General features: G+C 73.3%; 59 protein-coding genes (1 of these 59 only partly in view). 31 read left to right on the top strand and 28 right to left on the bottom strand.

Translation table 11 applies throughout. The features are described from left to right. Positions 1–174 precede the first annotated feature (174 nt). Together ACF1A5_RS06440 and ACF1A5_RS06445 are read right to left on the bottom strand one after the other, a co-directional pair. Positions 175–936, bottom strand: coding sequence for a MerR family transcriptional regulator (locus ACF1A5_RS06440; RefSeq protein ID WP_392191697.1), 762 nt, complete (start codon positions 934–936; stop codon positions 175–177). A gap of 335 nt (positions 937–1271) precedes the next feature. Beyond that, complete coding sequence (locus ACF1A5_RS06445; protein WP_392191698.1) at positions 1272–1844, bottom strand: hypothetical protein; 573 nt, start codon at positions 1842–1844, stop codon at positions 1272–1274. Between the two features lie 265 nt (positions 1845–2109). On the opposite strand from ACF1A5_RS06445, the gene ACF1A5_RS06450 reads away from it, so the two are divergent. Continuing rightward, positions 2110–2637 (top strand): hypothetical protein, encoded by a 528-nt coding sequence (locus ACF1A5_RS06450; RefSeq protein WP_392191699.1) that lies wholly within the window; start codon positions 2110–2112, stop codon positions 2635–2637. A gap of 400 nt (positions 2638–3037) precedes the next feature. Continuing rightward, positions 3038–3625: a hypothetical protein gene (locus ACF1A5_RS06455; protein WP_392191700.1), complete on the top strand. Its 588-nt coding sequence runs from the start codon at positions 3038–3040 to the stop codon at positions 3623–3625. A gap of 148 nt (positions 3626–3773) precedes the next feature. Here ACF1A5_RS06455 and ACF1A5_RS06460 read toward each other — a convergent pair whose 3' ends face one another. Beyond that, a complete protein-coding gene (locus tag ACF1A5_RS06460; protein WP_392191701.1) occupies positions 3774–4247 on the bottom strand; it encodes an ASCH domain-containing protein in 474 nt (157 codons plus the stop codon). A gap of 431 nt (positions 4248–4678) precedes the next feature. On the opposite strand from ACF1A5_RS06460, the gene ACF1A5_RS06465 reads away from it, so the two are divergent. After that, complete coding sequence (locus ACF1A5_RS06465; RefSeq protein WP_392191702.1) at positions 4679–4876, top strand: hypothetical protein; 198 nt, start codon at positions 4679–4681, stop codon at positions 4874–4876. Positions 4877–5197: 321 nt separating this feature from the next. Here the strand turns inward: ACF1A5_RS06465 and ACF1A5_RS06470 are convergent, their stop codons facing one another. Next, positions 5198–5599 (bottom strand): hypothetical protein, encoded by a 402-nt coding sequence (locus ACF1A5_RS06470; protein ID WP_392191703.1) that lies wholly within the window; start codon positions 5597–5599, stop codon positions 5198–5200. 109 nt (positions 5600–5708) lie between these two features. On the opposite strand from ACF1A5_RS06470, the gene ACF1A5_RS06475 reads away from it, so the two are divergent. From ACF1A5_RS06475 to ACF1A5_RS06490, 4 genes are all read left to right on the top strand, one after another. Further along, positions 5709–7013: an alpha/beta fold hydrolase gene (locus tag ACF1A5_RS06475; RefSeq protein ID WP_392191704.1), complete on the top strand. Its 1305-nt coding sequence runs from the start codon at positions 5709–5711 to the stop codon at positions 7011–7013. 217 nt (positions 7014–7230) lie between these two features. Continuing rightward, on the top strand, positions 7231–8136 hold the full coding sequence (locus ACF1A5_RS06480; RefSeq protein ID WP_392191705.1) for a sigma-70 family RNA polymerase sigma factor: 906 nt from the start codon (positions 7231–7233) through the stop codon (positions 8134–8136). Positions 8137–8194: 58 nt separating this feature from the next. After that, the gene (locus ACF1A5_RS06485; protein WP_392191706.1) at positions 8195–9037 is read left to right on the top strand and encodes an alpha/beta fold hydrolase; all 843 of its coding nucleotides are present in this window, start codon (positions 8195–8197) and stop codon (positions 9035–9037) included. A gap of 45 nt (positions 9038–9082) precedes the next feature. Beyond that, positions 9083–9958, top strand: coding sequence for a pentapeptide repeat-containing protein (locus ACF1A5_RS06490; RefSeq protein ID WP_392191707.1), 876 nt, complete (start codon positions 9083–9085; stop codon positions 9956–9958). On the opposite strand, the gene ACF1A5_RS06495 is transcribed toward ACF1A5_RS06490, so the two are convergent. Next, a complete protein-coding gene (locus ACF1A5_RS06495; protein ID WP_392191708.1) occupies positions 9920–11440 on the bottom strand; it encodes a cytochrome P450 in 1521 nt (506 codons plus the stop codon). The two genes, ACF1A5_RS06490 and ACF1A5_RS06495, sit on opposite strands and share 39 nt — an antisense overlap. Positions 11441–11561: 121 nt before the next feature. On the opposite strand from ACF1A5_RS06495, the gene ACF1A5_RS06500 reads away from it, so the two are divergent. Continuing rightward, positions 11562–12170 carry a TetR/AcrR family transcriptional regulator gene (locus tag ACF1A5_RS06500; protein ID WP_392191709.1) on the top strand — a complete coding sequence of 203 codons (609 nt, stop codon included), beginning with the start codon at positions 11562–11564 and terminating at the stop codon, positions 12168–12170. A gap of 89 nt (positions 12171–12259) precedes the next feature. Continuing rightward, positions 12260–12994, top strand: coding sequence for a DUF2470 domain-containing protein (locus ACF1A5_RS06505; protein WP_392191710.1), 735 nt, complete (start codon positions 12260–12262; stop codon positions 12992–12994). Here ACF1A5_RS06505 and ACF1A5_RS06510 read toward each other — a convergent pair. From ACF1A5_RS06510 to ACF1A5_RS06530, 5 genes are all read right to left on the bottom strand, one after another. After that, positions 12962–14212: a lactonase family protein gene (locus tag ACF1A5_RS06510; RefSeq protein WP_392191711.1), complete on the bottom strand. Its 1251-nt coding sequence runs from the start codon at positions 14210–14212 to the stop codon at positions 12962–12964. The genes ACF1A5_RS06505 and ACF1A5_RS06510 overlap by 33 nt on opposite strands. Before the next feature lie 203 nt (positions 14213–14415). After that, complete coding sequence (locus ACF1A5_RS06515; RefSeq protein ID WP_392191712.1) at positions 14416–15486, bottom strand: hypothetical protein; 1071 nt, start codon at positions 15484–15486, stop codon at positions 14416–14418. A 29-nt stretch (positions 15487–15515) separates the two neighbouring features. Then, positions 15516–16769, bottom strand: coding sequence for an aromatic acid exporter family protein (locus ACF1A5_RS06520; RefSeq protein ID WP_392191713.1), 1254 nt, complete (start codon positions 16767–16769; stop codon positions 15516–15518). Positions 16770–16830: 61 nt separating this feature from the next. Then, on the bottom strand, positions 16831–17325 hold the full coding sequence (locus tag ACF1A5_RS06525; protein ID WP_392191714.1) for an FBP domain-containing protein: 495 nt from the start codon (positions 17323–17325) through the stop codon (positions 16831–16833). A 219-nt stretch (positions 17326–17544) separates the two neighbouring features. After that, the gene (locus ACF1A5_RS06530) at positions 17545–18180 is read right to left on the bottom strand and encodes a PAS domain S-box protein (protein ID WP_392191715.1); all 636 of its coding nucleotides are present in this window, start codon (positions 18178–18180) and stop codon (positions 17545–17547) included. Between the two features lie 153 nt (positions 18181–18333). On the opposite strand from ACF1A5_RS06530, the gene ACF1A5_RS06535 reads away from it, so the two are divergent. The 3 genes from ACF1A5_RS06535 to ACF1A5_RS06545 all read left to right on the top strand — a co-directional run bounded on the left by ACF1A5_RS06535 (position 18334) and on the right by ACF1A5_RS06545 (position 24595). Next, positions 18334–21522 carry a bifunctional cytochrome P450/NADPH--P450 reductase gene (locus ACF1A5_RS06535; protein WP_392191716.1) on the top strand — a complete coding sequence of 1063 codons (3189 nt, stop codon included), beginning with the start codon at positions 18334–18336 and terminating at the stop codon, positions 21520–21522. A gap of 402 nt (positions 21523–21924) precedes the next feature. Continuing rightward, on the top strand, positions 21925–23211 hold the full coding sequence (locus ACF1A5_RS06540) for an ROK family protein (RefSeq protein WP_392191717.1): 1287 nt from the start codon (positions 21925–21927) through the stop codon (positions 23209–23211). A 151-nt stretch (positions 23212–23362) separates the two neighbouring features. Next, positions 23363–24595 (top strand): cysteine desulfurase-like protein, encoded by a 1233-nt coding sequence (locus tag ACF1A5_RS06545; protein WP_392191718.1) that lies wholly within the window; start codon positions 23363–23365, stop codon positions 24593–24595. Between the two features lie 41 nt (positions 24596–24636). Here ACF1A5_RS06545 and ACF1A5_RS06550 read toward each other — a convergent pair whose 3' ends face one another. The 3 genes from ACF1A5_RS06550 to ACF1A5_RS06560 all read right to left on the bottom strand — a co-directional run bounded on the left by ACF1A5_RS06550 (position 24637) and on the right by ACF1A5_RS06560 (position 26703). Then, positions 24637–25446 (bottom strand): SAM-dependent methyltransferase, encoded by an 810-nt coding sequence (locus ACF1A5_RS06550; protein WP_392191719.1) that lies wholly within the window; start codon positions 25444–25446, stop codon positions 24637–24639. 187 nt (positions 25447–25633) lie between these two features. Continuing rightward, positions 25634–25879, bottom strand: a complete 246-nt coding sequence (locus ACF1A5_RS06555; RefSeq protein WP_392191720.1) for a DUF397 domain-containing protein — start codon at positions 25877–25879, stop codon at positions 25634–25636. A gap of 2 nt (positions 25880–25881) precedes the next feature. Beyond that, on the bottom strand, positions 25882–26703 hold the full coding sequence (locus ACF1A5_RS06560) for a helix-turn-helix domain-containing protein (protein WP_392192092.1): 822 nt from the start codon (positions 26701–26703) through the stop codon (positions 25882–25884). A gap of 292 nt (positions 26704–26995) precedes the next feature. Here ACF1A5_RS06560 and ACF1A5_RS06565 point away from each other — a divergent pair, with 292 nt between their 5' ends. Both ACF1A5_RS06565 and ACF1A5_RS06570 read left to right on the top strand, forming a co-directional pair. Further along, entirely contained in the window at positions 26996–27577 is a 582-nt protein-coding gene (locus ACF1A5_RS06565) for a DUF6624 domain-containing protein (protein WP_392191721.1), read from the top strand. A 107-nt stretch (positions 27578–27684) separates the two neighbouring features. Then, a complete protein-coding gene (locus ACF1A5_RS06570) occupies positions 27685–27954 on the top strand; it encodes a hypothetical protein (RefSeq protein WP_392191722.1) in 270 nt (89 codons plus the stop codon). 73 nt (positions 27955–28027) lie between these two features. Here ACF1A5_RS06570 and ACF1A5_RS06575 read toward each other — a convergent pair whose 3' ends face one another. Continuing rightward, entirely contained in the window at positions 28028–29056 is a 1029-nt protein-coding gene (locus ACF1A5_RS06575; RefSeq protein ID WP_392191723.1) for an SDR family oxidoreductase, read from the bottom strand. 212 nt (positions 29057–29268) lie between these two features. On the opposite strand from ACF1A5_RS06575, the gene ACF1A5_RS06580 reads away from it, so the two are divergent. Beyond that, on the top strand, positions 29269–30102 hold the full coding sequence (locus ACF1A5_RS06580; protein ID WP_392191724.1) for an alpha/beta fold hydrolase: 834 nt from the start codon (positions 29269–29271) through the stop codon (positions 30100–30102). 125 nt (positions 30103–30227) lie between these two features. On the opposite strand, the gene ACF1A5_RS06585 is transcribed toward ACF1A5_RS06580, so the two are convergent. The 4 genes from ACF1A5_RS06585 to ACF1A5_RS06600 form a co-directional block, all read right to left on the bottom strand. Then, on the bottom strand, positions 30228–31190 hold the full coding sequence (locus ACF1A5_RS06585) for an SDR family NAD(P)-dependent oxidoreductase (RefSeq protein ID WP_392191725.1): 963 nt from the start codon (positions 31188–31190) through the stop codon (positions 30228–30230). 90 nt (positions 31191–31280) lie between these two features. Beyond that, a complete protein-coding gene (locus ACF1A5_RS06590) occupies positions 31281–32495 on the bottom strand; it encodes an aromatic acid exporter family protein (protein ID WP_392191726.1) in 1215 nt (404 codons plus the stop codon). A gap of 64 nt (positions 32496–32559) precedes the next feature. Further along, positions 32560–33216 (bottom strand): HAD family hydrolase, encoded by a 657-nt coding sequence (locus ACF1A5_RS06595; protein WP_392191727.1) that lies wholly within the window; start codon positions 33214–33216, stop codon positions 32560–32562. Positions 33217–33278: 62 nt separating this feature from the next. Next, positions 33279–34316 (bottom strand): PHP domain-containing protein, encoded by a 1038-nt coding sequence (locus ACF1A5_RS06600; protein ID WP_392191728.1) that lies wholly within the window; start codon positions 34314–34316, stop codon positions 33279–33281. A 97-nt stretch (positions 34317–34413) separates the two neighbouring features. Here ACF1A5_RS06600 and ACF1A5_RS06605 point away from each other — a divergent pair, with 97 nt between their 5' ends. Then, positions 34414–34653, top strand: coding sequence for a hypothetical protein (locus tag ACF1A5_RS06605; RefSeq protein WP_392191729.1), 240 nt, complete (start codon positions 34414–34416; stop codon positions 34651–34653). A gap of 89 nt (positions 34654–34742) precedes the next feature. On the opposite strand, the gene ACF1A5_RS06610 is transcribed toward ACF1A5_RS06605, so the two are convergent. Then, positions 34743–35999: a ricin-type beta-trefoil lectin domain protein gene (locus tag ACF1A5_RS06610; RefSeq protein ID WP_392191730.1), complete on the bottom strand. Its 1257-nt coding sequence runs from the start codon at positions 35997–35999 to the stop codon at positions 34743–34745. A gap of 129 nt (positions 36000–36128) precedes the next feature. Beyond that, positions 36129–36734, bottom strand: a complete 606-nt coding sequence (locus ACF1A5_RS06615) for a VanZ family protein (protein ID WP_392191731.1) — start codon at positions 36732–36734, stop codon at positions 36129–36131. Between the two features lie 275 nt (positions 36735–37009). On the opposite strand from ACF1A5_RS06615, the gene ACF1A5_RS06620 reads away from it, so the two are divergent. From ACF1A5_RS06620 to ACF1A5_RS06645, 6 genes are read left to right on the top strand one after another with little or no spacing between them, the layout of a single operon-like run. Further along, complete coding sequence (locus ACF1A5_RS06620) at positions 37010–37192, top strand: hypothetical protein (protein WP_392191732.1); 183 nt, start codon at positions 37010–37012, stop codon at positions 37190–37192. After that, positions 37189–37641, top strand: coding sequence for a monovalent cation/H+ antiporter complex subunit F (locus ACF1A5_RS06625; protein WP_392191733.1), 453 nt, complete (start codon positions 37189–37191; stop codon positions 37639–37641). Before ACF1A5_RS06620 ends, ACF1A5_RS06625 begins: the two co-directional genes overlap by 4 nt. Then, entirely contained in the window at positions 37634–37984 is a 351-nt protein-coding gene (locus ACF1A5_RS06630) for a Na(+)/H(+) antiporter subunit B (RefSeq protein ID WP_392191734.1), read from the top strand. Before ACF1A5_RS06625 ends, ACF1A5_RS06630 begins: the two co-directional genes overlap by 8 nt. Beyond that, complete coding sequence (locus tag ACF1A5_RS06635; RefSeq protein ID WP_392191735.1) at positions 37981–38721, top strand: MnhB domain-containing protein; 741 nt, start codon at positions 37981–37983, stop codon at positions 38719–38721. The genes ACF1A5_RS06630 and ACF1A5_RS06635 overlap by 4 nt, the downstream gene beginning before the upstream one ends. 19 nt (positions 38722–38740) lie before the next feature. Continuing rightward, positions 38741–39088 (top strand): sodium:proton antiporter, encoded by a 348-nt coding sequence (locus tag ACF1A5_RS06640; RefSeq protein WP_392192093.1) that lies wholly within the window; start codon positions 38741–38743, stop codon positions 39086–39088. After that, positions 39088–40848: a complex I subunit 5 family protein gene (locus ACF1A5_RS06645; protein ID WP_392191736.1), complete on the top strand. Its 1761-nt coding sequence runs from the start codon at positions 39088–39090 to the stop codon at positions 40846–40848. Before ACF1A5_RS06640 ends, ACF1A5_RS06645 begins: the two co-directional genes overlap by 1 nt. 57 nt (positions 40849–40905) lie before the next feature. Here the strand turns inward: ACF1A5_RS06645 and ACF1A5_RS06650 are convergent, their stop codons facing one another. Beyond that, on the bottom strand, positions 40906–41568 hold the full coding sequence (locus tag ACF1A5_RS06650; RefSeq protein WP_392191737.1) for a DUF4230 domain-containing protein: 663 nt from the start codon (positions 41566–41568) through the stop codon (positions 40906–40908). Positions 41569–41813: 245 nt separating this feature from the next. On the opposite strand from ACF1A5_RS06650, the gene ACF1A5_RS06655 reads away from it, so the two are divergent. Further along, positions 41814–42782: a ribose-phosphate diphosphokinase gene (locus ACF1A5_RS06655; RefSeq protein ID WP_392191738.1), complete on the top strand. Its 969-nt coding sequence runs from the start codon at positions 41814–41816 to the stop codon at positions 42780–42782. Between the two features lie 12 nt (positions 42783–42794). Here ACF1A5_RS06655 and ACF1A5_RS06660 read toward each other — a convergent pair whose 3' ends face one another. Together ACF1A5_RS06660 and ACF1A5_RS06665 are read right to left on the bottom strand one after the other, a co-directional pair. Next, positions 42795–43175 (bottom strand): anti-sigma factor antagonist, encoded by a 381-nt coding sequence (locus ACF1A5_RS06660; protein WP_392191739.1) that lies wholly within the window; start codon positions 43173–43175, stop codon positions 42795–42797. 159 nt (positions 43176–43334) lie between these two features. Continuing rightward, entirely contained in the window at positions 43335–44285 is a 951-nt protein-coding gene (locus ACF1A5_RS06665) for an NADP-dependent oxidoreductase (RefSeq protein WP_392191740.1), read from the bottom strand. Between the two features lie 71 nt (positions 44286–44356). Between ACF1A5_RS06665 and ACF1A5_RS06670 the strand changes: the two genes are divergently transcribed. The 3 genes from ACF1A5_RS06670 (at position 44357) to ACF1A5_RS06680 (ending at position 46402) form a co-directional block, all read left to right on the top strand. Continuing rightward, positions 44357–45409, top strand: coding sequence for a GlxA family transcriptional regulator (locus ACF1A5_RS06670; protein ID WP_392191741.1), 1053 nt, complete (start codon positions 44357–44359; stop codon positions 45407–45409). A gap of 58 nt (positions 45410–45467) precedes the next feature. After that, positions 45468–45932: a pyridoxamine 5'-phosphate oxidase family protein gene (locus ACF1A5_RS06675; RefSeq protein ID WP_392191742.1), complete on the top strand. Its 465-nt coding sequence runs from the start codon at positions 45468–45470 to the stop codon at positions 45930–45932. 77 nt (positions 45933–46009) lie between these two features. Continuing rightward, positions 46010–46402: a VOC family protein gene (locus ACF1A5_RS06680; RefSeq protein ID WP_392191743.1), complete on the top strand. Its 393-nt coding sequence runs from the start codon at positions 46010–46012 to the stop codon at positions 46400–46402. Positions 46403–46476: 74 nt separating this feature from the next. On the opposite strand, the gene ACF1A5_RS06685 is transcribed toward ACF1A5_RS06680, so the two are convergent. Beyond that, on the bottom strand, positions 46477–46830 hold the full coding sequence (locus tag ACF1A5_RS06685; protein WP_392191744.1) for a DUF4235 domain-containing protein: 354 nt from the start codon (positions 46828–46830) through the stop codon (positions 46477–46479). Positions 46831–46892: 62 nt separating this feature from the next. Continuing rightward, entirely contained in the window at positions 46893–47912 is a 1020-nt protein-coding gene (locus ACF1A5_RS06690; protein ID WP_392191745.1) for a glutathione S-transferase family protein, read from the bottom strand. Positions 47913–48223: 311 nt separating this feature from the next. Here ACF1A5_RS06690 and ACF1A5_RS06695 point away from each other — a divergent pair, with 311 nt between their 5' ends. Further along, entirely contained in the window at positions 48224–49141 is a 918-nt protein-coding gene (locus ACF1A5_RS06695) for a cation diffusion facilitator family transporter (protein ID WP_392192094.1), read from the top strand. A gap of 77 nt (positions 49142–49218) precedes the next feature. On the opposite strand, the gene ACF1A5_RS06700 is transcribed toward ACF1A5_RS06695, so the two are convergent. Next, the gene (locus ACF1A5_RS06700; protein ID WP_392191746.1) at positions 49219–49668 is read right to left on the bottom strand and encodes a nitroreductase family deazaflavin-dependent oxidoreductase; all 450 of its coding nucleotides are present in this window, start codon (positions 49666–49668) and stop codon (positions 49219–49221) included. Between the two features lie 351 nt (positions 49669–50019). After that, positions 50020–50652, bottom strand: coding sequence for a LysE family transporter (locus ACF1A5_RS06705; protein WP_392191747.1), 633 nt, complete (start codon positions 50650–50652; stop codon positions 50020–50022). A 280-nt stretch (positions 50653–50932) separates the two neighbouring features. Here ACF1A5_RS06705 and ACF1A5_RS06710 point away from each other — a divergent pair, with 280 nt between their 5' ends. The 3 genes from ACF1A5_RS06710 (at position 50933) to ACF1A5_RS06720 (ending at position 53058) form a co-directional block, all read left to right on the top strand. Then, positions 50933–52129: a cytochrome P450 gene (locus ACF1A5_RS06710; protein ID WP_392191748.1), complete on the top strand. Its 1197-nt coding sequence runs from the start codon at positions 50933–50935 to the stop codon at positions 52127–52129. Positions 52130–52141: 12 nt separating this feature from the next. After that, positions 52142–52330 (top strand): ferredoxin, encoded by a 189-nt coding sequence (locus ACF1A5_RS06715; protein WP_392191749.1) that lies wholly within the window; start codon positions 52142–52144, stop codon positions 52328–52330. A gap of 194 nt (positions 52331–52524) precedes the next feature. Beyond that, the gene (locus tag ACF1A5_RS06720; protein ID WP_392191750.1) at positions 52525–53058 is read left to right on the top strand and encodes a flavoprotein; all 534 of its coding nucleotides are present in this window, start codon (positions 52525–52527) and stop codon (positions 53056–53058) included. A 33-nt stretch (positions 53059–53091) separates the two neighbouring features. On the opposite strand, the gene ACF1A5_RS06725 is transcribed toward ACF1A5_RS06720, so the two are convergent. Further along, positions 53092–53949, bottom strand: a complete 858-nt coding sequence (locus ACF1A5_RS06725) for a hypothetical protein (protein ID WP_392191751.1) — start codon at positions 53947–53949, stop codon at positions 53092–53094. Positions 53950–54454: 505 nt separating this feature from the next. On the opposite strand from ACF1A5_RS06725, the gene ACF1A5_RS06730 reads away from it, so the two are divergent. Further along, positions 54455–54522: the beginning of a ricin-type beta-trefoil lectin domain protein gene (locus tag ACF1A5_RS06730; RefSeq protein WP_392191752.1), read on the top strand. It continues 2215 nt past the right edge of the window; the window shows 68 of its 2283 coding nt (coding positions 1–68); it begins with the start codon at positions 54455–54457; its stop codon lies off the right edge, out of view.

The following is a 54522-nucleotide window of genomic DNA, read 5'->3' on the forward strand; positions in this document are numbered from 1 at the left end:
CGCTGTCCTCACGGCGGTGGTGGCGGGCCCAGTGGGCGGGGATCACGGCGGCTGCTCCGATGGGTGTGCGGCGGTGCCACATCGCATGTACAGGGTATCGCCAGGTGGTGGATCAGATCGGGTGGAAGATGCCTGAGCTGGAGGTCTGCAGCCCTCCAGCTGCCGGTGGCCCGGTCAGCTCAGGCGGGCGTCCGCGTAGGCGGCCATCGCGTCCCGCTGGTAGGCGGCGAGCCCGTCAGCGGCCTGGTCGTAGGCCGCGCGCCACTGCGGATCGTCGACATACGTCTGCCCGAGGGCTTTGAACGCGGCCGCGTTCGGGGTCCACATCCGGCAGATGCCCCGGTAGTGGGCATCGATCTCAGCCTGCACTGCCGGGTCGGTCGTCGGCGTGCCGGATGCCGCGAACTCGGCCATGCGGACCATTGCCGCGGTCGCCTCCCGCTGCAGCCGCGCCTGGTCCTCATCGGTGAGCGTGCCGGCGAACTGCCTTGACTGCTCCACCTCGTCAGGCCACTGCTCGCTGGCGGCCGCCTCGTGTCGGGCGGCATCGAAGCCCTCGAACAGGTTCTCCGGCCTGCTGATCTTCGCCATGTCGTGGGTGTCCTTGTCTTCCTCAAGCTCGGCGATGGTGCGGCCGACTGTGGCGGCCAGCACATCCAGCCGCTCCCGTTCCGCCAGCAGCCTTCCGTGATGCTCCCGCAGCGCGGCCACCTGGTCGACCTGGCGCTCCAGGACCGCTGCTATCTCGCGCAGTCCCAGACCGAGTTCCCGCATCAGGAGGATCTGCTGCAGCCGCAGCAGCTCTGCCTCCTCGTAGTAGCGGTGGCCGTTGCTCCCGATGTGCGCAGGAACAAGCAGCCCGATCTCGTCGTAGTGCCGCAGCGTCCGGGACGTCACCCCGGACATCCGGGCCACGTCCGCGATGGACCAGGCCATAGCCGTGCCTTTCATCGCCGGGCCGGTCTCTCCGGCCACACCAATGACCGTAGGAGTTGACGTAGCGGAAAGCGCAAGAGACCCGGCACGCACCGCTCTCACCACGCTCAGTAAGCGCGACAGGTCCGCCGCTCGCATGAACCAATAATCACCAACAGCCGCTGTTCGAACCACCTACTGCCGGGCTCTCTTAGCCAGAACGGTCATCGATGGTCATTCCGATCGTTGTACGGCCCGGGAGGAACGCTACGGTACGGGGGAGCTTGATGTGCTTCCGGTACTCCGCTGCTGCACGGAGGACCTTGCTCACTCTTCCCTTACGTATCGTGATCTCCTCACTCGCCGGTCGGCACAGTCGGTCCTGTTTGGATGTCTGCCGCCACTGTCATCGTAAGCACGCCGCCGCGCAGCACTATGGCGCGGTAGTACTGACCCGCCTCATCGCTGTCGACATCCGCAGGCTGTCGTCCCATCAGGTATGCAGACGTCCGTCTACATACCTTCACATATGTCTTATACGCCTCGCGCACGCCACGGCTAGCGATAGTCATCACTGGCCCAATCCTTCGAATGATCCGTATTTGCGATGATTGGACGTCCGCCATCGCCTCCAGGAACTGCGCCCCTGTGTCCCCGTTCTCGACGTAGCTCACAAGCTGAGCCACCTTCATCTCATGCTCGTCAGCGTCTTTGAGCATGTCTGCGTACGCGGCTCTGCGTTCTTGACGAAGCCAGTGCTCGTGCTGATCTCGCGCCTGTCGTGCTGCGTGTTCCAAGGCTGCTCGGGCTGCACGCTCCGCGCCTTCTCGCGCACCGCGAATGGCGGCGTATCCACCTGCGAGCGCGCCGCCCAATGCACCGACCAGACCCACCATCGCAGCGATGATCGCGGCCCATCCTTGATCCATGGCAGAGTCCTCCCCATCGGACGGGCCATCTAAGAGGATCAAAGCATCGGGACACCGTCCACTGGTCAGGACCATTGGTTGTCGTTGAGCACCCCCGCACGGCCCAGAGACGGCCCGAGCGGGGGGCCTGGCGGGCCCCTCGACGCGAATATCGGCGGGAGGGTCACTGAGGCCTCCTGGGTGGGTGGTGCGCCGGTGATCGCACGCTTCATCGTCGAGGTCACATACTGCCGTCCGATCCGTTCTCGAGTGCTATGGAGCGTGCATGCCGCAGAAAGAAGATCCGCGCACCGACAAGGTCGACCTCGGGCACGAGCTCGCGACAACCGGTGGCGGCCTGCTCCTGATGGACGAGCACGGATGTCACGTGCTCATGCCCGACCAGAAACACCTCGGCGTGCTCGACGTCACCTTTGTCGCGTGCACCCAGAGCGTCTTCGGCTACCCGAACGACGAAGCGCAAGGGGGCCATCCGCTGGCCCGCGGCCTGGCCCACGGGGTCTACGAGGTGTTCGGCTCGGACTGGGCGCAGCGGCTGGAGCAGCAGAACCGCGTCCGCTTCCCGGACTTCCGCTGGGCGCCCAAGCGGCACTTCCTGATGCTCATGCACGAGTCGATGGGCGAGTTTTTGGCCGACGACGTCCGCGTCGAATTCCACGCCAGCGGGCCCCGCGCCGACGACTACGACCGCATCGCGCACCAGGTGCTGCAGCAGGCGCTGGACACGGACATGCCGACGATGCTGCCCCACAGCGAGACCGATCTGCACTGGCGGCCCGGCGGGACGACCTGAAGCCCCCGCACTTCAAGATCGATGAGACCTCAGCGAGCGAGGCAAGGCTCCCGTACACCAGGTTTTTGGGGTCTGGCCTCATCCTTATCAGGTCGATCACAGCCCCCTTGGAGACTGGAAAGCTCCCAGCCTGACGACGATCCACCGACCGCTGGGGGCCGCTCTCGTCCGGCCGTGTTCGCCGATGTTGGTGTCAGCCGTTGGTGTCACCAGGTGCACGCCTTCCAACTCTGCCGACGGTCCGACGGGCTCGGCGTCGGGGTACTCACTTGCTTTCATGCCCATCCAGGTGCTCAGCGCGAGCCATGGCCGGCCCCTCCTGAACCGTCGAGCTTGCCGGGGCACGCCGGCCGATGAGCCGCAGAACTGTGCCTCAAGTCCAACGCGTAGCCTCCTGCGTGTGGACGAGGACTGGTTCGAAGACGACAACCTGAACAGCGAGCAGAAGGCCTTCGTGGACGTCGTGAGGGGGTCCGCCCGCTCCTGGCCTCAATGCGAGCCTGGTGACACGGTTGCGCTCGTCTTCGAGCTGGAAGAAGAGAACGAGGACGCACCGGCCGCCGCGCAAGAATCGCAGGGGAAGCCGCCCGCCGAGCACGCGGCTTACTACGCCGCGCTGGACGAGGCGATAGCCCGAGGGAACGAGATCGTCACCCTCCTCGTGCAGCTGACCGATCGACGCGAGGGGGAAAGGGACCTGATCTTCCTGAACGTGGGCGCGACCGTTCTCGGTGACCGGCTCTTCTGCAGCGAGCGCCACAGCCAGGACTGGCAGGCTCCGGAACCAACGAGAAACGTGCAACCCCTCTGCGCCGCCGGACCGCCGGAACACCTCGGCCGGATCGCCGCTGCCTGGTTCGAGGAGATCATGCACCGCCCCGCCATCGCGCATCTGGGGAGGGCAGTCAGCCCCTGGCTAGTCTCTCCGGGCACTGCGCTTCCTCCCCACCACCGCTGGGTGCGCAACGGACCCCCGCTAGTGAATTGATGCTGGCGCCGGCAGTCACACGTAGCCAGTTTGGGAGATCGCGTACGCGGATGCGGCGTGACCTGGCGAGACGCCGACCTGTGTGTTTCCGGATGGCACTCCGCTGTTCGCTACTCGCTGTTCCGTCGGGCACGTCAGGGGCACGGCGTCACTCGTAGGTCCGGGCAGCATCGGATAGGCGAAGGTCTGCGATGAGGCGGAAGCATTCCAGAACCGCCAGCGTCGTGTCGTCGACGGTGAAGTCGGGGTCATCCAAGGCCGCACGCATCTCCTCGCTGTGCCAGAACCGCTCGTGGCCTTCGCGCCACTCGGCCACGCTGGTGTCCCCCTCCCCCTCGTCCACCACGTGGGCAAGATCCACCTGCGCCAACGGGGCGACGCGCACGCCGGTCACCTCGATGACCGCGACCGGCCGATCGTCCGAGTCGATGACCACCGAACGTTTCCCGACTTCCGGCAGGGGTTCTCCCTCACGCTCATAGTCGACGACGAGCCCTGTCGTGGAGGTCTTGGAACCGTTGAGGATCGCTGCGACGAGCTGGTCGCGCAGTGAGCCAGGGAAGGCGAACTCGGCCCTGGGCATCGACGCGATGTCTGCGGGTGAGGTGGAGTCGGGCGTCATGCGATCACCGTAACGACCCACCCCCGGGCAGGCCGGAACGTTAAGGCGCCCACGCGGTCGGCGGAGCGGCTTTGGGCGGGAGTTTCAATGACCGGGTCAAGGCTGTGGCCGCCCTCCACCGGTGCATGCCGACTGATCAGGTGCGCGTGTGTCTCGCTGCAACCCCGCCGGCCTCGACCACGTTGTCTGTTTGGTGGCCTCGGGCTGAGTCAAGCCGTCTGCGCGGTGGGCGGGGTGGGGGATGAAGGCCCGGTCGTCGCGCAGGAGGGCCCACAGCACGCTGGTGCGGCGTCGTGCGAGGGCGATGAGATTTGCTCTTCCAGGGTGAGTGCGGCGGCATCCTCGCCGGTCCCGTCATCCGACGGGCGTGGCGCAGCGCGCGTAAGGCCGTACTGTCCCCGCACGTCTACGAGTCGCCCACCGGGCGGCGTGTGTACGACAACCGGAACACGCGCCCGACGAAGTGGCTCAACGACGGCATCCCGCCCGCGCAAGTGGCGGAGTGGGCTGGGAACAGCGTCGCCGTGCTCCTGGCCACATACGCACGCTGCATCGACGGCCGGCTGCCTGATCCGAAACGGCGGCTGGAAGCCGCGGGCGACCTGCCACAGATGCCGGGCGCCGGCTGAACCCCGGCCGAGACTTCGACGTGTATTCGACACAGCCACCCGCGAAAACCCGGTGACAGCCGGACAGCCCCGGAACCTTCCCTTGATCGTCGAGGGAGTGCCCGGGGCTCCGTCGTGTCGAGTGCCACCCGTTCTGACCAGCAAAAAAGCCCTCCCCAGGGGAAGGCTCCCAGTGGCGCCCCCGGCAGGACTCGAACCTGCGGCCAAGCGCTTAAAAGGGGCTGGGGCGGTTCGGGAGAGACCTGCTTCTGAACTGGTCTCTTCTGCACTCCATGTTGAGCGGTGAGCTCACTTCGACACGTATTCGACACAGCCACTGCGCTACCAGTCGCGCCACCGGTCCGTGAGTTGGTAGCGCCCCAAACCGTGTCGCGCGGTCAGTGCAACGACATCGACCCCCTGCTCGGTGAGTGCTTTGTCAATGTAGTCGCACAGCTGCTCACGTTCGTCCGTCTCATAGGCGCCACCGTTGTGCTCGTCATTGATGGTGTTCAGGGCCAGGACAACACGTTGCACGGCGGCGAAGACGCGCTCATCAGAGGAGCCCTGGAGCGAAGGGAGATCTGCTTCGAACGCGTCCAAGACGCTGTCGGTGGCGGTGATCAGGCTCTCCGGGAACAATTCGGCCATGCACGCACACCCCGGATCCAGCGTGCCGGCGGCCAACTCCCGTTGCTCCTCCTCGATGCCCTCGCGCCAACCTGTCGTAGGTCTCTCAGCCATGGCTGGACGGTACAGCTGGCCACTGACAATGCTGCACCGCGACCGCACACGGCTCCGGGGACGTGTGCTGAACTGGGACGCGGCCCGTCCCTCCGTCCCGGGAGATCCGTTGACCGTGAGCTACCGCCAGCCCGGCGTCGTCCTCACCGACCGCCACTTCACCGTCCCCCTCGACCACGACGACCCGGCGGGGGAGACCATCGAGCTCTACGCCCGCGAGGTCGTCGCCGGGGACAAGGCGGGCAAGGACGACCTGCCGTGGCTGGTCTACCTGCAGGGCGGCCCGGGGTTCGGGGCGAACCGTTTCGTCGGTAAGCAGGCCTGGCTCGGCCGCGCCCTGGAGGACTACCGCGTCCTCCTCCTGGACCAGCGGGGCACCGGCCACTCCACCCCCGCCAACCGCCAGACGCTCCCGCTGCGCGGCGGCCCCGCCGAGCAGGCCGCGTACCTCACGCACTTCCGCGCGGACGCCATCGTCCGCGACTGCGAGACGATCCGCCCGCAGGTCACCGGTGGCGCCCCCTGGGCCGTGCTCGGCCAGAGCTTCGGGGGCTTCTGCACGGTCCACTACCTCTCCACGCACCCCGAGGGCCTGAGCACCGCGCTCGTCACCGGCGGCCTGCCCTCCCTCGACGCCCACGCCGACGACGTCTACCGGGCCGCCTACCCGCGTGTGGAGCGCAAGGTCGCCGCCCACTACGCCCGCTACCCGCAGGACGTGGACCGCGCCCGCCGTGTCGCCGACCACCTCCTCACCCACGACGTGGTGCTCCCGAACGGCCACCGCCTCACCGTCGAGGCCTTCCAGTCGCTGGGCATCCTGCTCGGCGGGAGCGACGGCAGCCACCGCCTCCACTACCTCCTGGAGCACGCCTTCGTCCGCGCCGCGGACGGATGGACCCTGTCCGACGCCTTCCAGGAGGAGACGCAGGGACTGCTGTCCTACGCCGGCCATCCCCTGTACGCGCTCGTCCACGAGGCGATCTACGGCCAGGACACCCGCCCCACCGCCTGGGCCGCCGAGCGGGTCCGCGCCGAGTTCCCGCAGTTCGACGCCGCCAAGGCCCTCACGGGCGACGGGCCGGTGCTGTTCACCGGCGAGTCCGTGCACCCCTGGATGTTCGACTGCGACCCCGCGCTGCGCCCGCTGCGCGAGACCGCCGAACTGCTGGCCGCCCACACCGGCTGGAAGCCGCTGTACGACCCCGCCCGCCTCGCCGCCAACGAGGTCCCGGTCGCCGCGGCCGTCTACCACGACGACATGTACGTCGACACCGCCCACGCCCTGCGGACCGCCCGAGCCATCCGCGGCCTGCGCACCTGGGTCACCGACGAGTTCGAGCACGACGGCGTGCGCGCCGGCGGCCCACGCGTCCTGGACCGGCTGCTCGCGCTCGCCCGCGACGAGGTCTGAGAACGGCCCGGCCGTCGATCCCGTCCGGCGCCTAGGATGATCCGGACGGGCCGGGTGACCGACGGACCGTTGGACCGGGTGACCGACGGCCCGTTGGATCAGGTGACTGACGACCCATCGGACCCGCGGACCCGCGGGCCGGGGGCCCGGCGGACCGGGCGACCGACGGACACGCGCACGCTGGACAGCGAACACGGAACACGGGGCGGGGGACGGAATGGCCGGCACGGGGGACGAGGAAGTCCTGGCGGGGCGCTTCGAGGAGCACCGCGCCCATCTGCGGGCGGTCGCCTACCGCATGCTCGGCTCACTGCCGGAGGCGGAGGACGCGGTCCAGGAGACCTGGCTGAAGCTCACCCGCACGGACCCGGACGCCATCGAGAACCTGGGTGCCTGGCTCACCACCGTGACCGGCCGGGTCTGCCTCGACCTGCTGCGCGCACGGAAGGCACGGCGTGAGGAGCCCATGGACGACACCTTCGTCCCCGACCCCGTCGTGCGGCCCCTGCCCCGCACCGACCCGGAGCAGGAGGCGCTCCGGGCCGACTCGGTGGGGCTGGCCATGCTCGTCGTCCTGGAGACCCTGCAGCCGGACGAGCGGCTGGCGTTCGTGCTCCACGACCTGTTCGCGGTCCCCTTCGACGACATCGCGCCCATCGTGGAGCGGACCTCGGCCGCCACCCGGCAGCTCGCCAGCCGGGCCCGCCGCCGGGTGCAGGGCGCCGCCCCGTCCGCCGAGACCGACCTCGGACGGCAGAGGGAGGTGGTCGACGCCTTCCTCGCGGCCTCGCGCGAGGGCGACTTCGAGGCGCTGGTCGCCGTCCTCCACCCCGACGTGGTGCTGCGGGTCGACGCCGGCGCGCTGCTCCGGGGCGCCGCCGCGTCCAAGGTGGTCCAGGGCGCGAGGACGGTGGCCGCGCAGGCGCTCACCTTCGCCCCGTACGCCCGGGCCGTCCGGCTGGTGCTGGTCAACGGCACGGTCGGGATGGCCACCGCCCCCGAGGGACGGCCGCTGTCGGTCATGGGCGTCACCGTCGCCGACGGCAGGATCACCCGCATGTACGTCCTGGCCGACCCCGAGCGGCTGGAACTCCTGGATCTGGCGGGGGCGTTGGAGGACTGACCGGTCGCGCCCGGTAATCCGGTTGCGCGGCCGGGACCGCCACTGCGAGGGTCGAACCATGATCGCCTTCTCCGGGCACGACGGCGCCCGTCTCGCCCTCCACCTGAGCGGCCGGGGCGCCCCGCCCGTGATCTGCCTGCCGGGCGGTCCCGTGCGGGCCTCGGCCTACCTCGGGGACCTGGGCGGTCTGCCCGCCCACCGGCAACTGGCCCTGCTGGACCTGCGGGGCAGCGGAGGGTCCGCCGTTGCGCGGGACCCGGCGAGCTACCGCTGCGACCGGCTCGTCGACGACGTCGAGGCGCTGCGCGAGCATCTCGGTCTGGACCGCGTGGATCTGCTGGCGCACTGTGCGGGCGCGAACCTCGCGGTGCTGTACGCGGCGCGCCACCCGGAGCGCGTCGGGCGGCTCGCGCTGATCACCCCGAGCGTCGCCGCCGCCGGCATCACGGTCACCGCGGAGGTCCGGCTCGCGACGGCGCGGCTGCGCGAGGACGAGCCGTGGTACCCGGCGGCGTACGCGGCCCTGGAGGAGGTCGTGGCGGGCCGGGCGACCGGCGATCACTGGGCGGCCGTCGCCCCGTTCCTGCACGGTCGCTGGGACAAGGCCGCGCAGGATCTCGACGCGGCCGACGCCGAGGAGCGCAACGGCGACGCCGCGGCCGTGTACGCCGCCGAGGGCGCCTTCGACCCGGACGCCACCCGCGCCGCGCTCGCCCGGCTCACCGCGCCTGTGCTCGTCCTCGCCGGCGAGGTCGACCCGAACTCCCCGCCGCCCGCGATGGCCGAGTACGCCGAACTCTTCCCGCAGGGCCGCCTGGTGGTCCAGCCCGGTGCCGGGCACCACCCGTGGCTCGACGACCCCGAGGGGTTCGTGGCGACCCTCGCCCCGTTCCTGCGGTGACCCGGTCGTCCCGGGTGCCCGGCACGGGTCAGTAGGGTGGACGTCATGTCGGATCCGACCACCCGCCGCCCCGAGCGAGACCACGCGGACCACGTGGACGGCGGGCCCGGCCGGGCGGCGCTGCGCGGGGACTGCGCGCGCTGTTCCGGGCTGTGCTGCGTCGCCCTGCCCTTCGCCGCCTCCGCGGACTTCGCGCTCGACAAGCCCGCCGGGACGCCCTGCCCGAACCTCCGGGACGACCACCGCTGCGGCATCCACGCGCGGCTCAGGCAGCGGGGTTTCCCCGGCTGCACGGTCTACGACTGCTTCGGCGCCGGACAGAAGGTCTCGCAGGTCACCTTCGGCGGCCGGGACCGGCGTACGGCGTCCCGGGAGGACGCCCGGCGGATGTTCGAGGTGTTCCCTGTGGTCCGGCACCTGCACGAACTGCTCTGGTACCTGACCGAGGCCCTCACCCTGCCCGCCGCCCGCCCGGTCCACGCCGACCTGCGCCGTGCCCTGGAGCGGACCGAAAAGCTCACCCTGGGCACGCCCGGGGAACTGGCCGCGCTGGACGTCGGCGCGCACCGGCAGGAGGTCAACGTCCTGCTGCTGCGCGCCAGCGAGTTGGCCCGCCCCGGGGTGCGCGGCCGGAGGAAGGACCGGCGCGGCGCGGACCTGATGGGAGCCCGGCTCAGGGGGGCGGACCTGCGCGGGGCCACCCTGCGCGGCGCCTGCCTGATAGCCGCCGACCTCACCGGCGCCGATCTGCGCGGTGCGGACCTGATCGGTGCCGATCTGCGGGACGCCGACCTCACCGACGCCGATCTGACGGACGCGTTCTTCCTGACCCAGCCGCAGATCGACGCGGCCCGGGGCAGCGCCGGCACCCGGCTGCCGGCCTCAGTCGGCCGCCCCGCGCACTGGACGGCGCGGGTCTGAGGCGGCGCTCCCGGGGGCCGGCACGGGCGCGGGGACGGTGGCGGGCGCCCGCCGCTCCAGCCCCAGCCGCAGACCCTCCGGCATGAGCGTCAGCCGCTCGGTCACCTTCAGTCGGTAGGCCGGGTCGGCCCGCAGGTCGTAGCGGCGCAGCAGCAGTCCGAGGACCAGCGTCGCCTCGTGCAGCGCGAACTGGCGGCCGATGCATGCCCGGGCGCCGGTGCCGAACGGCTTGAACACGTGCGGCGGGCGGGCCCGTACGGCCCGCGCGTCGAACCGGTCCGGGTCGAACCGCTCCGCGTCCGCGCCCCACACCTCGGGCTCCCGGTGCAGCATCGGCGTCAGTACCAGGGTCCAGGCGCCCCGGCGCATCGGATGCTCCCCGGCCAGCACGGTGTCCTGCCGGGCCTCCCGGGCGAAGGCGGGCGCGGTGGGCCACAGCCGCAGCGACTCGTCGAGCACCCGGCGCACGTACCGCAGCTTGGCCACCTGGTCGTAGCCGGGCGCCGCCTCGGTGCCCCAGACCCGGTCCACCTCGGCCCGGGCGCGGGCGGCCACCTCCGGATGCCGGGCGAGGTAGTGCAGGGCGAAGGACAGCGCGCCCGAGGTGGTCTCGTGGCCCGCCACCAGGAAGGTGATCACCTGGCGGCGCACGTTCTCCGGCGCCAGCCGCTCCCCGGTCTCCGGGTGGGCCACCTCCAGCATCCGGTCCAGGAGGTCGCCGTCCCCGCCCGCCGTGCGGCGGGCGCGGACGAGGCCGTCGACCGTGCGGTTGAGGTACTGGATGTCGGCGGTGTTGCGGCGGCTCGCACCGCGCAGCAGGACCGGGGCGAGCGGGGCGGGGACGGTGTTGAGCCGCTGCGCGTAGCTGAGCGTGCCGACCATCGCGGTGACGAACGGGTGCGGGCGGGCGCGCTCGAAGGAGCCGAAGTCGTGCCCGAAGCCGGTGCGCGCGATGGTCTCCAGGGTCAGCTTGGTCATGTCGCCGGGCACGTCCACGGTGCGGCCGGCGGCCAGCTCGCGGTCCCAGTGGTCGGTGAGCCGCCCGGCCACGTCGAGCATCATCACGTGGTAACCCGCCATGGCCTCCCGGCTGAATCCCGGGGCCAGGACGTCGTGGGCCAGCTGCCAGTTGGGCTCGTGGTTGTACGCCGTGAAGAGACCGTCCCCGGCGACCGGCCGCAGATTGGCGACGCCGAGGCCCACGTGTTTGGCGAACCGTGCCTCGTCGGCCAGGTCGGCGACCAGCCCCGCGCCCCACGTGAACACGAACTCGTTGCCGAACGCCTTGCGGCGGAAGATCGGGCCGAGCGCGCGGGCGTGGCGCATCGAGTCCTGCACCGGTGTGCGCCGGTCGGCCCCGAGCACGTCGCCGAGCAGCGGGACCCGGTGCGGCGGGTGCGGAATGCGGTGCAGCTCGGGCCAGCCCTGCTCCGCGCCGCGAAACCCCCTCGGCAGCCCGGGCGGCGTCCTCGTCTCCGCCATGACGCGATCTCCCTTGATCCAGCGGATCGTCCGAGCGGGTGCTCCGCTCGTGTTGTACGTCAGTTCAATAGCGCTTTCAGTCTGGTCCGGTTGTTGAACCGGCGTCAAGTAAAGTGCGGACATGGCCGCGAACCAGGGGGAGCGCACGCGTCGCCGGCTCAGCACCGAGGAGCGCAGGGAACAGCTCCTGTCGGTGGGGGCGCGGCTGTTCTCGGAGAGCCCGTACGACGACGTGCGGATCGAGCAGGTCGCGGAGATCGCGGGGGTCTCCCGGGGACTGCTCTACCACTACTTCCCGACCAAGCGGGACTTCTTCGCGGCGGTCGTGGAGCGGGAGAGCGAGCGGATGCTGCGGATGACCGCGGCCGTGCCCGGAACGCCGGTGCGCGAGCAGCTCGCCGCGGGTCTCGACACCTACCTGGAGTACGTCCAGGCCCACGCGCACGGCTACCGCGCCTTCCACCGCGCCGACGCGGCGGGCGACCAGGCCGTGCGCCGGGTCTACCAGCGGGCCCTCGCCGCTCAGGAGCGGCAGATCCTCGACGCCCTCGCGGCCGACCCGGAGTTCGGCCCGCTCGCCGCCCGGCGCCCCGACCTGCACCTGGCCGTCCGCGGCTGGCTCGCCTTCACCACCGCCGTCTGCCTGGAGTGGCTGCGCGGGGCGGGCCTGCCGCGCGCAGAGGTGCGCGACCTGTGTGCCCGGGCCCTGCTGGGCGTCCTGGTGGACTGAGCGTCGGTGACCCGGCACGTGCGGGGGTGTGGTTGGCGCACACCCCTTTCTCCGATAGGTTAGGCAAGGCTTACCTAAGGAGGTTGCGGATGGGTGAGAGCCACACGTGGGCGGCCGTGCCCGGGGCGGCTGAGCGGGCGCGATCGGTGCTCGCGACCGCGTGGTCCTGCGCGGTGACCGCGGAGACCGGCCGGGAGGAGCTCGTCGGCGCGCACGGCGTGGCCGGGGACGGCCGGGTGCTGCTGCGGGTGCCCGAGGACAGCGCCCTGCGCGCGGCCGCGATCTGCGCGCCGCGGGGCGAGCCGGCCGCCGTGCTGGAGTTCGCCGACGTCGCACCCGTCCCCGTACGCCACCGGATCCGGGCCCGGTTGTGGCTGGCCGGCCGGTGTGTCCAGGAGGACGGGCACCTGGTGTTCCACCCCTCGCGCGTGGTGCTGCGCCAGGACTCCGGCGCCGTCCTGGTCGACCGCGACGAGTTCGCCGCCGCCGCGTCCGACCCGCTGGCGCGGGCGGAGGCCGGTCTGCTCGCCCACCTCGCCGACGCCCACCCCGAAGCGGTGGAGCGGCTGACCCGGCTCGTCGGGCCCGACGGTCTGCACGGCGCGGTGCGCGTCCGGCCGCTCGCCGTCGACCGGCACGGACTGACCCTGCGCGTCGAACGGGCCCGCCGTCACGGCGACGTACGGCTGCCGTTCCACGCGCCGGCCGACGACGTCTCGCAGCTCACCGAGCGCCTGCACGTCCTGCTCGCCCAGGCGGCCGCCGCGTCCTGCCGCCGGGGCCCCCGCGGACTACAGCGGCAGCGCACAGACCGCGACGGGTGAGGCGAACGGCTCGCCCGCGAGCCGCAGCGCGCCGCTCGCCCGGTCCACGTGGAAGACGCTGACCGAGCCCGACCTCTGGTTCGCCGCGAACAGCAGACCCCCGCCCGGTGCCAGCGCGAGCTGCCGCGGGAAGGCGCCCGCGGCCGGCACCGTGCCCAGCAGCCGGAGCCGGGCCCCGTCCGCCTCGACGGCGTAGCGGGCGACGCTGTCGTGGCCCCGGTTGGCGAGGAAGGCGTACCGGCCGTCCGCGGTCACCACGAACTGGGCGGGATAGTTGGTGCCCCCGGCCGAGCCCGTGGACTGCGGCGCTCCGACGGCCAGCCGGCCGGTCGCCGGATCGTACGCGCAGACGGCGACGGTGTCGTCGACCTCGTTGGCGAGGTAGGCGTACCGGCCGCCGGGGTGGAAGGTGAGGTGGCGGGGCCCGGCACCCGGCCGCGTCCGCGCCCGGGCGACCTCGGCCAGCGTGCCGGCCCGGGTGTCCAGGCGGTACGTGTAGACGGTGTCGGTGCCGAGGTCGACCGCGAGGACGTGGCCGCCGTCCGGACTCGTGACGAACTGGTGGGCGTGCGGGCCCTCCTGCCCCGGGCCGGGCGGCGGGTCGGCGTGCGTCATCAGGGCGGTGCGCTCGCCGAGCGCGCCCGAGGCGTCGACGGGGTGCACGGCCACGCTTCCGGACTGGTAGTTGGCGCTCAGCAGCCAGCGTCCGGTGGGGTGCACGGAGAGGTGGCAGGGGCCCGCCCCGCCGGTGCTCCGGGTGCCCAGCACCCTGCCGTCGGCGAGCCGTACGGCGGTGACGCCCCCGTCCTGACGCTCGTCGACCGCGTACAGCGTGCGGCCGTCCGGGTGTGCGGCCAGGTAGGAGGGGTCGGCGACGCCGGTGACCGTGCCCCGGCCGGTGACGGCGCCCGTCACCGGGTCGTACCGGGCCAGGCCGATGCCCGTACCGCCGCCCTCCACGGAGGTGTAGGTGCCGAGATACAGCGGCCGGGGACCGGTCGGCCCGGCCACGGGCTCCCGCTCCTGCGCGGCCGCCCCCGGAGGGGTCGGGGCGGGCCCGGAGGACGGGCCGGAGGGCGCGCCCGCGGCCCGGGAGTCGGGCCGGGGAGCCGCCGGGGCCGGAATCGCCGCCACCGCCGCGACTCCCGTCAGCACCCCGACGAACCTGCGCCTGCTCCAGCCACCGCGCCGCCCGCGCCTACCCGCACCACTGTCCATGCCCGCACCTCAGGTCGTCGGCTGCCTCGGTCGTGACCGCCACCTTGGCGTCCGCGCCGGGTCAGGGGCAAGTACGGCATCGGGCGTCGCGGGGTCACGACAACGACCTCGTGCACGTCCCCTGACGATGCCGTGCGGGGCACGCCGGGGGCCACGCGGCGGTCTCCGGCCGGGGCGGCGCGGGGCGCCCCGAGGCAGCCGTCCTACCAGTCCCCGTCCTCCACCGGCTTGCCCGGCGCGTCCTTGAGCGGGGTGACCTGGTGCGGCGAGGGCGGCTGCCACGGCTCGTGGTCGTCGCCGAGCCAGTCCCCGGCCGGCCGCACCCCCGAGAGGGTCTCGGTGGGGGCGAGGTCCTCGGCGTCCTCGTCGTAGTAGTCGTACCAGGGCAGCCCCGCGCGCGTGTACGCGGCGCGGTCCACCGGCGACGGCGGGGGAGCCTCGCCGGTGATGCGCCGCCACTCCGGGGGCGTCACCAGATGGACGAAGACGCGCCCGGCGGGCTCCTCGGACCAGGAGGCGAGCGGCCGTTCGTCCCGGTACACCTCCTGGCGCATCGAGCCGCCCACGCCGAGTCCCATGGCCGCGGCGGGCCTGGGCCGCCCGGCGCCCGGCGCCGCTCCGGGTGCGGCGGGCGCCGGGAACGCGCCCGGAGCGGGCGGGGCCGCCATGGGGAACGCCGCGCCGTGGCCGCCGATCGCCGGCCGCGCCCGAGCGCGCGCCGCGCGGCGCAGTTCCTCCTCCGCCCGCCACTTCGCCAGCTCCTCGTCCCGGAGCCGGAACGACTGGAGCTGGACGCCGCCCCACACCTCCTCGCCGGTGACCTGGCCCTCGACCGTCGCCCCGAGCCCCAGCGGCACGGCCACGAACTGGCGGACCGTGCCCTTGCCGGAGTTGATGCCGTCCAGCCAGGGCTGGCGGGGCAGCACCACGTAGTTCTGCGGTCGGCGGGAGAGCCGGTCGCTCCACGGCCGGCCCGACACCGCGCACACCTTGCCCACGCCGACCTGGAGCGCGGCCGGCTCGGTCGAGCCCGCGAAGCTCAGCCACATGGCCTCCCGCAGGTACACCGGCAGCATCACGCCGCCGCGGGAGCGCCACTGCCCGGGCACCGTGTCCGGGAAATCCGCCACCCGTCGGACGGGGAACTCGCCGAGCCCCGGCGGCAGCGGATGGGTGCCCCTCTCCGGCAGGCGCAGGGTGCGCACGAACCGCACCGCCACCCCGCCCGGCAGCCGCAGTGTGTTCCCGTCGATCCGCACGGTCGTGTCGGTCATGCGCGCGCTCCCCTCCGTAGTGGACCCCGTCACAGAGAACGCCGCGCACCGTCCTCATGGTTCCGGCGCAGCCGCTCGGGCACCCCCAACCGGTTCCGGATCCGGGTGAGCCGGGACACGCGCTCGCTCCGCGCGCGCGTGTGGCAGTCCAGCTCCTCGAAGAGCCGCCGTGAGCGGTGCTCGATGTCCATCTCGTCGATGATGCGGTTGACCTCGGTCAGTACCGCACCCTGCAGATGCCAGTGGCGGGAGTCCCGCTGGACGTCCTCCAGGAGCAGCTGGGCCAGTTTGTCGCGGGTGGCCGCGGCCTGCCGCAGCTCCGCGGCGAGCCGGGACTCGGCTGACTCGGCGTTGACGCTGACGGCGGTGGTGACCAGCACCGCGAAGCTCACCACCGCGTCGCCGATCTCGGACAGCAACTGCTCGACGACCGCACCCGTCGAGGGCGCGAACAGCGGCTCGGGGGCCCGCTCCTTGGCCAGGTCGGTGAAGGAACGCGCGAGCACCCGGAGCACGACCGTGCAGATCTCCAGCGTGTCCAGGCCGGTGCGCAGCACGACCCGGTGCAGCAGGCCCTCGCGCACCCGCGGATTGAGTCGGAGACTGTCCTCCGCCTGCCGCAGCGCGGCGTCCACGTCGGAGATCTCGTGGTCGAGGCGGCGCGCCTCGTGCAGCCGGGCCGCCGCGTGCTCCACGGGGGTGGTCCCCGCCGCCTCCTCGCCCATGAGCAGCATCAGCCGGCGCACCCGGCGGGCCAGGTCCTCGATCGACTCGCTGGCCTGTTCGGTCCACACCGGGGGAGCGAGCAGCACATTGCAGGCGAGGCCCACGGTCGCGCCGATCAGCGTCTCCACCACGCGCGCCCAGGCCGTGCTGCTGACGGTGGTGACGCCGAGCACCAGCATCGCGCTGATCGCCACCTCGGGCACGAACTCCTCGACCCGCACCAGGTGCCCGACGGCCAGCGCGGCCAGGATCACCAGAGCCAGGCTCCACCAGGTCAGCCCCACCAGGAGGGAGAAGGCGACGGCGACGAGCACCCCGGCGACCACCGAGTTCACCCGGCGGAAGCTCGTGGTCAGCGTGGCGTACAGCGTGACCTGGACGACGAGGAGGGCGGTCAGCGGAGCCGTCAGCGGCGCCGGTTCCGGGCTCAGCCGCAGTGCGATGACATACGCGACCGTCGCCGCGGCCGTCGACCGCAGCGCCTGTACGACCACGGGGTCCCGGTGTTTCTTCAGCCACTGGGGGACGGACGGCGTCCAGTTACGTACAACTTGCATCACTTGCGCTGTTCCCCGTTCCGCCGGGCGACGAACATGATCACTCCGCGCCGGCGGGGGATCAGGCGTACAGCTTGTCCAGGAAGGCGGCCAGGTTGCCGGTGGTCCGGGCGATCTGCTCCTGGGTGGTGAGGCTCTCCTCGAACCGGCTCCCCGAGTCGGGGACCTTCCTGCCGCGCACGTAGAGCGAGCAGGCCAGGTCGGTGCACATGTACAGGCCCACCGAATTGCCCTCGCGGCCCGCCGCACCCGCCTTGCGGGCGGTCATCAGGGACACCCCGCCGCCGCGATGGGTGGTCAGGCACAGGGAGCACATGCTGCGGTGCAGGAAGCCGCGCTGGGAGGAGGGGAAGCGCAGGGCCACGCCCACCAGCCGGCCCTGCCGCTCCGTGACCAGACAGCTGCGATCGGGCGCCCCGGGGTCCCGCCAGCCGAGGAAGTCGAGGTCGGCCCAGGGGAGCCGGTCGAGGTCGCGCGGCACCCACAGGCGCTTGGCCTCGCCCTTCGAGCAGTTGATGAAGGAGGCGCGGATGTCCTGCTCGGTCAGTGGCCTCATGGGGTCTCCCGGGTCTGCGTCTGCGGCCGAAGGAACCTAAAGGTTTTAGGTTCTTGCCTAGGGTAGGCAGGCCGGGGGAGAGGAGCCAAGGGATTTCCGCGGCAGGTGCGCCTCCCCGTCCGCCTCTCCGGCGCCGGTCCGCCTCTCCGGCTCTCCGGCGCCGGTCCGCATCCACCGCGGCCGGTGCGCCCCCGCGGTCGATCCGCGCTTCCGGCCGGTCTACGCCCCCGTGGCCGGAGTCGGCGGCCACACCCCCGGCGTCAGCACCCCGAGCGCGTAGGCGCGGGCGACCAGTTCCGTACGGTTGGCCGCGCCCCAGCGGGCCGACAGGCGCCGCAGGTGATAGGTCACGCCGTCCGTGGTCAGGTCCGTCTCGCGGGCGGCCCGCGCGGTGGTGGCGCCCCCGGCCAGCAGTGCCAGGATCCGCGCCTCCACGGGCGTGACCGGCTCGGGCTCGGCGGCCCGCGGCCGGTGCTCGTCGGCCACCCGCAGCATCACCAGCAGCGCGGGCGTGTCCTGCACGGTGTCGCTCACCGGGTCCGCCGTCAGCTCCCCGTGCCGCTCGGTCCCCTCGGCGTCCCGCCAGCACACCGACACCTGGTACCGCGACCGGTGCCGCAGCCGCAGCGCCTGCGCGATCCGGTCCACCTGCGTCGCCTCCTGCGGAGTGAACAGCTCCAGCACGTTCCGGCCCCGCAACCGCCCGGGCGTCGTCCCGCACGCCGCCGCCATCGCCGGATTGGCCAGCACGACGACCCCGTGCACGTCGCACACCGCGACCGGCACCGTCACCCGGTCGAACAGCGTCAGCGCCCGGTTCCGCCAGAGCACGGCCTCCCGCCGCGCCGCGTCCACCCCGCACCTCCTGCCACACCCGGCCCGCCGCGCACAAGGCCCGGCGGCGAACGGGCACTACACAATCATGTAGTTCCCAGGCGCGGCCTGCCGGGCCCGGTCGACCACGCTGGAGCGCAGTACGTCCGTACCGCGAAAGGCAGTTGTCGCGCCATGCCCCCCACCGCACCCCACCCCCTGGACGCGGACGCCCTCCCCGGCGTGCCCGTCGTCGACATCTCCGCCACCGGACCGGGCCGCACCCCGATCCAGCAGGTCATGCATCTGATGCGCACGCACGGGCCGGTGCTCGTGCGGCGGCTGCACGGGCGGGACGCGCTGTTCGTCGGCGACCTCGACCTCGTCACCGACCTCGCCGACGAACGGCGCTTCGCCAAGCACATCGGCCCCGCCCTGGAGAACGTACGGGAGTTCACCGCCGACGGGCTGTTCACCGCCCACAACGACGAGCCCAACTGGGCCCGCGCGCACGACATCCTGATGCCGGCCTTCGCGCTCGGCTCGATGCGCACCTACCACCCGGTGATGCTCGCGGTGACCCGCCGCCTCATCGCGTCCTGGGACCGCGCAGCCCGCACGAGGCGGCCCGTCGACGTGCCCGACGACATGACCCGGATGACCCTCGACACCATCGGACTGGCCGGATTCGGCTACGACTTCGGCTCCTTCGAGCGCGAACGGCCCCACCCCTTCGTCGAGTCGATGGTCCGCTGCCTGGAATGGAGCATGACCCGGCTCGCCCGCGTCCCCGGCCGGGACCACTCGGCGGCCGACGTGGCCTTCCGCACCGACGCCGCCTACCTCGCCGGGGTGGTCGACGAGGTCATCGCCGCCCGCACCGGCACCGACCTGAGCGGGGCCGGGGACCTGCTCGGCCTCATGCTCACCGCCGGGCACCCCGCCGACGGCGCCACCCTGGACCCGGCCAACATCCGCAACCAGGTCATCACCTTCCTGATCGCCGGCCACGAGACGACGTCCGGCGCGATGTCCTTCGCGCTGTACCACCTCGCCAAGGACCCCACCGCGCTGCGGCTCGTCCAGCGCGAGGCCGACGCGCTGTGGGGCGACACCGCGGACCCGGAGCCCACCTACGAGGACATCGGCCGGCTCACCTTCACCCGCCAGGTCCTCAACGAGGCACTGCGGCTGTGGCCGACGGCCGCCGCGTTCACCCGGCACGCCCTCGAGGACACCATGCTCGGCGGGCGGATCCCGCTGCGGGCCGGGCAGCCCGTCACCGTGCTCGCCCCGATGCTGCACCGGCAGCCGGTGTGGGGCGACAACCCGGAGCTGTTCGACCCCTCCCGCTTCACACCCGAGGCGGAGGCGGCCCGCCCGGTGCACGCCTTCAAACCGTTCGGCACCGGTGAACGCGCCTGCATCGGACGGCAGTTCGCACTGCACGAGGCGACCATGCTGCTGGCGATGCTGGTCCACCGCTACCGGCTGCACGACCACGCCGACTACCGGCTCACGGTCAAGGAGACCCTCACCCTCAAGCCCGACGGCTTCACCCTCACGCTGACCCCGCGGACGGCGGCCGACCGCGTGCACCCCCCGCTGCCGGGTGCCGCCCGCACGCGGGGGCAGTCAGGCCCGGAGATCCGGCAGTCGGACCCGCAGGCCCTGCCCGCCCGGGTCCGCCCCGGCACCGCCGTCCTCGTCCTGCACGGCAGCAACTACGGGACCTGCCGGGAGTTCGCCGGCCGGCTCGCCGACGAGGCCGCCGCGCTCGGCTGCGACACCCGGGTCGCCCCGCTCGACGCCTGTGCGGGCGGCCTGCCAACCGACCGCCCCGTCGTCATCGCCGCCGCCTCCTACAACGGCCGCCCCACCGACGACGCCACCGCCTTCGCCGCCTGGCTGGAGGGCACCCCGGACCTCTCCGGAGTCACCTACGCCGTCCTCGGCGTCGGCGACCGCAACTGGGCGGCGACCTACCAGCACGTCCCGACCCGCATCGACGAGCGTCTCGCCGAACTGGGCGCCACCCGCCTGACCGGGCGCGCGGCCGCCGACGCCTCGGGCGACCTCACCGGCGCCGTCCGCGACTTCACCGTCCGCCTGCGCACCGCCCTGCTGGAGCGGCACGGCGACCCCCACGCCACCGGAGCCCCGGCCGGGCGGGCCACGTCGTATGAGGTCCGCACCCTGACGGGCGGACCGCTGGACGCCCTGGCCGAGCGGCACGGGCTGCTCCCCATGACGGTCACCGAGGCCCACGACTTCACGGCGCCCGGACACCCCCGCAGGAAGCGGTTCGTGCGCGTCGCGCTGCCGGACGGCGTCACCTACCGCACCGCCGACCACCTCACCGTGCTGCCGGCCAACGCCCCCGCCCTCGTCGGGCGCGCCGCCGCCGCGTTCGGCGTCGGTCTCGACACCGTGCTGGACATCCGCGCCGGCCGCCCGCGCGGCGACGGCCTGACCGTGGACCGTCCCTTGACGGTACGTCAGCTCTTCACGCACCACGTCGAACTGCAGCAGCGTCCCGGCGCCGCCCAGTTGGCCGCCCTGGCCGCCGCGAACCCGTGCCCGCCGGAGCGCGCGGCCCTCGCCGCGCTGACCGACGATCCGCGCACCCTCGTCGAGCTCGTCGAGGACCATCCGGCCCTGCGCGGCGCGCTGGACTGGCCGCACCTGCTCGACCTGCTCGGCCCGCTGCGCCCCCGCCACTACTCGATCTCCTCCTCGCCCGCCGCCGACCCGCGCCACGCCGACCTCATGGTCTCCGTGCTCGAAGCCCCGGCACGCTCCGGCCGGGGCATCCACCGCGGCACCGGGTCCGGACACCTGGCGTCGGTCGCGCCCGGCGACACGATCCTCGCCCGCGTCCAGCCCTGCCGGGAGGCCTTCCGCATCGACGGCTCGACGCCCGTCGTCATGGTCGCGGCGGGCACCGGCCTCGCCCCGTTCCGCGGCGCGGTCGCGGACCGCACGGCAGCCGTCGCCGCGGGCGCCGAACTCGCCCCCGCCCTCTGCTACTTCGGCTGCGACGCCCCCGACGCCGACTTCCTGCACGCCGAGGAACTGCGCGCCGCCGAGGACGCCGGAGCCGTCTCACTGCGCCCCGCGTTCAGCGCGGCCCCCGAGGGCGGAGTCACCTTCGTCCAGCACCGCATCGCCGCGGAGGGCGACGAGGTGTGGGCGCTGCTGGACGCCGGAGCCCGGGTGTACGTCTGCGGCGACGGCGCGCGCATGGCGCCGGGCGTCCGCGAGGCCTTCCGTACCCTGTACCGCACCCGCACGCCCGGCGCCGACGGGCCGGCGGCCGAGCGATGGCTGACCGAGCTGGTCGCGGCCGGACGGTACGTCGAGGACGTGTACGCGGCGGGCTGACGGCGGGCCGGGGGGCGGTGGAGCGGGGCGGGCGTGCGTCGGGCGACGGCCCGGTGGGAGGGCATGCGCCGGACGGTTCCCGGTGGCGGGCGGGCGTGCGCCGGACGACACCACGGTGTGCGGTCATGCGCCGGACGGTTCCCGGTGGCGGGCGTGCGCCGGGCGACGCCCGGAGGGCGGGGCGGCGGGCGACTCCCCCGTGGCAGGGCGTTGCGCCGGGCCGCCGTCAGCCTGCCACCGCCCCGTGCCTGCGCCCCGCCCGCGCCCGCCACCCCGGCCGGTCGCGGGCGCCTGATCTCACGCCTTAATTTACTGCGTGGGCTAAGCATCGAAGAAGTCGCGCCCCGGCCGCTGCCGGCGGTATGTTGCAGGTCGGGCAGGGGTACGAAGCGAGGGAGTCACATGGCGGGGCGGAACGGGCGCACGGTGCGCGATCTCAGACGGGGCAACCGCACGGCCGTGCTGCAGCGACTGTACTTCGACGGCCCGCTCAGCCGGTTCGAACTCGGCCCGGCGACCGGCCTGAGCTCCGGCTCGGTCAGCAACGTGGTCGCCGACCTGATCGCAGACGGCCTGGTGGAGGAGGCCGGCAGCGTCGACTCCGACGGCGGCCGCCCCCGCACCCTGCTGCGCGTCGCCCCGGCCAGCGGCCACATGATCGGTGTCGACGTCGGCGAGACCCGGGTGCGCGTGGAGCTGTTCGACCTCACCCTGACCGAACTGGCCCGCACCCAGCGGCCCCTGGAACCGCAGCGCTACGACGTCGAGGTGATCACCGGGCACATCCGGGACGGGGTCGCCGAGGTCCTGGGAGCCGCCGGTCTCGCGCCGGAGCAGCTCCTCGGCGTCGGTATCGGCGTCCCCGGCATCGTCGAACGCACCCCGGAGCGCGGCGCCGTGGTGCACGGCCAGACCATTGGCTGGGACGCGGTCCCGCTGGAGGAACTGCTCCGCGCCGGGTCCCGGCTTCCCGGCAGCGTGCCCTACTTCATCGACAACGGCGCCAAGACGCTGGGCCAGGCCGAGATGTGGTTCGGTGCCGGGCGGGGCGCCGGGAACGCGGTCGTGGTGCTCTTCGGCTCCGGCGTCGGCGCCTGCCTCGTCACCCCCGAGGTCGAGCACGGCCGCGCCGTCGAATGGGGGCACCTGACGGTACGGGTCCGGGGCCGCCGCTGCCGGTGCGGCGCCCTCGGCTGTCTGGAGGCGTACGCCGGAGCGGAGTCGCTGCTGGCCCGTTGGCGCGAGGAGGGCGGACGGCCCCCACGGGACGCCGACGAGGAGAGTGCGCTGACCGCCATGCTGGCCGCCGCCTGTCCGCCGGAGGGCACGGAGGCCGACCCGGTGGCGCTCGCCGTGCTGGAGGAGACCGCCGAGTACCTGGGTGCGGGACTGTCGGACCTGATCAACCTCTTCCAGCCGGAGCGCATCCTCATCGGCGGCTGGGCCGGCCTCCAGCTCGGCGCCCGCTTCCTGTCCGCCGTACGCCGCCACGCCGTGGCGTATGCGCTGCGCCACCCGGCCGAGCGGGTGACCGTCGACCTCGGGCGCCTCGGCCCCGACGCCGTCACCGTGGGAGCGGCGATCCTGCCGCTCGCCGACTTCTTCGCCCGCGGCGGCCGTCGCGCCGAACCGGCCCCGCGGGCCCAACTCCCCGCCTGGCAGGCGGCGTTGGAGGGCCGCAGGCCGTAGGGGCCGCAGCGTGGCGCCAGGCCCGGGGGCGGCGGCCGGTCCGAGGGGCAGCGGCCGGGAACGGTCGGGCCGGCCCCCCTGGGCCGCCGCCACCGGGCAGCGAGGATCATGGGGGGCGCCGTCCTTGCCCGGTCGTTCGAAGGAGTCCGACGTGAGCCACGACATCGCCGGTGTCCGTGCGCAGTTCCCCGCGCTGAAAGCGGGCTGGGCCCACTTCGACGGGCCCGGCGGCAGTCAGACGCCCCAGCCGGTCATCGACGCCGTCGCGGACGCCCTGGCCGGACCGCTGGCCAACCGGGGAGCCGTCACCCTGGGCGAGCGCAACGCCGAGGCCCTCGTCGCCGGTGCCCGGCAGGCCATGGCCGACCTGCTGGGCGCCGACCCGTCCGGCATCGTCTTCGGACGCAGCGCGACCCAGTTGGCGTACGACGTCGCCCGCACGCTCGCCAAGACGTGGGCGCCGGGGGACGAGGTCGTGGTGACCCGGCTCGACCACGACGCCAACATCCGGCCCTGGATCCAGGCCGCGCGGGCGGTCGGAGCGGTCGTGCGCTGGGCCGACTTCGACCCGGCCACCGGCGAACTGACCCCCGAGGACATCAGCGCCCACCTTTCGGACCGCACCCGGCTCGTCGCGGTCACCGCCGCGTCCAACCTGATCGGCACCCGCCCGGACGTGCCCGCGATCGCCCGCCTGGCGCACGACCGGGGCGCCCTGGTGTACGTCGACGGAGTCCACCGCACCGCCCACACCCCCGTCGACCTCGCCGGGCTCGGCGCAGACTTCTTCGCCTGCTCCCCGTACAAGTTCCTCGGTCCCCACCTCGGCGTGGTGGCGAGCCGCCCGGAGCTGCTGCGCACCCTGCACCCGGACAAGCTGCTGCCCTCCAGCGACGAGGTCCCCGAGCGTTTCGAGCTGGGCACCCTGCCCTACGAGCTGCTCGCCGGGACCCGGGCCGCCGTCGACTTCCTCGCCGGCATGGACCCGGAGGCGAGCGGCGCCCGGCGCGCACGCCTGGTCACCTCCCTGACCTCGCTCGAACGCCACGAGGGCGCCCTGCGCCGCCGTATCGAGGCCGGGCTGGCCGCATTCCCGGAGATCACCGTGCACTCACGGGCCGCCGAGCGCACGCCGACCCTGCTGCTGACCATCGACGGGCGCAGCACCGCGGACGCCTGCCGTCATCTGGCCGAGCGCGCGGTCGCCGCGCCGTCCGGCTCCTTCTACGCCGTGGAGGCGTCCCGCCACCTGGGACTGGGCGACGGGGGCGGACTGCGCGTGGGACTCGCCCCGTACAGCAGCGACGACGACGTGGACCGGCTTCTGGAGGGGCTGGCGGAGTTCCTGTCGACGGGTGCCCGTCAGGCCGGCGCCGCCGGGTAGGCGGGGGAACCGTACCGGCACCGCGAGCCGGAGGCGGGGCGTCAGGGCTTGCGGGCCACGCCGCCGTAGATGTCCGTGGGCTCGGGCGCGGTGCCGGGCTCCGGACGCCACAACGGGCAGGAGACGATGCCGGGTTCGAGCAGTTCCAGCCCCTCGTAGTAGGCGGCGAGCTGCTCCGGGCTGCGCAGCACGTACGGGACGGCGCCGGTGTCGTCGTAGCCCTGCTGGGCCCGCTGGAGCGCCGTGTCGGTGTCGGTGCTGTCGTAGTGCACGAAGTAGCTGCCTGACGGCAGCGCGGCCTGGAGGTGGCGGACGATCGAGACGGCCTCCGCGTGGTCCTGGACGTGGCCGAGGATGCCCATCAGCATCAGCGCGACCGGACGGTCGAAGTCCAGCAGCTCGCGGGCCCGTTCGACGATCTTCTCCGGTGCGTGCAGATCGGCGTCGATGTACTCGGTGACCCCCTCGGGGGTGCTGGTGAGCAGGGCCTGGGCGTGGCGCAGGACCAGCGGGTCGTTGTCGACGTAGACGATGCGCGACGCGGGCGCGATGCGCTGGGCGACCTGATGGGTGTTGTCGTACGTCGGCAGTCCGGTGCCGATGTCGAGGAATTGGCGGATGCCGAGCTCGCCGGCCACCAGGCCCACGGCGCGGATCAGGTAGTGGCGCGAGGCGCGGGCCATGGTCTCGATGTTCGGCGCGACCTTGCGGTACTCGTCGCCCGCGATCCGGTCGACCTCGTAGTTGTCCTTGCCCCCCATCCAGTAGTTCCAGATGCGAGCCGAGTGCGGCACCGTGGTGTCGATCTTCGACAGCGCTTCCTGATCGGGGGTCGGCCGGCCGTCTGCCATGAGGGGTCTCCTGCCGTGCGTCACGCGGTCCGCCATCAAACCTAGCGTCAACAACGATGTGGACGGGCCGAGTTCGCGATCCGAGGGGGGAGCACCCGCACGGCGGGAGGGTCGTGCGGGTGCTCCGGTGGTGTCGGCGGTGGCAGTGGGCCGGGCGGATCGTCCGCCCGGACTCGGGCGGCCGGGGTCAGCGGACCAGGAAGTCGGCCAGACCGGCCTTGGCCCCCTCGAGAAAGGTGATCACCTCGTCCCGGGTGTACACCAGCGCGGGACCGTCGGGGTCCGTGGACTGGCGGAAGGCGACACTTCCGTCGGGCAGGCGCTTGGCCTCGACACAACTGCCGCCGTTGGTACCGCTCCAGGGCTTCTCCCAGCCCTCGGTTCCCAGATCGCCGGCGGGCATGCCGTTGTAGATGCGGCCCTCGGATCCCATGGTCACAACTCCTTACGCAGCTCACCCAGGATGTCCCTGGTCCGTGCGACCGGCTCCGCCTGCACGGACATCCGGTCCAGTACTTCGAGATAGGCGACGACGTCCTCCGGGCGGTCGTAGTAGACCGAGCCGGCGAGGTTCTCGGTGTAGACCACGTCGGGCAGTTCGGAGAACCCGAAGCGGAAGTGGTGGAAGGGTCCGTAGGCGCCCGGGTGGGCTCCCACGGCGAAGCGCATGACCTGGATGCGGACCTTCGGCATCTCCAGGACCTCGATGAGCCGGTCGACCTGGGCCCGCATCACCCCGGCCCCGCCGACCGGACGGCGCAGCACCGTCTCGTCCACGATGGCCCAGACGGCCGGGGCGTCCGGCTTGGCGAGCAGGTCCTGGCGCTTGACGCGCAGGGCCACGCGGCGGGCGATCTCCTCCTCCGAGTCGTTGGGGAAGCCGACGCGCAGGAGCGCCGCGGCGTAGTCGTGCGTCTGCAACAGGCCCGGTACGTAGTGGGGTTCGTACAGACGGATGACGCTGGCTTCGCTCTCCAGGCTGACGTAGGCACTGAACCACTCGGGCAGTACGTCGCGGAACGTGTACCACCAGCCCGGCTTGTTGGCCTCCCGGGCCATGGACACGAAGTCGTCGATCTCCGCCGCCGGGACCCCGTAGGCGCGCAACAGTTCCCTCACATAGGGGATGCGCAGACCGACCTCGGCCTTCTCGATCCGGCGGACCGTCAGCGGGGTCACCTCGATGGCCCGTGCCGCGTCCTCGAAGGACACCCCGGCCCGCTCCCGGAGGTGCCGCAGCCGCTTGCCGAGAACCATGCGCAGGACGGTGGGTGCGCTGCCGCCCGAGCGGTTCTCCCTCACGTCCTACCTCCCGGGGCGGCCGTCACAGCGTGCAGTGTGCCACGCCGTGTACGACACGGACAGGGTGATGCGGCTCGTTCTGAAATTATCAGAACGCAGGTTGCGGGCCGAGTGCGCCGGAGACCATAGTGATCCCGGTAGCTGCCGTACGGGCGGCCGCGGCGGACGGCCAACTCGGTTCGGTGGCAGAGGATGTGATCTTCCGGCAGGTGCGCTCCGCCGCACCCTGCCGTGAGGCGAGACCTGGATGGCCACCGTGATCGACGGACAGTCACCGTCACAGTCGAGAAGCCCGAGCGCGGGTCCCGGGTCCGCCGGGGCGCCGCAGCCCCCGGCGCGCGGCCCGGTACTCGCGGCCGAACTGCTCCGCAGGGCCGACGAGGACCGGGAGCTGACACGGCAGGCGGGCGCCGATCCCACGCCGGAGCGCCGTCGCAATGTCGTGCGGTGCCATCGGGAGAACGCCGAGGCGCTCGCCGTGATCGTCCGCCGGCACGGCTGGCCAGGGGCCGATCTGGTCGGCGCGGCCGCCTCGACGGCGGCGCTGATGATCCTGCTGCACGCCCCGGACCTCCGCTTCCGCCTCCGGTGCCGGGACCTCATCGCCCAGGCCACGGCGGACGGCCGCTGTCCCGCCGTCCACCTCGCCTACATCGCCGACCACTGCGCCGTGGAACTGGGCGAGCCGCAGTTCTACGGCACCCGGGTCAATCCCGTCACCCTGTGTCCGTACCCGGTCCGCCGGCCCCAGACCGTCGACGAACGCCGCCACGACGTCGGCCTCGCCCCCCTCGCGGAGCAGATGCGGGCGCTGCGCCTCGACGGCTGACCACCTTCCGGTTTCGCGGCCGGCAGGGGCGGTACCCGCGCCTCGCCCGGAATATGACGTGTGAGCCGCTCGACGACGCGAGCCGCGCGAAGCGAAGGGAGTACGCCGTGGTCGAACACCGCGATGAGGCTCCCGGTGAGAACGGCGCGCCCGTTCCCCGGGACATGCAGGACCAGCAGGCCCACACCGGTGAGGCCCCCTGGGAGGACGACGCCGACCGTGAGCGGGGCGGCGCCGGCGAGCCGGCCGAAGCCCCCTCCGAGGGGCCCGACATCCGCCTCCCCGACACCGACGAGGCGGGCACCGGCCGCAAGGGTGCCCCCCACTCGGGCACCGTGCACCCCGAGCACCCCGTCCCGGACGAGTCCTCGGCCTGAGCCCGACGGACCGGCACCACACCGGGCCGGACCCCGCGGATCCCCGGGAGCCGCGGGGTCCGGCCCGTGCGCGTCAGCCGACCTTGCGCCCCCGCAGGGGCTCCGTGTCGGCGCCGTTGCCGTGCCGCAGTCCGTCCAGGAGCTCCCGCAGCGCCTCGGTCGCCGTGCGTTCGGGGTGCCAGCCCAGTTCCGTGTGGGCGCGGGCGCAGTCCATCAGGGGAAGGCGGAGCACCGCGTCGAAGAGGTGGGGCGAGGCGGGCAGCAGATGCAGGCCCCAGGCGGCGGCGATCGCGGAGCGGGCCGCCGTGCGGGGCAGCCGTACGGTGCGCAGGCCCAGCATCTCGCTCAGCACCCGCGCGTCCAGCGGGGGCTCCGCGGCCAGGTTGAAGGCGCCCCGGACCTCGTGGCGCAGCGCCAGCAGGTACGCCCGCGCGGCATCGTCCGTGTGGAGGGCCTGCACCCGAAGACCCGGGACGTCCGGCAGGAACGGCAGCAGTTCGGGCCGGATCGCCGGACCCGGCAGGAACCTTCCGCCGAAGATGCGCCGCTGCTCGCTCGCCGACTCCCGCTTGAAGAGGAAGGCGGGCCGCATCCGGACCACCCTGACCTCCGGGTGGTCGCGCTCGAAGGTGTCCAGGGCCCGCTCCAGGTAGGCCTTCTCACGGCAGTACGCGGCGTCCGGCCACCCGTGGGTCGGCCACGACTCGTCCACCGTGCCGTCCTTCGGCCCCGGCGAGTACGCGCCGACCGACGACGCGTGCACGAGCACCGGTACCCGCGCGGCGGCCACCGCCTCGAAGACCCGGATGCTGCCGAGGACGTTGGTGCGCCACGTGGTCGCCGGGTCGTGCGTGGGCTGGAAGGCCCACGCCAGGTGCACCACGGCGTCGGCGCCCTCGAACTCCTCCGCGAGAGGCGCCCGTTCGGACGCCAGGTCCACCGCCGACCACTCGGTCCTGGGCGGCGACCACCCTGGGATCCGGCGGGCCAGACCCCGTACCGATCCGGTGTCCGCGTCCTCGGAGAGGAGGCGTACGACACTCGTTCCCACGTTGCCGGTGGCGCCAGTGACGACGACCCTGCGGCCCGTAGCGCTGCTCACCCGGGACTCCTCTCGACGGCGGCCGATGCTGTGGCCCCCGGGTACCCGGTCGGCGCCGCCCGACGCGACCCGGTCCGTGCGAAGCGACCCGGCCGGCGGGGGAGCGGGCCCGGACCGGGAGGTGCATGACGCCGGAGGTAATCGACCGGCGGCCGCCCGCACGGAACCATCGGGGACGTAACCGCTCACCGCCGGATTCCGGGAGGTCCTCCATGCCGTACTTCACCAGCCCCGTCGACGGCACGCGGCTGCACTTCGTCGACCACGGGCCGGCCGAGGGCCCCGTGGTCGTCTTCGTGAACGGGGCCTACCTCGGCACCGAGATGTGGGAGTTCCAGATGCTGCCGCTGGCGGCGCAGGGCTACCGCTGCGTCGGCCTCGACCGGCGGGGCCACGGCCGCTCCGCCGATGTGTGGGACGGATACGGCCTCGACGGCCTCGCCGACGACCTGCACGGTCTGCTGGCCCATCTGGACCTGAGCGCGGTGACCCTGGTCGGCCACTCGATGGGCGGCCTGGAGATCGTGCGGTGCCTGACCCGGCACGGTGCCGGGCGCGTGGCCCGGGTGGCCTTCGTAGCCGGGATCGCCCCGGGCATCGTCCGCTCGGCCGACAACCCGTACGGCGCCGACGCCGCCGTCGTCCGGGCCGCCAACGAGGCCTGCCGTCGCGACCGGGCGGCGTTCTTCACCGCCTCGGCCGACGACTACTTCGCCCTCGGCCGCCCCGGCAACGACGTGTCGGGGGCCTACGTCCAGTACGTCATCGGCTGCTGCATGACGGCCACCGCCCGCGCGACGGCCGCCGTCCAGGACATGATCGCCGACGCGGACGTCACCCCCGAGGTGCCCAAGCTCGACCTGCCGGTCCTCGTCGTGCACGGCACCCACGACACCTCCGCGCCCCTGGAGGCCACGGGCGGCCGGGTCGCCCGGCTGGCGCCCGACGTCATCCTCAAGCCTTACGAGAACGCCGGCCACGGCCTGTACGTCACCCACGCCGACCGGCTCACCGAGGACCTGCGGGAGTTCATGACGGCACGCTGACGGGCGTGCGGGGCGGGCCGCTCCGGCACCGGACCCGGCCCGCCCCGCTCAGGCCCCTCGATACGGCCGGAAGGGTCTCGACACGACCCGACGCCCCACCCCGCCCCCGGAGCCCGTGAACGGGTTCACGCGAACGCGTTCACGCCCGTGAGGTCCGCCGACAGGTCCCACAGCCGGGCCGCCTGTTCCCGGTCGACGGCCCAGCTCCTGACGCCGGTCCGCCCACCGTCCGGCGCGGCGGCCTCGGCGATGTCGCAGTCCTCGAGATAGACCCCGCCGAGGCCGTCCAGCTGCGGCGAGGTCGCCGCCCACACCTGGGTGGCGGCGCCCTGCTGCGGGGTCTTGAAGCCCTCGGGGTTCAGCGGGTTGCCGTGCTCGTCGATCCAGCCGCGCTCCACCATCTCCTCCTTCGCCAGGTGCCGCTGGAGGGGGGTGAGGATGCCACCGGGGTGCAGGGCGAAGGCCCGTACGCCGCTGTCGCGGGCGAGGGCGTCGAGGTGGACGGCGAACAGCACGTTCGCCGTCTTGGCCTGCCCGTACGCCTCCCACTTGTCGTAGCCGCGCTGCCAGTGGACGTCGTCCCAGCGCACGGGGGAGAGGTGGTGGCCACGGGAGGAGACCGAGACCACCCGGGCCCCGCCCGGCTCGATCGCCGGCCACAGCCGGTTGACGAGGGCGAAGTGCCCCAGGTGGTTGGTGGCGAACTGGGCCTCCCAGCCGGGCCCGACCCGGGTCTCCGGGCAGGCCATGATGCCGGCGTTGTCGATGACCATGTCGAGGGTGCGGCCGGAGGCCAGGAAGCGCTCGGCGAAGACGCGGACGCTGTCCAGGTCGCCGAGGTCGAGCTCGTCCACCTCGGCGCCGTCGACGCCGGCCAGGGCCTCCCGTGCGGCGGCGGGGCGCCGGGCGGGGACCACCACGTGCGCGCCCGCCCGGGTGAGCGCGCGGGTGGTCTCCAGACCGAGGCCCGAGTAGCCGCCGGTGACGAGGGCGAGCCGCCCGGTGAGGTCGATGCCCCGCAGGACGTCCTCGGCGGTGCTCGTGGCACCGAAACCCGAACCGATCTTGTTCTGTGCGGTAGTGCTCATGTCCGGCACGCTAGGGATTGAAGTGCTCTCGAAGTCAAGCGGAGCCGGTGGATGGACCGTAGCCGCGACCGCGGAGGAGGACCCGGCCGGTCAGCCGCGCGGCTCGCGCGGGGCGGCCGGAACGATCTCCGCCCACACGTTCTGGGCCTGCAGGAGCAGGGTGCCGAGGACGGTCGTCCCGGCCGTCTCTCGGCCCGCGTGTTCGCGCAGCGCCTGCTGCACGCGGCCGTGCAGTTCCTGCATCGCCTCCTCCGTCGCACGGTCCGGCGGCTGCGCGGCCCGCCCGTGCAGGATTCGGTCGCCCTCCGCCACGCACCGGTCCGCGATCAGCTCCACCAGCCGCGCGTACGTCTGCCGGATCAGGGCATCGGGCGGCGCGGGCGTACGGTCGTCGTCGGCCGCCACCGCGAGTGTCCGCGTGAGCGACCGGATGTGACCGGTGACGCGGCTCCAGCGCTGGTCCTCCGCCTCCGGCGGGACGTGCGAGGGGGCCCGGCCGAGGGTGCGCAGGGCGCCGTGCGTCAGACGCAGGCTCTCCCGGCTCCAGCCGCGTGCCGCCCTGAGGGCCTCCAGCCGGTGCTCCAGGCGGTCCGAGGCGCGGGACCAGGAGGCCGCCGCCTGCGGGTCCCAGTCGTCCCGGGCCAGCTCGGCGGCGATCCCGTGCAGCACCTCGCCCGCCTCCCGGGCGAGCGCCCCGAGGTTCGCCCGGACGTCCCGCAGATGGATCGGCGGCAGGACGAACGCGTTGACCGCGACCCCGATCACCGCGCCGAGCGCGGCCTGGCCCAGCCGGTGGCCGACCGCCGGCACCGAGACGCTCCCCGTGGCGAGCGTGAACACCGCCGTGGTGGCGGCGTACACCCCCTGGTCGCCGAAGCGGCGCCAGTTCGCCAGGAGCATCAGGGCCGGCACGCACACGGCGAGCGCCCCGGTGGTGTTGCCGGTGACCGCCTGTGCCCCGGAGGCGAACAGCGCCCCGGCGCAGATCGCGGTGAACTGCTGCGCCGCCTGCCGCAGCGAGCTGTAGACCGTGGCCTGCACCAGGACCAGCGCCACCCAGGGCGCCATCAGCGCCATCGGATCGTCGAGCCAGTTGCGGGCCACCAGCCAGGCGAGCAGTGCCGCCGCCGCGGCCTTGAGCGACTGGATCACCAGGTCCCGCTCCCGGCCCGGGCCCCGCCAGGCCGCCAGGGCCGCCCCGCGGACCGCCCGTGCCTCCCGGCGCACCACGCCGGCCGAGCCGGGGCCGCTCCGGCGCCCCGGGATGCCCGCCTCCTCGCGGGCGGCGTCCGTCCCATGCGTCATGCGGAGCGGGTATCCCGCGCGGCCGGGGTCCCATGCGGGGCCCGGGCAGGACGTGACGACGATCTCAGGCCAGTGCGCTGTCCGGCAGGGACGCGAGGAGGTGGGCGGGGTCGTCGTAGACCGCCTCCGCCCCCGCCTCCTCCAGGTCCCGGCGCGGGATGCCGCCGCACAGCACGCCCAGGCAGCGCACTCCGGCCCGGCGGCCGGCCCGCATGTCCCAGACGGTGTCGCCCACGAACACCGCCCGCTCGGCGGACACCCCGACCAGGTCGAGCGCGTGCTCGACGGGCTCCGGCGCGGGCTTGCCCTCCGTCACGTCGTCGGCGCTGGCGGTCGCCGCGATCGCGTCGTCCGCGTCGATGGCACGGCGCAGCGCGCCGAGCTCCGCCCCGCCCGCCGAGGTCGCCAGAACCACCTTCCAGCCGTTGCGGTGCAGCCGCCGCAGCAGCGGCCCGGCGTCCCGCAGGGCGGGCAGCCGCTCGAAGTACTGGCCGTAGAGCGTCTTGTGGGCGGCACTGATCCCGGCGTCCCGCTCCCGGTCGCGGTCCTCGCCGAGGAGGTGGGCGATCAGGTCGGTGGAGCCCAGCCCGACCGCGCGGTGGAGGGCGTGCATCGGCACCTCGTGCCCCGCCTGCCGGAAGGCCTCCCACCAGGTGACGACGTGGAGGTGGTTGGTGTCGACGAGCGTTCCGTCGACGTCGAACACGGCGGCACGGTCCATCCGGGGTCCTCTCGCTCTGGGGGGCCTCCCACCGGGCTCCCTCGCCGGGAACGGGTACCACGTCAGACGCCCGCCACGCCGGAGGGCGTACGGCGTTCCCGGGCCCAGGCCAGCAGCTCGTCCCGGGACCACGTGTTCACCACCCGCTCGGGCGGCACCCCGCACTCCTCGGCCCGCGCGCAGCCGTGGATCTGCCAGTCGAGCTGGCCGGGCGCGTGGGCGTCGCTGTCGATCGAGAACAGCACGCCCGCCTCGACGGCCCGGCGCAGCAGCCGCCGAGGCGGGTCCAGCCGCTCCGGGCGGCTGTTGATCTCCAGCGCCGTCCCGGTCTCGGCGCACGCGGCGAACACCGCGTCGGCGTCGAACTCGGACTCGGGCCGCCCCCGCCCGGTCACCAGCCGTCCGGTGCAGTGCCCCAGGACGTCGGAGCGCGGGTCGCGCACGGCGGCCACCATGCGGCGGGTCATCGCGCGGGCGTCCATCCGCAGCTTGGAGTGCACCGAGACGACCACGACGTCCAGCCGGTCGAGCAGCTCCGGCTCCTGGTCGAGCGAGCCGTCGTCCAGGATGTCGCACTCGATGCCGGTCAGGAGCCGGAACGGCGCCCAGGTCCCGTTCAGCTCCGCGACCACGCGCAGTTGCTCGCGCAGCCGCTCGGCGGAGAGCCCGCGGGCCACCGTCAGCCGCGGCGAGTGGTCCGTCAGCACCGCCCACTCGTGCCCGAGGCGTGCCGCCGTACGGCCCATCTCGTCGACGGGGCTGCCCCCGTCGGACCAGTCGGAGTGCAGATGGCAGTCGCCGCGCAGCAGGGCCCGCAGCCGCTCCCCGCCCGGCGCACGCGGCTCCTCCGCCTCGTCCCGGAGCTTCGCCAGATAGCCGGGCACCTGCCCGGCCAGGGCTTCGCGCACGACCTGCGCGGTCTTGGGGCCCACGCCCTTGAGCGACTCCAGCGTCCCGGCGGACGCCCGCCGGGCCACCTCCTCGGCGGGCAGCTCGGCCAGCACCCGGGCGGCGGTACGGAAGGCGCGTACGCGGTACGTCGGCGCCAGGGACCGCTCCAGCAGAAAGGCGATCCGGTCCAGTGCCTCGACGGGGTCCATCGCCACCTCCCTCCCACAGCGTTCCGCAGCCCCGTCCGGCGCGCACGACGGGAGACGGTCCCGCGCCCCGCGGCGCGGTGCGTTCTACGCTGGAGGCATGACCGAAGTCGAGAGCCCGCACATCTCCCGTCCGCGGATCATGGTGCTCAAGGTGCAGCCGGGCACCCCGCCCTTCCGCATCGTGGAGATCGACGGTCAGATGGTCGGCGAGGCGAAGAGCATCACGGACGTACTGGAGGCGGCCGCCGCGTACGGCATCGTGGTCCACGACCTCGACGATCCGGACGTGGTCCGCTGGGTCGGCGGCGACAAGTTCACCTGGCACCCGCGCTACTGAGCGCCCCCTTCGAAAGCCGCCCGCGGAACCGGAAGGCGGGCATGGGACCGGCTCCGGCGGACCAGCCGCCGGACCGGCCCCGCGCCGGATCAGCCGACCGTCCATTTCTGGTTGGCGCCGCCCGTGCAGGTCCAGATCTGCAGCCGGGTGCCGTTCGCCGCGTTGTTGCCGGTGACGTCCAGGCACTTGTCCGCCTGCGGATTCACGATGTCGTGCGCCGAGGAGACGACCCACTTCTGGTGGGGACCGCCGGTGCAGTCCCACAGTTGGACGATGGAGCCGTCCGCGGTGCCGTTGCCGGTGACGTCGAGGCACTTGCCGAGGGCGCGGAGCGTGCCGTCGGAGGCGACGGTCCACTGCTGGGCGGCGGTGCCGTTGCAGTCGTAGAGCTGTACCGGGGTGCCGTTGGCGGAGTTCGCGGCCGCCACGTCGACGCACCTGCCGGCCAGCCCCCGTATCGCGGCGCCGCCGGGCGTGCCGCTCGTGGTCACCGACACGGAGTCCACCACCAGTTGCTGCGGGAAGGCGGTCGAGCCGTCCGGGTCGCCCGGCCAGTAGCCGCCCACCGCCAGGTTCAGGATCAGGAAGAACGGCTTGTCGAACACCCAGGTCCGCCCGCCCAGGTCCGCGGGCGTGCGCCGCTGGTAGACGGTGCCGTCCACCGACCAGGTGATCGAGCCGGGCGCCCAGTCGACGGCGTAGGTGTGGAAGGCGTCCGCGAAGGCCTGGCCGTTCGGCAGCGAGTAACCGGCGCCGATCCCGCCCGATCCCGAGTAGCCGGGGCCGTGGAGGGTGCCGTGCACGGTCGACGGCTCGAAACCGACGTTCTCCATCACGTCTATCTCGCCCGAGGCCGGCCAGCGGACCTGACCGATGTCGGTGCCGAGCATCCAGAACGCGGGCCACATGCCCTGCCCGCGCGGGATCTTCATCCGCGCCTCGACGTGCCCGTACTGCGCGGCGAACCGTCCGGAGGTGTTCAGCCGGGCCGAGGTGTACTGGCAGGTGCCGTACCAGCACTGGTAGTTGGCCGGATTCTCGCGCCGGGCGGTGATGACGAGGTGCCCCTGGCCGTCCAGGGCCGCGTTCCTCGTGCCCGCCGTGTAGTACTGCCGCTCGTGGTTGTCGACGTTGTCGCCGGTCTCCGTCTGCCACTTGGCGGAGTCGACGGCCGCTCCCGCGGGCCCGTCGAAGGTGTCGGTGAACGTCGCGGCGGAGGAGACGGCCGGGGCGGCGGGCGCGTCCGACGTCGTGGCCGACCGCGCCGGGCCGATCGCGAAGGAGCCGGCCAGGACGGCGGACAGTGCGGCGAGAAGACATCTGCGGAGCAGGCGTGGGGAGGCCACGGTTCTCCCTTCCGTGCGGCGGCCCGCCGCGCGGGCCGCCGCACGTGGTGGGGGGTGAATGCGTCGCCTCTTGATTCAAGGAGTGAAGTAAGGGACCGTCAATACCTTGGTACGGACCGGTCCCGGCCCCTACACACGCGGCCTGCGGGCGTGCACCGCCCGGCTGAGCCGTCGGCCCAGCAGAAGGTAACCGAGCAGCGCGCCGGTGGTGTTGAGGATGACGTCGTCGATGTCGAAGGCGCGCCCGGTGATCAGCGCCCCCTGGGCGAACTCCACCAGCAGCATCATGACCGCCGTCAGCAGCACCACGCGCAGCAGCCGGCGCGTCCGCGGTGCCACGATCGGCACCAGCACGCCGAACGGCACCCCGAGCAGCAGATTGCCGCCGATCTGCTTGACCGTGTCGCGCAGCCCCGGAGCCTCCATGTAGGCCCGCAGCGAGCGCCCCGGATGCAGGTTGGTGTGCGCGATGGAGGCCGACGCGGGCGACGGCTGGAGCGTCAGCTTCGCCAGGACGACGGCGAAGGCCACCATGAAGACGAAGGCGCACAGCATCGCCAGCAGGCGCAGGGGCCAGGGGAGCGGCCGGCGGCCGTCGCCGGAGTCCGGCTGCGGGGCGCGCCCGGTCTTCGTGGCGCGCCCGGTCTTCGTGGCGCGTTTGGTCTTGGCAGTGCGTCCGGTCTTGGTCGTGAACGGACGGAAAGCGGTACGTGGGCGCGGCGCCACGCGAGCCATGGGCTCCTCCAATTTTGAACTTTCAGACGTAGGACAGCGGTTACCCGCGAAGTCGGCCGGGATGCGGCGGACCGGTCCGGGCCGCGCGCGCCCGTGGCGCGAAAGGGCCCGTGTTCCCCGCGCGCCGGCGACCGGGTTTCCGCCGCATCCGGCGGGGCATCCGGGCGGGGGCCCGCGCGTCGCCGCTCCCCGCGGGCGGGGCGGTGCTTGGATGCCCCGAAGCGGCGCACGGGAGATCCGTGGCGCTCCAGCGACAACACCCGCGGAGGTGGCGTGTGAACCGGCGTACGGCGCTCCTCGCCGTGGGAGAGGTCCTGGTCTGGTGGGCCGCGCTCCTGCTGTTGTGGCTGGTCCTGATCAGCACGGTGGACACCTTGGAAGTGGCCGTCGGCGCCGGTGCCGCGGGCCTGGCGGCGCTGGCCGCGCGGGCCGGCCGGCGGGTGGTGGGCGGGTGGTGAACGGCTGGATCCTTACCGCGTCCTGCGTCCTGGCCGCCGGGCTCGGCGCGGTCCTGTGGGGCGTCACCACCGGGCCGTTGCGCCGCAGGGCCGTCGCGCAGAACCTGTCCACCGCCGTGGCCTGCCCCGCCCTGCTGCTGCTCGCGCAGGGCTACGACCGTCCCTCCTACGTCGATCTCGCCCTGCTGCTCGCGCTGCTGGGCCCGGTCGGCACCCTCGTCTTCGCCCGGCTGCTCGCCGCCGAGCTCGCCGAGGACCCGCCCCGGGCCCGGGCCGCGACCTGGGTGTGCGCCGGTCTCGGCGCGCTGGTCGTGCTGGCGTTGTGCGCGGTCACCGGACCGGGCCGGGCGACGGTGAAGCTCCTGGCCGTCGGGGCGCTGCTGATCGGTGGCAACCTGATCGCCTCCCGGGCGCTGTACGGCGGGATGAAAGGGGCCGGACGTGACTGACGCGGTCCTCGTGGTGGCGCTGCTGCTCGTCGCCGGCTGCGCGACCGCCGCCGTGGCGCACCGCGACCCCGCGCGCCAGGCGCTCGTCCTGTCGGTCCTCGGCGTCGTCCTCGCGGTGCTGTTCACCGTGCTCCAGGCCCCCGACGTCGCCCTGTCGCAGCTCGCGGTCGGCTCGGCGCTGACCCCCCTGCTGATCATGCTCTCGGTCCGCAAGGTCAGGCGGCGCCCGGCGGGTTCCGCGCAGGCCGGGTCCGCAGACGGAACCCGGGCGGCCGGCTCCGGAGAGGCCGGATCCGAGGACGCGGGGTCCAAGGAGACCGGGCCCGACGGGGGCGAGCGGTGAACCCGAGGGTGCGGCTGTGGCTCGTGGGGGCGGCCGGCACGGGACTCGCCGCGCTGCTCGTCGCCGCCTGCCTGAAGCTGCCCGCCTTCGGCGGCTCCTGGCATCCCTACGGCGACCGTGCCGTGCGCGCCTCCCTGTCCCGGCACACCGCCAACACCGTCGCCTCCGTCAACTTCGACCAGCGGGCCTTCGACACCACGGGCGAGATGACCATCCTCTTCGCGGCCGTCCTCGGCTGCCTCGTCCTGCTGCGGCAGACCCGGGACGAGCACCGCGCCCGGCCCCACCCGGCCGACGTCGCCCGGCCGGTGCGCCGCTACGCCCTGATCGTGCTGCCCGTCGCGCTGCTCACCGGGCTGTACGTGATCGCCCACGGGCAGCTCAGTCCCGGCGGCGGCTTCCAGGGCGGCGTCGTCGCCGCGACCTCCCTGCACCTGCTGTACCTGGGCGCCGACTACCGCGCCCTGGAACGCGTCCGTCCGGTCGGGCTCTACGAGATCGGCGACGCGCTGTCCGTCTCCGCGTACCTGGTCCTCGGTCTCGCGGGCGTCCTGGCGGGCACCGCCTTCCTCGCCAACACCCTGCTGCCGTACGGCACGTTCAACACGCTGTCCTCGGGCGGCACCGTGCCCCTGCTGAACGCGGCCATCGGGATGGAGGTCGCCTGCGCGGTGGTGGTGCTGCTCGCGGGTTTCCTGGACCAGGCCGTCGAGATCGAGGAGGAGAGCGGGAAGTGAGAACGCCGTGACCGCCGTGCTGCACGTCCTTCCGTACCTGGTCGCCGTGTGGGTGTTCCTGACCGGCTGCTACGGCCTGGCCACCAGCCGGAACCTGATCCACGCCGTCGGCTGCCTGGCCGTCGTGCAGTCCTCCACGTACGTGCTGCTGCTGGCCGTCGGCTACCGCGACGGCGGCACCGCGCCCGTCTTCTCCGACATCCGGCCCGGCTCCCGGCCCGTGGTGGACCCCGTCGTGCAGGCGCTGGCCCTCACCGACGTCGTCGTCGGCGCCACCGTCACCGCGCTGCTGCTCGCGCTGGTCATGCAGGTCGCCAAACGGCACGGCACGGTCGACCCCGACGAGCTGAGGGAGCTGCGCGGCTGATGCGCCATCTGCTGCCGCTGCTGGTGGCCGTGCCGCTGCTGGGCGCCGCCGTGCTGATCTCCGTCGGCCGCCGCCTGCCGCGCCCGGCCGCCGAGACCGCCGCCTGCGCGGTCTCCGGCGCGACCGCCGGCCTCGCGCTGGTGCTGCTGCTCAACTCCTCGCCACCGCTGGTCGAATGGGTCGGCGCCTGGTACCCGAAGGACGGCGAGAGCGTCGGCATCGTCCTCACCGGTGACGGCGCCGGTCTCGGCATGGCCGCGCTCGCGTCACTGCTGACGCTCGCCGCGCTGGCGTACTCCTGGCACTACTTCGACGAACCGCCCCACGGCCACGCGGGTGCCTTCCCGGCGCTCATGCTGCTCTTCCAGGGGGGCATGTGCGGCTTCGCGATCGCGGGCGACCTGTTCGACGCGTTCGTGTTCTTCGAGCTGATGAGTGTCGTGGCGTACGCGCTCACCGGCTACCGCGTCGACGAGGCCCGGGCCGTGCAGGGCGCCATGACCTTCGGCGTGGTCAACTCGCTGGGCGCCTACTTCGTGCTCATGGGCATCGGCCTGCTGTACGCCCGCACCGGCGCACTCTCCCTGGTGAAGATCGGGCGCGGCCTCGACGCGCACGGCGGCCCTGACGCGCTCACCCTGGCCGCCTTCGTCCTCGTACTGACCGGCCTGCTGGTGAAGGCGGCCGCAGTGCCCTTCCACTTCTGGCTGCCGGACGCGCACGCGGTCGCCCCCACCCCCGTGTGCATGCTGCTGTCCGGGGTCATGGTGGAACTCGGCGCGTACGGCGTCTGGCGGGTGTACGGCACCGTCTTCTCCGGCCCCGGCGGAGTCCCGGCGGCCGACTTCACCCGGGCCCTGGTCGCGCTCGGCGTGCTGACGGCGGCGGTCGGCGCGGTCATGTGCTGGTACCAGCGGCACATCAAGCGGCTGCTGGCCTACTCGACCGTCGCCCACACCGGGCTGTTCCTCGTCGGCATCGGCGTGCTGAGGCCCGAGGCGGACGACGGGGTCGCGCTGTACGTCCTCGGGCACGCGGGCGTGAAGGCGGCCCTGTTCGCCTGCGCCGGCATCCTGCTGAACCGCTACGGCAGTGTCGACGAACTCGCGCTGCACGGCCGGGCCCGGGAAATGCGCGGTGCGGCCGTCATGTTCGCCGTCGGGGCCCTGGCCCTGGCGGGACTCCCGCTGTTCGGCACCGGCCTCGGCAAGGCCGTCGCCGAGGAGGCGGTGGGCGGCCCGCTCACCGTGGTCTACGTCCTCGCGTCCGCCATCACCGGGGGAGCGGTGCTGCGGGTGACCGGGCGCGTGTTCCTCGGGCTGGGCCCGCGGCCCGAGGAGCATCCGGAGGACGAGACGACCGGGTCCGGCGAGCGGCCCGAGACCCTGCACCGCCTCACCCGTGTCCCCGGCACCATGCTGGCGGTCCCCGCGGTGCTCCTCGCCGCGGCGCTCGCCGTCGGGGTGGCTCCCGGATTCGCGGGACTGGTCGCCCGTGCCGTCAACGAGTCCGGCTCCGGGGGCGCCGCCGGCCTCGTGCACTGGACGGGAACCGGAGTCCTCCTGGGGCTGCTGTCGGCCCTGCTCGCCACTGGGCTGGCGGCCGTCGCCGTCACCCGCCCGGGACCTCTCTCGGAACCCGGGTGGGCCCTGCCGCTCAGGCGCCTGCAGTCCGGGCACATCGGGGACTACGTGGCCTGGCTGCTGGTGGGGACGACCCTGCTGGGAGCCCTGGCCCTGCCGGGTGTCCTCGGGGGCTGAGGCCGCCGAGGACACCCGGCAGGGCTGCCGAGGCGCCGGGCCCCGGGGGCATCCGCTTCAGGCGCCGTAGGAGACGTGCACCTCCTTGAAGCCGAGGGAGCGCAGCAGGCCTTCCAGCATGCCGGTGGTGTTGCTCTCGGCCCTCGTGGTCAGTCCGCTGTCCTTGGCCGCGTCCGCGATGTGCCGGACGGCGAGCTGCTGGACGGCGCGTTCGCTGTTGGGGTTGTCGGAGAACAGGTCGCCGAGGCGGTCCAGCAGCCCGCGCTGCTTGGAGACCGCGTACGAGTGGTCGGGGTCGAGGGCCGGCTTGCCGAGCCGCGCGTGCGGCAGGCGCAGCGTGGCCGAGGTGCGGTCCGCGTCGACCGACACGTCCTTGCCGCCTACGTCGCCGAGATCGACGTAGGCGTCGACGGTGCCCGCCCCCACGTACAGGGTGCGGGTGCCGCGGAGCGCGTCCGGCAGGTACTTGGTGTCCTTCTCCAGGTCCACGACGACCTGGAAGTTGCCGGACGCGGCGTTGTAACGGCTCATGTCCTGGATGGACTTCAGCAGCGCGGGGCCCGAACGGTCCTGCGTCCGCGTGCCGAACAGGTCGTCGATGCCCGGCAGCACGGCCATCCGGATCCCCGCGAACAGCACGACGAGCACCACCACGACGGCAGTCACCGCCTTTGCCCAGCCGGGCATGCGCCGGGGCACTCGCCTGAGGGAAGTCGTCATTCGGCGCTCCTCCTTCCTCCTTCTGCGCATGCCCGCCAAATCCCGTGGCAGACCGCCCCTTTGACCGGCCCCGTCCGCGGCCGAGCCGGACGCGCGGATCGACGGCGCCCCGCCGGGGCCTCCGGGGGGCGGGAGCACCGGATCCGGTCACGGCCGGCGCGGGGGCCGTGGCGCACCGCGACCGGCTTTCCCGTGGTCAGTAGCATGAGCCCGGCAGTCAGCAGTGATCATGCGAGGAGCGGATCGTGCGAGACATCGCGGTGTTCAGCGGCAGCGCTCATCCCGACCTGGCGGCGGAGGTCTGCGCGCATCTGGGCGTGCCGCTCAGCCCCACCCGGCTCAGCCGGTTCGCCAATGACTGCCTGGAGGTGCAGTTGCAGGCGAACTGCCGGGAACGCGACGTCTTCCTGATCCAGCCGCTGGTCAGGCCGGTCCAGGAGCACCTGGTGGAGCTGCTGCTGATGTGCGACGCGGCCCGTGGCGCCTCCGCCGGCCGCATCACCGTCGTCATGCCGCACTACTCCTACGCCCGTTCCGACAAGAAGGACGCCCCGCGCATCTCCCTGGGCGGACGGCTGGTCGCCGATCTGCTGGTCGCCGCCGGTACGAGCCGGGTCCTCGCCATGACGCTGCACGCGCCGCAGGTGCACGGCTTCTTCTCGGTGCCCGTCGACCATCTGCACGCCCTGCGCGAACTGGCCGCCCACTTCCGGCAGTACGACCTGAGCCGCACCACCGTCGTCTCGCCGGACCTCGGAAACGCCAAGGAGGCGGCCGCGTTCGCGCGCATGATCGGGGCGCAGGTGGCCGCGGGGGCCAAGCAGCGCTTCGCGGACGACCGCGTGACCATCAGCTCCGTCATCGGCCATGTGGCCGGGCGGGACGTCATCGTGCTGGACGACGAGATCGCCAAGGGCAGTACGGTCCTCGAACTCCTGGACCGCCTGCGTGAGTCGGGGCCCCGCTCGATCCGGATCGCCTGCACCCACGGCCTGTTCGCGGAGGGCGCGCTGAAACGGCTGACCGAACAGCCCGACGTGCTGGAGATCGTGTGCACCAACACCGTGCCGGTGCCGGTGGACGACCCGGAGGAGTACCGGTCCAAGCTGCGGGTCCTGTCCATCGCCCCGGCCCTCGCCGAGGCCGTGCGGCGCATCCACAACGGCGAGTCGGTCAGCGCCCTGTTCGACGCGCCGCGCGGCGAGGAGGGCTAGGGCGGCGCCGGTTCAAGGGGAGCCGGACGCGGCCTCGGGCTGCTCCAGGGCGGCGTCCAGCGTCGGGTTCGGGGGCAGCAGCCGGGCCAGGCCGGTGGTCCTGAGCACCCGCAGGGTCAGCGGGTGCGTGCACACCAGGCGCAGCTCGCCGCCCTGGCCGAGGACCCGGCCGCGGGCCCGGTAGAGCAGCCGCAGTCCGGAGCAGTCGAAGAAGTCGACCCGGCTGAGGTCGATGACGACCCGGGCACCGGGCCGGGCCGTCACCCGGTCCAGACAGGGGAGGATCTCCACCGCCGCGACGATGTCGATCTCACCGCGGAACTCCAGCACGGTGTGGCCGCGGTCCCGGTGGATGCGCAGATGCCGGGTGAGCGGCGCAGGTTCCTGCTGCACGACGACATCGCCTCCAACCGAACCTGATACGGCGGGGTGACGGATCACCGGGCCCAAAACCCGTCCCCGCCCTGCAAGTTACCCTCGTTGGAGTGAATTCCAGCATGTTCGGTTGACATATGTCATCGAATTGCGGCCGTGTCCTGCCGTGAAGTGCGGTCAGTCGGCCAGCAGCACCAGCTTCCCCGTGGTGCGGCCGGTGTCGCCCAGCTCGTGCGCCTTGGCGGCCTCGGCCAGCGGAAAGGTCCCGGCGATCGTGGCGCGCAGCCGGCCCGCCCCGACCAGGTCCGCGATCGCCCTCATGCCGTAGTGGTCGGCGTCGACGAGCATCCTCATCGCCCGCACGCCGAGCCGCGCCGCCTCCTCGTGGAACTCCTCCGAGCCGACCGGCAGGATCGAGACCACGATCCCGCCCGGCCGCAGCACCCGCAGCGAGCGCACGGAGGTGTCGCCGCCGAGGGTGTCCAGCACCACGTCCACGTCCCGCACGGCCTCGGCGAAGTCGGTCGTGCGGTAGTCGATCGCCTCGTCCACGCCGATCTCCCGCAGGAAGTCGTGCTTGCCCGCGCTCGCGGTGCCGATGACGTACGCGCCGCGTGCCTTCGCGATCTGCACCGCCACATGGCCCACCCCGCCGGCCGCCGCGTGGATCAGCACCCGCTGCCCGGGCCGCACCTCGGCCCGCTCCACCAGCGCCTGCCACGCGGTCAGCGAGACCAGCGGCAGTGCGCCCGCCTGGACGTGGTCGATCCCGGCCGGCTTGTGTGTGAAGGCACGTGCCGGGGCGGTGACGTACTCGGCGTGCGAGCCGTGGCCGAACGGGTAGGGCAGCATGCCGAAGACCTCGTCCCCGGGCTGGAAGAGGGCGACCCCGACGCCGGTCGCCTCGACCACGCCGGAGACGTCCCAGCCGAGGACGAAGGGCGGCTCGCCGAGGAAGCCGCCGGTGGCCCGGTGCTTCCAGTCGGTGGGGTTCACCCCCGCGGCCCGCACCCGGACCAGTACCTCGTTCGGTCGCGGCTCGGGCCGCTCCAGCGTCACTTCGTGGAGGACCTCGGGGCCGCCGAGGACGTCCTGGCTGATGGCACGCATCGTGTTCACATCGCTCATGGTGAACCAGCCTGCCCCGATCCGCCCGGCGGGAAAATGGCATGATTGCCAACCTTCGCTAGGATCGTGCCATGAGGCGAACGGAACGGGTCGTGGTGCTGGCCCTCGACGGTGTCTACCCCTTCGAGCTGGGCATCCCCAACCGGATCCTCGGCGCGGCCGACGGGCACTACGAGGTGCTGACCTGCACGGTCGACGGGCAACCGGTGCGCACCAGCGCGGACTTCACCGTCACCGCCGACCACGGACCGGAGGTGCTGGACACCGCGGACACGGTGGTGATCACGGCCGTGCCGCCGGCCCGGATCGCCGAGCGGCTGCCGGACGAGGTCGCCGCGGCGCTGGCCCGGATCCCCGAGCGGGCGCGCATCGTCTCCATCTGCACCGGCGCCTTCGTCCTCGCCGCGGCCGGACTGCTCGACGGCCGCCGGGCCACCACCCACTGGCACGTCGCCGAACGCTTCCGGCGCGCGTTCCCGCGGGTCACCCTCGACCCGGATGTGCTCTTCGTCGAGGACGGCCGGTTCCTCACCTCGGCGGGCGCCGCCTCCGGGGTCGACATCTGCCTGCACCTCGTGCGCTCCGACCACGGCGGCGAACTCGCCAACGCCGTGGCGCGACGCTGCGTGGTCCCGCCGTTCCGCGACGGCGGTCAGGCGCAGTACATCGAGCAGCCCGTGCCCGAGCAGGGCGCCGCGAGCACCGCCGGGACCCGCGCGTGGGCCATCGGGCGCCTGGACGAGCCGCTGACACTGACCGACCTCGCCGCCCACGCCCGGATGAGCCTGCGCACCTTCGCCCGCCGGTTCAACGACGAGGTCGGGCTCAGCCCCGGCCGCTGGCTCATCCAACAGCGCGTCGCCCGGGCCCGCCACCTCCTGGAGTCCAGCGACCTGACGGTCGACCAGATCGCCGGCCAGGTCGGCTTCGCCACCGGCGCCTCCCTGCGCCAGCACCTGCACGCCGCGATCGGCGTCTCCCCGCAGGCGTACCGGCGCACGTTCCGGACGGCCCGCGGGGGCCCGCGACCCACCGCACGATCCGAAAGGGAGGCCCTGGCGGCCGGAGGCGCGGCGCGCCCCGCGGAGATCCGGGCGGGAAAGGACGCCCGACGGTCACACTGAGGGGGCGCACGTGATCTCCGTACGACGACGCGACGACCCGTCAGGAGGCTGTCCGACCATGACCCCACCACCCGCACGCTCCGCGCGGCAGCGCAGGCTGGACTCCCTGCACCGGCTGGAGAACGACGTCGACGCCTGGGTGGCGACGGCCGACGCCGACGGGGGCCTCCCGCACCTCGTGCCGCTGTCGTTCGTCTGGGACGGCGCCACCCTCCTCCTGGCCACCCCCGCGGAGAGCCGGACCGGGCGGAACCTCCGGACGACCGGCAGGGCGCGGCTCGGCATCGGGCCGACCCGTGACGTGGTGCTCGTGGAAGGGACCGTCGAGGCCGTGCCGCCCGCCGACCTGCCCGAGGAGGACGCCGAGATCTTCGAGGCCAAGACCGGTTTCGACCCGCGCCGCCTCGCCACGCCCTACCTGTACTTCCGCGTCCACCCCCAGCGGGTGCAGGCCTGGCGCGAGGCCGACGAACCGGACGGGCGGGAACTGATGCGTGACGGTGAGTGGCTGGCCGCCGACTGAATCCGCGGCGCCGGGATATCCGGAGGGAAGGGGCGGCGGGGCAGGCACGTCCTGCCGCCGGAATCTTCGGAGGAGACATGCCACTGGTGACCGCCGGCGTGGTGGTGCTCGACTGCGCCGAGCCCGAGAAACTCGCCGTGTTCTACAAGGAGTTCCTGGAGGGGGAGGAGACCGCGGCCACCGCCGACCTGGTGGAGATCCGCGGCGGCGACGGAATGCGGATGGCCTTCCGGCGGGACGCCAACGCGACCCCGCCGAGCTGGCCGCGCCCCGAGAACTCCCTCCAGGCCCATCTGGACTTCCGGGTCGAGGACCTGGACGCGGCCGAGCGCCGGGTCGTCGAGCTCGGCGGCCGCCCGCTGGAGGCGAAGGATGCGCCCGGCCCCTACGAGGAGCGCTCCTGCTCCGACCCGGCCGGTCACTCCTTCACCCTCCGGCGCGTGCGGCCCGCGGGGCCCAAACAGAGCTGACGCCCCGCGGGAACGAGGCCGACGCCGGCCGGCCGCACCCCGGCATCCGGGGTGCGCGGCCGGCCGGCGTCGGTTCAGTCGCGGCCGCCCTTGGACTTGGCCGGCCACACTCCGGTCGAGCGCTCGATGGCCTTGGCGCCCGCGCGGTCCACCGCGCTGCGCACCACGGCGAAGATGGCCCCCTGGACGGCCGCGGCCAGCAGGATCTCGCCCCAGCCGCGGTCCTCGTCGAGCGCGTCGGGGGCGTCCTCCTCGTGGCGGATCGCCTTCCACGTGGCGCGGAAGGCCATCCCGGCCAGCGCTCCGCCCGCCCAGCCCAGCGTGAACCCCACGGGCTGGTAGGCGAGCGGGAGCTTGTTCTTCTTCTTGGCCACCTGTGTCTCCTTCTTGTGCGTGCGGTACGTGTCGTACCGGCCGTTCGTGCTCATCAGCGGCGGTGTTTTCCGGGCGCGCCGGACGCCGCGCGAACGAGTCGGCGGCGGGGGAGTGGTCAGGGCCTGCCCCGGACCGGCACCTCCTCCCCGGCGCGCACCGGCCCGGGAGGAGTCCCGTCCCCGAAGGGCCGGCCGCCGAGCGCCTCCCGGTGGTGCGGCGTCAGCCAGCCGGACAGGTCCGGCCCGAGGGGCACGATCCCGGTCGGGTTGATGCCGGTGTGCACCTGGTGGTAGTGACGCTTGATGTGGTCGAAGTCGACCGTGTCACCGAAACCCGGTGTCTGGTACAGATCGCGGGCGTACGCCCACAGCACCGGGTTCTCCGCCAGCTTCCACCGGTTGCACTTGAAGTGTCCGTGGTAGACGGCGTCGAAACGGACCAGCGTGGTGAACAGCCGGACGTCCGCCTCGGTGATCGTGTCCCCGACGAGATAGCGCTGCCCCGCGAGCCGGTCCGCCAGCACCTCCAGCCGCCGGAACACACCCGTGCACGCGGCCTCGTACTCCGCCTGGCCGGTGGCGAACCCGGCCCGGTACACGCCGTTGTTGACGTCCTCGTACACCTCCGCCATCACGGTGTCGATCTCGGTGCGCAGCGCCCGCGGGTACAGGTCGGGCGCCCCGGGCCGGTGCAGCGCCGTCCACTCGGTGGCGAGGTCCAGCGTGATCTGCTGGTAGTCGTTGGTGACCAGCCGGCCGCTGGGCACGTCGACGATCGCGGGCACGCTGACGCCGCCCGGATGGCCGTGCTCCCGGGCGTCGTAGGCCTCGCTGAGGAACCGGACTCCGAGGACGGGGTCGCGGCCGTCCGGATCGAGGGTGAAACGCCAGCTCCGGTCGTCCTGGACGGGGTCCGTGACGGCGAGCGACAGGGCGTCCTCCAGACCGAGCAGCCGCCGTACGACGAGCGCCCGGCTCGCCCAGGGGCAGGCACGGCTGACGACCAGACGGTAGCGCCCGGCCTCGACCGGCCATCCGTCGCGCCCGTCCGCGGTGATCCGGTCCCTGAAATGGCTCCTGGACCGCTTGAAGGTCCTGTGTCCGTAGGCGCTGTTGCCGCCGCCCCCGCCGCTCATGTGTCCTCCTGCCGTACGACCGTCCCTGCGACCGTCCTGGTGAACGCGTTCCCCGAATTCGCCCAGTGGCACGGTATGAGCCAGGGCGGCCGGGGCATTCGGCGGAGGTGAGCGGGACACCTACGGAAAACACGACGGACGACATGACGGACCACGCGAACGACCGGGCGCCGGGCGGCTCGACGCACCAGCCGCCCGATCACGCGAAGGGCCGGGATCCTGACCGGGCGCCGAAGTGCGGCACGGACGGCAAGGAGGAAGGGGGAGGAGAAGGGGCCGGGAAGGCGGCGGACCGCAGGACACGGATCACCGTGCTGGTGGCCCTCGCGGCGAATCTCGTCATCGCGGTCGCCAAGGCCGTCGGCGGTCTCCTCGCGGGCTCGCCGGCGCTGCTGTCGGAGGCGGCCCACTCCGTCGCCGACAGCCTCAACGAGGTCTTCCTGCTGGCCGCGCTGCACCGCAGCCGCCGCCCCGCCGACCGGCGCCACCCCTTCGGCTACGGCAAGGAGCGGTTCTTCTGGTCCCTCCTCGCCGCTGTAGGGATCTTCGTCATGGGCGGCTGCTTCTCCTTCCTCCAGGGCATCGAGGCGCTGCGCAACGGCGCCGAGGAGACCTTCGGCGGCTACGTGGCCGGCCTGATCGTCCTCGGGGTCGCCCTGCTGGCCGAGGGCACCTCCCTGCTGCGGGCCCTGCACCAGGTGCGCCGCCAGGGCGGCAAGGGCGGCCTGCGCGACCCGGCACTGCGCACCGTCGTCGCCGAGGACGGCACCGCGGTCCTCGGCGTCACCCTCGCCATCATCGGCATGGCGCTGCACATGATCACCGGCCAGGTCGTCTGGGAGGCCTCCGCCTCGCTGGCGATCGGCGGCCTGCTCGTCTACGTCGCCTACCGGCTCGGCCGCGACGCGCGCGACCAGCTGATCGGGGAGGCCGCCGATCCCGAGCTGACCGACCGGATCAGGAACCTGCTCCGGGCACAGCCGGAGATCGACAGCGTCGAGGCGCTGTTCACCATGCAGATGGGCCTCGACTGCGTCATGGTGGCCGCCCGGATCGACCTGGCGCCCGGCCTGGACAGCGAGAAGGTGGAGGAGATCTCCGTGCGCATCAAGCGCTCCATCGCCCGCACCGTGCCCGAGGCGGACCAGGTCTTCCTCGACGTGACGGACCGGCGGACCGAGCGGAAACGGGAAAGCCCCGCCGCGACGGGGGAGCGCGGCGGGGCCTGAGGAGCGGTTGCCCGGCCTCCGACGGCTTCATGGGCCCCGGCGCGGGGATTTCTCTCCGGCCGGGCATCCCCTCCGCATCAGTGCCCGTCGGCCGGCTCCAGCACGAGGACCGGGATCTCCCGCGAGGTCTTCTGCTGGTACTCGGCGTACGGCGGGTAGGCGGCGACGGCGCGCTCCCACCACTCGGCCTTCTCGGCCCCAGTGACCTCACGGGCCGTCATGTCCCGTTTGGTGGGTCCGTCCTGCAGCTCGGCGCGGGGATCGGCGGTGAGGTTGAAGTACCAGACCGGGTGCTTGGGCGCGCCGCCCTGGGAGGCCACCACGGCGTACCGCCCGTCGTGCTCCACCCGCATCAGCGGCGTCTTGCGGATCTTCCCGCTCTTCGCGCCCCGGGTGGTCAGCACCACGACGGGCAGGCCCGTGTCCAGCAGCGTGGTCCCCTTGGTCCCGCCGGAACTCTCGTACAACTCCACCTGATCCCGCACCCACTGGGTAGGGCTGGGCTCGTACTCGCCCTCAAGAGGCATGGCGTCCGTCCTCTCTCGCGTCCTGTCACGGATCTCGCGTCGCCGTGCAACAACGGTGGCCACACGATTCATCCCTACCGCGTTCCCCGGGACTCCCTTCCGCTCCTCTTCGGCCACTCCCACGCCCGCGCCCGGGTGGCGCCGCGCGGGCGGCCGGGCGGCCCGGGACGGTACACCTGGCGCACCGCCTCACGCGGACGCCACGACCGTCCGTAGCGCCCGACGCGGGCCGCGCGCCCCGCCTCACGCGAGCCGATCGACCGTCCGTAGCGCCCCGACACGGGCCGCGCGCACCGCCTCAGCGGGCCGACCGGCCGTCCGTAGCGCCCGACACGGGCCGGACGCACCGTCTCACGCGGGCCACACGACCATGCGTACCGCCAGCGCCGTCATCACCGCGCTCGACACCAGAGCCGTGACCAGCCGCCCCCGGTGACCGGTCAGGGCGCGGCCCAGCAGCGCGCCACTGCCGGCCAGCAGCAGCTGCCAGCTCGCGGAGGCGGCGAAGGCCGCCAGCACGAACACCCCCTGTTCCGGAAGCGGCACGGCGGCCGTGGTACGGCTGCCCAGCACCAGCGCCGCGAAGTAGATCACCGTGGCCGGATTGAGCAGGGTGAGGCCCAGCAGCCCGAGGTAGGCGCGCGCGGGACTCGGCGCGGCCGCGTCCGGCCGCCCGGCCGGGCGACGGACCCGGTACCGCCGCAGCGCGGTGACCGCGCCCCATCCGGCCAGCGCGGCCAGTACCAGGGCCGACATCCAGCGCAGCGGCCCCAGCACCGGCCGCAGAGACGTGGCCAGGGCGGCGCCCCCGAGCGTGGCCAGCAGGGCGTAGACGCCGTCGGCGGTGGCGACGCCGAGCGCGGCGCACGACCCGGTCCGCAGCGAGGTGCGGGCGGTGAGGGAGACGAGGTAGGTCCCGACGGCGCCGACGGGCACGGCGATGCCGAAGCCCGCGAGCAGCCCCGCGACGAGCGCGCCGGTCACGGCCGTACCGGACCGGACCTCCGGGGACGGCCGGGCTGCTGTCGGCGCCCCGCCGGGCAGCGGGCGGCGGACGGCGGCAGCGGGAACACGGCACTCGTGGACATGGCCGGATACTGCGGTCCGAGGCCGCGTGACGGCAAACGAATTACCCGGAGGGGCGGCAGCGGATCCCGGCCAGATCCCGCGGGTCGCCGATCTGGCCGAACTTCATGTCGTGCATTGGATGCCTCGGGCATCTAATGAAGATCGGCACGACGCACTCATCGTCTGCGAGGTCTTCATGACGGAACTGTCGGAACCCGTCGCCTTCCCCCAGGACCGCACCTGCCCCTACCACCCGCCCACCGGCTACGACCCGCTGCGCACCGCCCGCCCGATCACCCGCATCGCCCTCTACGACGGCCGCCCGGCCTGGCTCGTCACCGGGCACGCCCTCGCCCGGGACCTGCTGGCCGACCCGCGCCTGTCCACGGACCGCACCCGGCCCGACTTCCCCGCGGTCACGCCCCGCTTCGCCGCGGCCCGCGACCGCAAGGTCGCGCTGCTGGGCGTCGACGACCCCGAGCACCGCACCCAGCGGCGGATGATGATCTCCAGCTTCACGCTCAAGCGCGCCACCGCGCTCAGGCCCCACATCCAGCGGATCGTCGACGGCCTGCTGGACGCGATGATCGCCCAGGGGCCGCCCGCGGAACTGGTGAGCGCCTTCGCGCTGCCCGTGCCCTCCATGGTGATCTGCGCGCTGCTCGGCGTGCCCTACGCCGACCACGAGCTCTTCGAGGAGCAGTCGCGCCGCCTGCTGCGCGGCCCCACGGCCGCCGACACCCTGGATGCCCGCGAGCGCCTGGAGACCTACCTCGGCGCGCTGCTCGACAGCAAGCTCAAGGACCCCGGTGACGGTCTGCTGGACGAACTCGTCCAGGAGCAGGTGCGGGAGGGCGCCCCGGACCGCGACGAGCTGATCTCGATGGCCGTCATCCTTCTGGTCGCGGGCCACGAGACGACCGCCAACATGATCTCCCTCGGCACCTACACGCTCCTGCAACACCCCGAGCGGCTGGCGGAACTGCGCGCCGACCCCGCGCTGCTGCCCGCCGCGGTCGAGGAACTGATGCGGATGCTCTCCATCGCCGACGGCCTGCTGCGGGTGGCCGTCGAGGACATCGAGGTGGCGGGTACGGCGATCCGGGCCGGGGACGGCGTGGTCTTCTCCACCTCCGTCATCAACCGCGACGAGGGGGTCTACCCCGCTCCGGACAGCCTGGACTGGCACCGCCCGGCCCGCCACCACGTCGCGTTCGGCTTCGGCATCCACCAGTGCCTCGGCCAGAACCTCGCCCGCGCCGAGCTGGAGATCGCCCTGAGCACCCTCCTCGACCGGCTGCCCACCCTCCGCCTGGCCGCCCCGCCGGACCGGATCCCGTTCAAACCCGGCGACACGATCCAGGGGATGCTGGAACTCCCCGTGACCTGGTAAGAGGCTGCCGTCATGCACATCGACATCGACAAGGACCGCTGCATCGGCGCCGGTCAGTGCGCCCTGGCGGCCCCGGGCGTGTTCACCCAGGACGACGACGGCTTCAGCACCCTGGTGCCCGGCCGGGACGACGCGAGCGGGGACCCGATGGTCAGGGAAGCCGCCCGGGCCTGCCCCGTCGGGGCGATCACGGTGTCCTGAGCGGCGGACCGGCCCGGCCGCCCGGCCGCCCGGCGGGCGGCCGGGCGAACGGCACAGCGACCCGGCGCGGTCCGCCGCCCACTCCGGGCGCCCGCTGTCCCGCCGTCCGTCCCCCGCCGTCCCCGTGCCGGGGAACGGACCTTCCGCGGCCGGCCGATGAAGTGCTCCGCGGCCCGGTTCAGTAGGGTTCCCGGATGACCGAGCGGGCCGAGAAACCCTTCCTCTACGTCGTCGTCTGCGGCGCGGGCGTCGCCGCGGACGTCGGCGAACTGATCGCGGCCGCGCAGGAGCGCGACTGGGAGGTCGGCGTCATCGCCACTCCGGTCGCCATGGGCGGCTTCTTCGACACCGAGGCGGTCCGGGCCCAGACCGGCCGGCGCATCCGCTCCGCCTGGCGCACCCCGGGCGACCCCCGCCCCTTCCCGCCGCCCGACGCGGTGGTCGTCGCCCCCGCCACCTTCAACACCGTCAACAAGTGGGCGTCCGGCATCGCCGACACCCTCGCCCTGGCCACCCTGTGCGAGGCCGTGGGGCTCGGCGTCCCGGTCGCCGTCCTGCCGTGCGTGGCCGACGCCCTGGCCGCCCACCCCGCCTACCAGGAGAGCCTGCGGCGCCTGCGCGCCATGGGCGTCCGGTTCGGAGAGCCGTACTCCGGCGAGCCCGTGGCGGGCGGCGGCAGGCCGGAGTTCGGCTGGGCGCGGGCGATGGAACTGCTCGACGGCCGTTAGACCTGTCCGGTCGACGACGCCCCGGTCGCGGGCCTAGACGCAGTCGACGGTGGGGCCCGCCAGCATCCCGCCCGTGTAGAGGTCCTGGCCTCTCGGCATCCAGTAGCCCAGCTTCGACACGACCGTGGAGCAGACGGAGCCGAGCGTCACCCGCACCCGCACGGTGTCGGGGTGCCCGGGCTGAAGGTCCGTCAGGGCACAGTCCAGGGAATGCGACAGTCGGGTCCTCGCCGGGTAGCGGCCGACCAGCGGGTTGACGCAACGGGGGTCGTCCGTGGCGATCCGCGCGCCCGAACCCTCCCGCGCGATCAGCCCGAGGCGGGCGTTGCCGTCGCCCGCGTCGCTGTCGCGGTACACCGTGTACGTCACCGTGGTGGTGGCGTTCCTCCGCAGCGTGGTCCGGTCGGTCACGACGCGGTGCGTGGCCCTCGGCTTGGGCGCGGTGAGGGTGAGCGTGGTGTGCACGGTGCCGATGAGGTCCACCGCCGCGGGCGCGGAGCGTACGCGCACGCGGGCCGTGATCTCGTACGTACCCGGGCCGGGGTACTCGCCGGAGCCCGGCAGGGTGCCGGAGGCCACCGTGACCCCGTTCCTGGCGGCGGTCCAGGTGCCCGAAGTACGGCAGGCGTAACGGGCCTTGGTCGCGGGATACCCACAGGCCGCCGGTGCCGAGACCGCCATCACCGGGGTGCCGCTGCCCGCGCACAGGCTGACCACGGCCCACTGGTGGTCGGGGCCGCGCAGGGCGCCCGCAGGGGCGCACAGGGTCGCCGGGACGTCGTCGTCGGCCGCCGCGGGCGCACTCGCCCCGCCCCACGCGGGCGACACCAGGGCGAGAGGCAGTGCGGCCGTGGCGATGAGGGTTCTGAGGATCGTCGGACGTGTCGGCACGTGGTCCTCCCGCACGGCAGGGACCGGCCCCGCGCCGGTCTCCTGGGCCGAGGATGCGGGACCGCGACGGGCGTCCGGCCGTTCCCACGCCGCGCGGTCACCTGTGGGCAGCAACCGCCGGGGGCGCCGGTGACCCGGTCGGACCTGCCGGGTCCCGGCCGCGTCCCACATCCCGCACGCCGGGGGCGTCCACGGACCTCCGGGACGCGAACTTCCGGCACACACCGCGACCCGATCGGTTCTCGATGCAGAAAATGCCGTATCGATCGATTGGGATTCACTTTCCTTCTCTGAATTGACAAAACGTCAATAAGGCGGGTTCCAGCGGGCCGTCCGAAAAACGGCGCGATCACTTGTTACGCCGCGCTGACCTGTGCAAAGGTGTGCCCTGTCGGCGTACGGGCAAGGGATTTAACGGTCCGCGCGACGCTCATTCGAGATGCCGACGTCCCACTTGGTGCCCGTTGGTACGGACAAATTCCGCGGTGTGTGGAGGAATTCAGCCGTGAACGACCCTGGCCTGCCGAATTCCCGCCAGCGTTCCGGCAGGCCCGCGACCACGGACGAGGAACT

This window comes from Streptomyces sp. NPDC014864 (genome assembly GCF_043081525.1).
Lineage (GTDB): Bacteria > Actinomycetota > Actinomycetes > Streptomycetales > Streptomycetaceae > Streptomyces.

Excerpts from the sequence above, each read along its gene's own strand:
- ACF1A5_RS06555 (WP_392191720.1), bottom strand. The coding sequence starts at position 25,879 with ATGGGATCCGAGGGCCGCATCTACAACGGCATGCCCGCCGGCGATCTG.
- ACF1A5_RS06585 (WP_392191725.1), bottom strand. The coding sequence starts at position 31,190 with ATGAGCACTACCGCACAGAACAAGATCGGTTCGGGTTTCGGTGCCACG.
- ACF1A5_RS06590 (WP_392191726.1), bottom strand. The coding sequence starts at position 32,495 with ATGACGCATGGGACGGACGCCGCCCGCGAGGAGGCGGGCATCCCGGGG.
- ACF1A5_RS06485 (WP_392191706.1), top strand. The coding sequence starts at position 8,195 with ATGATCGCCTTCTCCGGGCACGACGGCGCCCGTCTCGCCCTCCACCTG.
- ACF1A5_RS06540 (WP_392191717.1), top strand. The coding sequence starts at position 21,925 with ATGGCGGGGCGGAACGGGCGCACGGTGCGCGATCTCAGACGGGGCAAC.
- ACF1A5_RS06535 (WP_392191716.1), top strand. The coding sequence starts at position 18,334 with ATGCCCCCCACCGCACCCCACCCCCTGGACGCGGACGCCCTCCCCGGC.
- ACF1A5_RS06720 (WP_392191750.1), top strand. The coding sequence starts at position 52,525 with ATGACCGAGCGGGCCGAGAAACCCTTCCTCTACGTCGTCGTCTGCGGC.
- ACF1A5_RS06645 (WP_392191736.1), top strand. The coding sequence starts at position 39,088 with ATGCGCCATCTGCTGCCGCTGCTGGTGGCCGTGCCGCTGCTGGGCGCC.
- ACF1A5_RS06715 (WP_392191749.1), top strand. The coding sequence starts at position 52,142 with ATGCACATCGACATCGACAAGGACCGCTGCATCGGCGCCGGTCAGTGC.
- ACF1A5_RS06690 (WP_392191745.1), bottom strand. The coding sequence starts at position 47,912 with ATGAGCGGCGGGGGCGGCGGCAACAGCGCCTACGGACACAGGACCTTC.
- ACF1A5_RS06565 (WP_392191721.1), top strand. The coding sequence starts at position 26,996 with ATGGCCACCGTGATCGACGGACAGTCACCGTCACAGTCGAGAAGCCCG.
- ACF1A5_RS06445 (WP_392191698.1), bottom strand. The coding sequence starts at position 1,844 with ATGGATCAAGGATGGGCCGCGATCATCGCTGCGATGGTGGGTCTGGTC.
- ACF1A5_RS06550 (WP_392191719.1), bottom strand. The coding sequence starts at position 25,446 with ATGGCAGACGGCCGGCCGACCCCCGATCAGGAAGCGCTGTCGAAGATC.
- ACF1A5_RS06440 (WP_392191697.1), bottom strand. The coding sequence starts at position 936 with ATGGCCTGGTCCATCGCGGACGTGGCCCGGATGTCCGGGGTGACGTCC.
- ACF1A5_RS06675 (WP_392191742.1), top strand. The coding sequence starts at position 45,468 with ATGACCCCACCACCCGCACGCTCCGCGCGGCAGCGCAGGCTGGACTCC.
- ACF1A5_RS06520 (WP_392191713.1), bottom strand. The coding sequence starts at position 16,769 with ATGCAAGTTGTACGTAACTGGACGCCGTCCGTCCCCCAGTGGCTGAAG.
- ACF1A5_RS06710 (WP_392191748.1), top strand. The coding sequence starts at position 50,933 with ATGACGGAACTGTCGGAACCCGTCGCCTTCCCCCAGGACCGCACCTGC.
- ACF1A5_RS06680 (WP_392191743.1), top strand. The coding sequence starts at position 46,010 with ATGCCACTGGTGACCGCCGGCGTGGTGGTGCTCGACTGCGCCGAGCCC.
- ACF1A5_RS06700 (WP_392191746.1), bottom strand. The coding sequence starts at position 49,668 with ATGCCTCTTGAGGGCGAGTACGAGCCCAGCCCTACCCAGTGGGTGCGG.
- ACF1A5_RS06670 (WP_392191741.1), top strand. The coding sequence starts at position 44,357 with ATGAGGCGAACGGAACGGGTCGTGGTGCTGGCCCTCGACGGTGTCTAC.
- ACF1A5_RS06525 (WP_392191714.1), bottom strand. The coding sequence starts at position 17,325 with ATGAGGCCACTGACCGAGCAGGACATCCGCGCCTCCTTCATCAACTGC.
- ACF1A5_RS06580 (WP_392191724.1), top strand. The coding sequence starts at position 29,269 with ATGCCGTACTTCACCAGCCCCGTCGACGGCACGCGGCTGCACTTCGTC.
- ACF1A5_RS06450 (WP_392191699.1), top strand. The coding sequence starts at position 2,110 with ATGCCGCAGAAAGAAGATCCGCGCACCGACAAGGTCGACCTCGGGCAC.
- ACF1A5_RS06685 (WP_392191744.1), bottom strand. The coding sequence starts at position 46,830 with ATGAGCACGAACGGCCGGTACGACACGTACCGCACGCACAAGAAGGAG.
- ACF1A5_RS06560 (WP_392192092.1), bottom strand. The coding sequence starts at position 26,703 with ATGGTTCTCGGCAAGCGGCTGCGGCACCTCCGGGAGCGGGCCGGGGTG.
- ACF1A5_RS06665 (WP_392191740.1), bottom strand. The coding sequence starts at position 44,285 with ATGAGCGATGTGAACACGATGCGTGCCATCAGCCAGGACGTCCTCGGC.
- ACF1A5_RS06490 (WP_392191707.1), top strand. The coding sequence starts at position 9,083 with ATGTCGGATCCGACCACCCGCCGCCCCGAGCGAGACCACGCGGACCAC.
- ACF1A5_RS06650 (WP_392191737.1), bottom strand. The coding sequence starts at position 41,568 with ATGACGACTTCCCTCAGGCGAGTGCCCCGGCGCATGCCCGGCTGGGCA.
- ACF1A5_RS06615 (WP_392191731.1), bottom strand. The coding sequence starts at position 36,734 with ATGGCTCGCGTGGCGCCGCGCCCACGTACCGCTTTCCGTCCGTTCACG.
- ACF1A5_RS06500 (WP_392191709.1), top strand. The coding sequence starts at position 11,562 with ATGGCCGCGAACCAGGGGGAGCGCACGCGTCGCCGGCTCAGCACCGAG.
- ACF1A5_RS06495 (WP_392191708.1), bottom strand. The coding sequence starts at position 11,440 with ATGGCGGAGACGAGGACGCCGCCCGGGCTGCCGAGGGGGTTTCGCGGC.
- ACF1A5_RS06480 (WP_392191705.1), top strand. The coding sequence starts at position 7,231 with ATGGCCGGCACGGGGGACGAGGAAGTCCTGGCGGGGCGCTTCGAGGAG.
- ACF1A5_RS06470 (WP_392191703.1), bottom strand. The coding sequence starts at position 5,599 with ATGGCTGAGAGACCTACGACAGGTTGGCGCGAGGGCATCGAGGAGGAG.
- ACF1A5_RS06595 (WP_392191727.1), bottom strand. The coding sequence starts at position 33,216 with ATGGACCGTGCCGCCGTGTTCGACGTCGACGGAACGCTCGTCGACACC.
- ACF1A5_RS06600 (WP_392191728.1), bottom strand. The coding sequence starts at position 34,316 with ATGGACCCCGTCGAGGCACTGGACCGGATCGCCTTTCTGCTGGAGCGG.
- ACF1A5_RS06505 (WP_392191710.1), top strand. The coding sequence starts at position 12,260 with ATGGGTGAGAGCCACACGTGGGCGGCCGTGCCCGGGGCGGCTGAGCGG.
- ACF1A5_RS06515 (WP_392191712.1), bottom strand. The coding sequence starts at position 15,486 with ATGACCGACACGACCGTGCGGATCGACGGGAACACACTGCGGCTGCCG.
- ACF1A5_RS06510 (WP_392191711.1), bottom strand. The coding sequence starts at position 14,212 with ATGGACAGTGGTGCGGGTAGGCGCGGGCGGCGCGGTGGCTGGAGCAGG.
- ACF1A5_RS06460 (WP_392191701.1), bottom strand. The coding sequence starts at position 4,247 with ATGACGCCCGACTCCACCTCACCCGCAGACATCGCGTCGATGCCCAGG.
- ACF1A5_RS06605 (WP_392191729.1), top strand. The coding sequence starts at position 34,414 with ATGACCGAAGTCGAGAGCCCGCACATCTCCCGTCCGCGGATCATGGTG.